General features: G+C 63.2%; 57 protein-coding genes and 2 pseudogenes (2 of these 59 running past the window's edge). 27 read left to right on the forward strand and 32 right to left on the reverse strand.

Annotation, left to right across the window (positions count from 1 at the left end; translation table 11 throughout):
- The 3 genes and pseudogenes from ABD115_RS13660 to ABD115_RS13670 form a co-directional block, all read left to right on the forward strand.
- Positions 1-520, forward strand: the 3' portion of a protein-coding gene (locus ABD115_RS13660; protein WP_343961771.1) for a matrixin family metalloprotease. 53 nt of this gene lie to the left of the window's left edge; 520 of the gene's 573 nt are visible here — the last part of the coding sequence; the start codon falls outside the window, past its left edge; it ends in the stop codon at positions 518-520.
- 18 nt (positions 521-538) lie between these two features.
- Entirely contained in the window at positions 539-1,114 is a 576-nt protein-coding gene (locus tag ABD115_RS13665; protein ID WP_343961773.1) for a hypothetical protein, read from the forward strand.
- 277 nt (positions 1,115-1,391) lie between these two features.
- Positions 1,392-1,622 (forward strand): annotated as a pseudogene (locus ABD115_RS13670) (hypothetical protein); the annotation flags it as partial.
- Between the two features lie 254 nt (positions 1,623-1,876).
- Here ABD115_RS13670 and hemL read toward each other — a convergent pair.
- Genes hemL through hemE form a run of 6 tightly spaced genes read right to left on the reverse strand, consistent with a single transcriptional unit; the run spans position 1,877 to position 9,016 of the window.
- A complete protein-coding gene (gene hemL, locus ABD115_RS13675) occupies positions 1,877-3,280 on the reverse strand; it encodes a glutamate-1-semialdehyde 2,1-aminomutase (RefSeq protein WP_343961777.1) in 1,404 nt (467 codons plus the stop codon).
- Positions 3,277-4,251 (reverse strand): porphobilinogen synthase, encoded by a 975-nt coding sequence (hemB, locus tag ABD115_RS13680; protein WP_343961779.1) that lies wholly within the window; start codon positions 4,249-4,251, stop codon positions 3,277-3,279. The genes hemL and hemB overlap by 4 nt, the downstream gene beginning before the upstream one ends.
- A complete protein-coding gene (locus ABD115_RS13685) occupies positions 4,248-5,390 on the reverse strand; it encodes a uroporphyrinogen-III synthase (RefSeq protein ID WP_343961781.1) in 1,143 nt (380 codons plus the stop codon). Before ABD115_RS13685 ends, hemB begins: the two co-directional genes overlap by 4 nt.
- Positions 5,387-6,424, reverse strand: coding sequence for a hydroxymethylbilane synthase (gene hemC / locus ABD115_RS13690; RefSeq protein ID WP_343961783.1), 1,038 nt, complete (start codon positions 6,422-6,424; stop codon positions 5,387-5,389). The genes ABD115_RS13685 and hemC overlap by 4 nt, the downstream gene beginning before the upstream one ends.
- Positions 6,421-7,917, reverse strand: a complete 1,497-nt coding sequence (locus ABD115_RS13695; RefSeq protein WP_343961785.1) for a protoporphyrinogen/coproporphyrinogen oxidase — start codon at positions 7,915-7,917, stop codon at positions 6,421-6,423. The genes hemC and ABD115_RS13695 overlap by 4 nt, the downstream gene beginning before the upstream one ends.
- Complete coding sequence (gene hemE / locus ABD115_RS13700) at positions 7,907-9,016, reverse strand: uroporphyrinogen decarboxylase (RefSeq protein ID WP_343961786.1); 1,110 nt, start codon at positions 9,014-9,016, stop codon at positions 7,907-7,909. The genes ABD115_RS13695 and hemE overlap by 11 nt, the downstream gene beginning before the upstream one ends.
- Positions 9,017-9,126: 110 nt before the next feature.
- Here hemE and ABD115_RS13705 point away from each other — a divergent pair, with 110 nt between their 5' ends.
- The gene (locus tag ABD115_RS13705; RefSeq protein ID WP_343961787.1) at positions 9,127-10,506 is read left to right on the forward strand and encodes a glutamyl-tRNA reductase; all 1,380 of its coding nucleotides are present in this window, start codon (positions 9,127-9,129) and stop codon (positions 10,504-10,506) included.
- Positions 10,507-10,572: 66 nt separating this feature from the next.
- On the opposite strand, the gene tmk is transcribed toward ABD115_RS13705, so the two are convergent.
- A complete protein-coding gene (gene tmk, locus ABD115_RS13710; RefSeq protein ID WP_343961789.1) occupies positions 10,573-11,190 on the reverse strand; it encodes a dTMP kinase in 618 nt (205 codons plus the stop codon).
- 6 nt (positions 11,191-11,196) lie between these two features.
- On the reverse strand, positions 11,197-14,034 hold the full coding sequence (gene topA, locus ABD115_RS13715) for a type I DNA topoisomerase (RefSeq protein WP_343961790.1): 2,838 nt from the start codon (positions 14,032-14,034) through the stop codon (positions 11,197-11,199).
- Between the two features lie 187 nt (positions 14,035-14,221).
- Between topA and ABD115_RS13720 the strand changes: the two genes are divergently transcribed.
- The 3 genes from ABD115_RS13720 to ABD115_RS13730 all read left to right on the forward strand — a co-directional run bounded on the left by ABD115_RS13720 (position 14,222) and on the right by ABD115_RS13730 (position 18,101).
- The gene (locus ABD115_RS13720; RefSeq protein WP_343961792.1) at positions 14,222-15,160 is read left to right on the forward strand and encodes a DUF808 domain-containing protein; all 939 of its coding nucleotides are present in this window, start codon (positions 14,222-14,224) and stop codon (positions 15,158-15,160) included.
- 188 nt (positions 15,161-15,348) lie between these two features.
- Positions 15,349-16,416 (forward strand): nitrilase-related carbon-nitrogen hydrolase, encoded by a 1,068-nt coding sequence (locus ABD115_RS13725; RefSeq protein ID WP_343961794.1) that lies wholly within the window; start codon positions 15,349-15,351, stop codon positions 16,414-16,416.
- A gap of 77 nt (positions 16,417-16,493) precedes the next feature.
- Complete coding sequence (locus tag ABD115_RS13730; RefSeq protein WP_343961797.1) at positions 16,494-18,101, forward strand: carboxylesterase/lipase family protein; 1,608 nt, start codon at positions 16,494-16,496, stop codon at positions 18,099-18,101.
- Between the two features lie 111 nt (positions 18,102-18,212).
- Here the strand turns inward: ABD115_RS13730 and ABD115_RS13735 are convergent, their stop codons facing one another.
- From ABD115_RS13735 to ABD115_RS13780, 10 genes are all read right to left on the reverse strand, one after another.
- Positions 18,213-19,532, reverse strand: a complete 1,320-nt coding sequence (locus ABD115_RS13735; protein WP_343961799.1) for a TRAP transporter large permease — start codon at positions 19,530-19,532, stop codon at positions 18,213-18,215.
- 24 nt (positions 19,533-19,556) lie between these two features.
- On the reverse strand, positions 19,557-20,078 hold the full coding sequence (locus ABD115_RS13740; RefSeq protein ID WP_343961801.1) for a TRAP transporter small permease: 522 nt from the start codon (positions 20,076-20,078) through the stop codon (positions 19,557-19,559).
- A 67-nt stretch (positions 20,079-20,145) separates the two neighbouring features.
- Positions 20,146-21,171 (reverse strand): TRAP transporter substrate-binding protein, encoded by a 1,026-nt coding sequence (locus ABD115_RS13745; protein WP_343961803.1) that lies wholly within the window; start codon positions 21,169-21,171, stop codon positions 20,146-20,148.
- Positions 21,172-21,221: 50 nt separating this feature from the next.
- Positions 21,222-22,289 (reverse strand): pyridoxal phosphate-dependent aminotransferase, encoded by a 1,068-nt coding sequence (locus ABD115_RS13750; RefSeq protein ID WP_343961805.1) that lies wholly within the window; start codon positions 22,287-22,289, stop codon positions 21,222-21,224.
- Positions 22,286-23,026 (reverse strand): IclR family transcriptional regulator, encoded by a 741-nt coding sequence (locus ABD115_RS13755; protein WP_343961807.1) that lies wholly within the window; start codon positions 23,024-23,026, stop codon positions 22,286-22,288. The genes ABD115_RS13750 and ABD115_RS13755 overlap by 4 nt, the downstream gene beginning before the upstream one ends.
- Positions 23,023-24,294, reverse strand: coding sequence for an aspartate aminotransferase family protein (locus tag ABD115_RS13760; protein ID WP_343961810.1), 1,272 nt, complete (start codon positions 24,292-24,294; stop codon positions 23,023-23,025). Before ABD115_RS13760 ends, ABD115_RS13755 begins: the two co-directional genes overlap by 4 nt.
- A gap of 19 nt (positions 24,295-24,313) precedes the next feature.
- Complete coding sequence (locus tag ABD115_RS13765) at positions 24,314-25,477, reverse strand: dipeptidase (protein WP_343961812.1); 1,164 nt, start codon at positions 25,475-25,477, stop codon at positions 24,314-24,316.
- 221 nt (positions 25,478-25,698) lie between these two features.
- Complete coding sequence (locus ABD115_RS13770) at positions 25,699-26,043, reverse strand: Rv3654c family TadE-like protein (protein WP_343961814.1); 345 nt, start codon at positions 26,041-26,043, stop codon at positions 25,699-25,701.
- Entirely contained in the window at positions 26,040-26,468 is a 429-nt protein-coding gene (locus ABD115_RS13775) for a TadE/TadG family type IV pilus assembly protein (protein WP_343961817.1), read from the reverse strand. Before ABD115_RS13775 ends, ABD115_RS13770 begins: the two co-directional genes overlap by 4 nt.
- Positions 26,469-26,596: 128 nt before the next feature.
- A complete protein-coding gene (locus ABD115_RS13780; protein ID WP_343961819.1) occupies positions 26,597-26,695 on the reverse strand; it encodes a DUF4244 domain-containing protein in 99 nt (32 codons plus the stop codon).
- 346 nt (positions 26,696-27,041) lie between these two features.
- Between ABD115_RS13780 and ABD115_RS13785 the strand changes: the two genes are divergently transcribed.
- From ABD115_RS13785 to ABD115_RS13810, 6 genes and pseudogenes are all read left to right on the forward strand, one after another.
- On the forward strand, positions 27,042-27,389 hold the full coding sequence (locus ABD115_RS13785) for a helix-turn-helix domain-containing protein (RefSeq protein WP_343961821.1): 348 nt from the start codon (positions 27,042-27,044) through the stop codon (positions 27,387-27,389).
- Positions 27,386-30,415 carry a hypothetical protein gene (locus ABD115_RS13790; protein ID WP_343961823.1) on the forward strand — a complete coding sequence of 1,010 codons (3,030 nt, stop codon included), beginning with the start codon at positions 27,386-27,388 and terminating at the stop codon, positions 30,413-30,415. Before ABD115_RS13785 ends, ABD115_RS13790 begins: the two co-directional genes overlap by 4 nt.
- 22 nt (positions 30,416-30,437) lie before the next feature.
- Entirely contained in the window at positions 30,438-30,758 is a 321-nt protein-coding gene (locus ABD115_RS13795; protein ID WP_343961826.1) for a hypothetical protein, read from the forward strand.
- A 152-nt stretch (positions 30,759-30,910) separates the two neighbouring features.
- Positions 30,911-31,402: a plasmid mobilization protein gene (locus tag ABD115_RS13800; protein WP_343961828.1), complete on the forward strand. Its 492-nt coding sequence runs from the start codon at positions 30,911-30,913 to the stop codon at positions 31,400-31,402.
- A 116-nt stretch (positions 31,403-31,518) separates the two neighbouring features.
- Positions 31,519-31,818, forward strand: a pseudogene (locus ABD115_RS16655) (relaxase/mobilization nuclease domain-containing protein); the annotation flags it as partial.
- A gap of 388 nt (positions 31,819-32,206) precedes the next feature.
- Positions 32,207-33,145 carry a hypothetical protein gene (locus tag ABD115_RS13810; RefSeq protein WP_343961834.1) on the forward strand — a complete coding sequence of 313 codons (939 nt, stop codon included), beginning with the start codon at positions 32,207-32,209 and terminating at the stop codon, positions 33,143-33,145.
- Between the two features lie 314 nt (positions 33,146-33,459).
- On the opposite strand, the gene ABD115_RS13815 is transcribed toward ABD115_RS13810, so the two are convergent.
- Positions 33,460-34,818: an MFS transporter gene (locus ABD115_RS13815; protein WP_042542560.1), complete on the reverse strand. Its 1,359-nt coding sequence runs from the start codon at positions 34,816-34,818 to the stop codon at positions 33,460-33,462.
- Between the two features lie 35 nt (positions 34,819-34,853).
- Complete coding sequence (locus tag ABD115_RS13820; protein ID WP_042542561.1) at positions 34,854-35,264, reverse strand: cupin domain-containing protein; 411 nt, start codon at positions 35,262-35,264, stop codon at positions 34,854-34,856.
- Between the two features lie 89 nt (positions 35,265-35,353).
- Here ABD115_RS13820 and ABD115_RS13825 point away from each other — a divergent pair, with 89 nt between their 5' ends.
- The gene (locus tag ABD115_RS13825) at positions 35,354-35,935 is read left to right on the forward strand and encodes a nitroreductase family protein (protein ID WP_232299595.1); all 582 of its coding nucleotides are present in this window, start codon (positions 35,354-35,356) and stop codon (positions 35,933-35,935) included.
- A gap of 424 nt (positions 35,936-36,359) precedes the next feature.
- Here the strand turns inward: ABD115_RS13825 and ABD115_RS13830 are convergent, their stop codons facing one another.
- On the reverse strand, positions 36,360-37,070 hold the full coding sequence (locus ABD115_RS13830; protein ID WP_343961836.1) for a hypothetical protein: 711 nt from the start codon (positions 37,068-37,070) through the stop codon (positions 36,360-36,362).
- A gap of 222 nt (positions 37,071-37,292) precedes the next feature.
- On the opposite strand from ABD115_RS13830, the gene ABD115_RS13835 reads away from it, so the two are divergent.
- Entirely contained in the window at positions 37,293-37,613 is a 321-nt protein-coding gene (locus tag ABD115_RS13835) for a helix-turn-helix domain-containing protein (RefSeq protein ID WP_343961838.1), read from the forward strand.
- A gap of 14 nt (positions 37,614-37,627) precedes the next feature.
- Here ABD115_RS13835 and ABD115_RS13840 read toward each other — a convergent pair whose 3' ends face one another.
- The gene (locus ABD115_RS13840; RefSeq protein WP_343961840.1) at positions 37,628-37,798 is read right to left on the reverse strand and encodes a hypothetical protein; all 171 of its coding nucleotides are present in this window, start codon (positions 37,796-37,798) and stop codon (positions 37,628-37,630) included.
- Positions 37,795-38,343 (reverse strand): antirestriction protein ArdA, encoded by a 549-nt coding sequence (locus ABD115_RS13845; protein ID WP_343961842.1) that lies wholly within the window; start codon positions 38,341-38,343, stop codon positions 37,795-37,797. Before ABD115_RS13845 ends, ABD115_RS13840 begins: the two co-directional genes overlap by 4 nt.
- Positions 38,344-38,513: 170 nt before the next feature.
- Between ABD115_RS13845 and ABD115_RS13850 the strand changes: the two genes are divergently transcribed.
- Entirely contained in the window at positions 38,514-39,650 is a 1,137-nt protein-coding gene (locus ABD115_RS13850) for a HindVP family restriction endonuclease (RefSeq protein ID WP_343961844.1), read from the forward strand.
- On the opposite strand, the gene ABD115_RS13855 is transcribed toward ABD115_RS13850, so the two are convergent.
- The 5 genes from ABD115_RS13855 to ABD115_RS13875 form a co-directional block, all read right to left on the reverse strand.
- Positions 39,651-40,826, reverse strand: a complete 1,176-nt coding sequence (locus ABD115_RS13855) for a DNA cytosine methyltransferase (protein WP_343961846.1) — start codon at positions 40,824-40,826, stop codon at positions 39,651-39,653.
- A gap of 650 nt (positions 40,827-41,476) precedes the next feature.
- A complete protein-coding gene (locus tag ABD115_RS13860) occupies positions 41,477-42,967 on the reverse strand; it encodes a recombinase family protein (protein WP_343961848.1) in 1,491 nt (496 codons plus the stop codon).
- Between the two features lie 27 nt (positions 42,968-42,994).
- Positions 42,995-43,294, reverse strand: coding sequence for a hypothetical protein (locus ABD115_RS13865; protein ID WP_343961850.1), 300 nt, complete (start codon positions 43,292-43,294; stop codon positions 42,995-42,997).
- A 193-nt stretch (positions 43,295-43,487) separates the two neighbouring features.
- A complete protein-coding gene (locus ABD115_RS13870) occupies positions 43,488-44,357 on the reverse strand; it encodes a type II secretion system F family protein (RefSeq protein WP_343961853.1) in 870 nt (289 codons plus the stop codon).
- Positions 44,358-44,515: 158 nt separating this feature from the next.
- Positions 44,516-45,511 carry a TadA family conjugal transfer-associated ATPase gene (locus ABD115_RS13875; RefSeq protein WP_343961855.1) on the reverse strand — a complete coding sequence of 332 codons (996 nt, stop codon included), beginning with the start codon at positions 45,509-45,511 and terminating at the stop codon, positions 44,516-44,518.
- Between the two features lie 154 nt (positions 45,512-45,665).
- Between ABD115_RS13875 and acs the strand changes: the two genes are divergently transcribed.
- The gene (acs, locus tag ABD115_RS13880) at positions 45,666-47,657 is read left to right on the forward strand and encodes an acetate--CoA ligase (protein ID WP_343961858.1); all 1,992 of its coding nucleotides are present in this window, start codon (positions 45,666-45,668) and stop codon (positions 47,655-47,657) included.
- Positions 47,658-48,656: 999 nt separating this feature from the next.
- Here the strand turns inward: acs and ABD115_RS13885 are convergent.
- Positions 48,657-49,136, reverse strand: a complete 480-nt coding sequence (locus tag ABD115_RS13885; RefSeq protein WP_343961860.1) for a hypothetical protein — start codon at positions 49,134-49,136, stop codon at positions 48,657-48,659.
- Between the two features lie 106 nt (positions 49,137-49,242).
- Between ABD115_RS13885 and ABD115_RS13890 the strand changes: the two genes are divergently transcribed.
- On the forward strand, positions 49,243-49,593 hold the full coding sequence (locus ABD115_RS13890) for a hypothetical protein (RefSeq protein ID WP_343961862.1): 351 nt from the start codon (positions 49,243-49,245) through the stop codon (positions 49,591-49,593).
- Positions 49,594-49,646: 53 nt separating this feature from the next.
- Here the strand turns inward: ABD115_RS13890 and ABD115_RS13895 are convergent, their stop codons facing one another.
- The gene (locus tag ABD115_RS13895; protein ID WP_343961864.1) at positions 49,647-50,786 is read right to left on the reverse strand and encodes a replication-relaxation family protein; all 1,140 of its coding nucleotides are present in this window, start codon (positions 50,784-50,786) and stop codon (positions 49,647-49,649) included.
- Positions 50,787-51,506: 720 nt separating this feature from the next.
- On the opposite strand from ABD115_RS13895, the gene ABD115_RS13900 reads away from it, so the two are divergent.
- A complete protein-coding gene (locus ABD115_RS13900) occupies positions 51,507-52,067 on the forward strand; it encodes a hypothetical protein (protein WP_343961866.1) in 561 nt (186 codons plus the stop codon).
- Positions 52,068-52,086: 19 nt separating this feature from the next.
- On the opposite strand, the gene ABD115_RS13905 is transcribed toward ABD115_RS13900, so the two are convergent.
- A complete protein-coding gene (locus ABD115_RS13905; RefSeq protein ID WP_343961868.1) occupies positions 52,087-52,449 on the reverse strand; it encodes a hypothetical protein in 363 nt (120 codons plus the stop codon).
- Positions 52,450-52,728: 279 nt separating this feature from the next.
- On the opposite strand from ABD115_RS13905, the gene ABD115_RS13910 reads away from it, so the two are divergent.
- Positions 52,729-52,875, forward strand: coding sequence for a hypothetical protein (locus ABD115_RS13910; protein WP_343961870.1), 147 nt, complete (start codon positions 52,729-52,731; stop codon positions 52,873-52,875).
- Positions 52,876-52,951: 76 nt separating this feature from the next.
- On the opposite strand, the gene ABD115_RS13915 is transcribed toward ABD115_RS13910, so the two are convergent.
- Positions 52,952-53,434: a hypothetical protein gene (locus ABD115_RS13915; protein WP_343961872.1), complete on the reverse strand. Its 483-nt coding sequence runs from the start codon at positions 53,432-53,434 to the stop codon at positions 52,952-52,954.
- 93 nt (positions 53,435-53,527) lie between these two features.
- On the opposite strand from ABD115_RS13915, the gene ABD115_RS13920 reads away from it, so the two are divergent.
- The 7 genes from ABD115_RS13920 to ABD115_RS13950 form a co-directional block, all read left to right on the forward strand.
- A complete protein-coding gene (locus tag ABD115_RS13920; RefSeq protein ID WP_343961874.1) occupies positions 53,528-53,746 on the forward strand; it encodes a hypothetical protein in 219 nt (72 codons plus the stop codon).
- Positions 53,746-54,159, forward strand: coding sequence for a hypothetical protein (locus ABD115_RS13925; protein ID WP_343961877.1), 414 nt, complete (start codon positions 53,746-53,748; stop codon positions 54,157-54,159). Before ABD115_RS13920 ends, ABD115_RS13925 begins: the two co-directional genes overlap by 1 nt.
- 113 nt (positions 54,160-54,272) lie before the next feature.
- Positions 54,273-54,563: a hypothetical protein gene (locus ABD115_RS13930; protein ID WP_343961878.1), complete on the forward strand. Its 291-nt coding sequence runs from the start codon at positions 54,273-54,275 to the stop codon at positions 54,561-54,563.
- A 340-nt stretch (positions 54,564-54,903) separates the two neighbouring features.
- Positions 54,904-55,152, forward strand: coding sequence for a hypothetical protein (locus tag ABD115_RS13935; protein WP_343961880.1), 249 nt, complete (start codon positions 54,904-54,906; stop codon positions 55,150-55,152).
- A gap of 16 nt (positions 55,153-55,168) precedes the next feature.
- Positions 55,169-55,843 carry a recombinase family protein gene (locus ABD115_RS13940; RefSeq protein ID WP_343961881.1) on the forward strand — a complete coding sequence of 225 codons (675 nt, stop codon included), beginning with the start codon at positions 55,169-55,171 and terminating at the stop codon, positions 55,841-55,843.
- A 46-nt stretch (positions 55,844-55,889) separates the two neighbouring features.
- Positions 55,890-56,534 (forward strand): hypothetical protein, encoded by a 645-nt coding sequence (locus ABD115_RS13945; protein WP_343961884.1) that lies wholly within the window; start codon positions 55,890-55,892, stop codon positions 56,532-56,534.
- A 51-nt stretch (positions 56,535-56,585) separates the two neighbouring features.
- Positions 56,586-56,694: the 5' portion of a hypothetical protein gene (locus tag ABD115_RS13950; protein WP_343961886.1), read on the forward strand. The gene runs 953 nt beyond the window's last position; 109 of the gene's 1,062 nt are visible here — the first part of the coding sequence; the start codon lies at positions 56,586-56,588; its stop codon lies beyond the right edge, outside the window.

Consider the following 56,694-nt stretch of genomic DNA (forward strand, 5'->3'; position numbering starts at 1 on the left):
TGTCGCCTCGGCAGCTGTAATCGCGGTTGCGATGGTGTTCCTGAATGTCTCACCCGCCAACGCCTATCAGCTGACGGGATGCAAGTTTCCTCAGCGAATCATGTATGTGGAATCAAGCGGCGTCCCGAGCGGAAAATGGAGCGAATCGTTAGGGTCTGCAATAACGCAGGTCAGAGATCGCACAAATGCTACGTTGATCTCGCGTTCTACCGGTCAGATAAGCACAGAAGCCAGGCTCTACGGCAACACAGGCTGGAATGCCCAAGCGACTTGGTGGTGCTTTTTGGGTGCTACTTCTTCAGCGAAGATCGAGATGAATCGGTCAGCCTCAGAGATGGCTAATGGCACGGCCGCCCGGGTATCCCTAACCTGGCAACACGAGTTTGGTCACGCACTCGGATTAGCCCACATTGATAACACCAGTCGCGTCATGTATGGAAAGGGCACCCAGACGCCTTGGAACCTCGGGATCCGGAATCTTACCGCCGGTGATATCCGCGGAATCAACGCACTTTACTGAGAGATTCGAGGAGAGGATATGTCCAGTTTAAGAAGAGGGTTCACAGTATTCGCTCTGGTCGCGCTGTCAACTGCGTTGGTGTCGGGTTGCACCCAACAGCGAGCGAACTCTTCGTTCGATCGCGAGCAAATCTATGCGTCTGCAATCGAAATGCGTGAGGACAGTGACCTTGTTGCGATCGGCACAGTTAATCAAATTCGTGAGGCCCAGGACATCGAGGGCTCCGACACAATCATCACTATCTCTGAGGTCGATATGAAGGAAGTCGTGAAGTGGGACGACAAGGTCGATTCAAGAATTGGTGATGTCATCGAAGTACGACAGTTCGGGAGCAAAGATTCTGGGAGTGCTGCGCCCCCCGTCACACTTCTCGAAGCAGGAAAGACGTACCTTCTCTTTCTCACTAGTTCAGGATTGGGCGGGGAGCTTGCTGCTCAGTACTACGTCACTGGCGCTAGCGCTGGCCTGTACGAACCTCGCCAAGATGTGCGCAGATCCGGCCAGCCCGACTTGCTGAGTCTGGAGTTCAAACAGGTTGATCCTACCGAGGAAGAACCTGCTTTGGTCTCAGTAGTACCGAAAGACATTGGTTAGGCCCGCATCTTCTTCCACCAAGTTGTTGAGCAGACGCTTTCGGTAGGGCGCGCGTGGGTCAAACCGGAGCAGGCGCAGGGCTATCTAGGAGCGCGACTGCAGGGGCGGAGCAGGATAGCTTTCACTCATAACCAATTGCGGTCATGGGTGATGAAAGAGCTCTACGTGGCTGAGCATCGACAAATCGTACTGTCGCTACTTGAGCAGCGCTCCTAGCAGCACGTCGATATATTGGGAGGAAGCAGGTCACTAGCGCGAAATTCATGCCGACCATATCTCAGAGACCCAGGGACGCGTGCTCGTCGCGGTTCCCCACGAGGAAGACGTGAAGTTCCGTGGACTCTGCGAGGGTCGCAACTACCCGGTGCTGAAGGTCGGCGTCACCGACCTCGCGGGCGACGACGCTGCGATCGAGCTGCAGGGCCGCTTCACGCTGCCGCTCTCGGAGCTGCGCGCTTCGGTGCAGGCCACGCTGCCGGCCGCGTTTGGCCCGGTCATCGCGGAGTAATACGCCGCGGCCCGGGGCCCGTGCGGCCCGGGGCCCTCGGTAGCCCGGCGCAAACGGGGAGGGTGTCACCAAGTTGGTGACACCCTCCCCGTTTGTGTTGGGACGCCAGCACTGCGCGGCCGCAGTGGCGGCCCTGCGCTGCATTCCCTCGGCGATCCACCACCAATAGCACCGAACCGGCGGCCTGTGACCGACCCTGTGCAGATTACCTATCGGGGCGCAGCTGCGGCAGCCGCAGCGGTGGCGGGAGCCTCCTACGCCGCTTGCGCGGCCGCAGCAGCCCGCGCGGCGGCCGGCAGCGCCTCCGCGACGCGCCCGATCACCCGGTCGTCGTGGGCCGCGCTCACAAACCAGGCCTCGAACGCGCTCGGCGGCAGGTTGACGCCGCCTGCGAGCATCGCGTGGAAGAACGCCCGGTGCGCCGCGGTGTCTTGCCGCAGCACATCGTCGTAGTTCGCGGGCGCGACCGGGTAGTCGCCGAACAGCACGCTGAGGAGGGTGCCCGCCCGCTGCACCCGGTGCGCGACCCCGGCAGCGGTGAGCGCGTCTTCTACCTCAACGGCGAGCGCGTCGGCGGCAGCGGCGAGGTGGTCGTAGACGGTGGCGTCGGCGTTTCGCAGGGTCGCGAGCCCGGCGGCAACGGCGAGCGGGTTTCCCGACAGGGTGCCGCCCTGGTAGACGGGGCCGAGCGGGGCGAGCTGCTCCATGAGGTCGCGCCTGCCGCCGAGGGCCGCGAGCGGCAGCCCGCCGCCGACGACCTTGCCGAAGGTGAAGAGATCGGGGCGCAGCCCGTCGGGCATCGTCTCGCGTTCAATGCCCCAATACCCAGCGCTGCCCGCCCGGAACCCGGTGAGAACCTCGTCGGTGATGACGAGGGCCCCGTGCGCGTGTGCTGAGCGGATGAGGCCCTCGGTGAAGCCCGGGTCTGGCGGGAGGATGCCCATGTTCGCCGCGGCCGACTCGGTGATGACGGCGGCGATCTGACCCGGGTGCGACTGGAACGCGTGCTCGAGCGCTGCGAGGTCGTTGTAGGGCAGCACGAGGGTCTGCGCCGCGGTCTCGGCGGTCACGCCCGCCGACCCGGGAAGCCCAAACGTCGCGAGCCCGGAGCCTGCGGCCGCGAGCAGGCCGTCGGAGTGGCCGTGGTAGTGGCCTGCGAACTTGATGACGAGGGGCCTGCCGGTCGCGCCGCGTGCGATGCGGATCGCCGTCATGGTTGCCTCGGTGCCCGTCGATACGAGTCGCACAAGCTCAACCTCGGGCATGCGCCGAATGATCTCATCGGCAAGCTCGTACTCGCCCGGCACCGACGCGCCAAACCCGAGCCCATTCGCGGCGGCCTGCTGCACCGCCTCGACGACCGCGGGGTGCGCGTGGCCGAGGAGCGCCGGCCCCCAGGCGCCGACGAGGTCGACGTACTCGGTGCCATCGGCGTCGGTGACGCTCGCGCCGCTGCCGCGCACGAAGAACCGTGGCGTCCCACCCACCGAGCCAAAGGCCCGCACGGGCGAGTTCACGCCGCCGGGGATCACGGCGGCGGCGCGCGCAGCGTACTCGGCGCTCAGCGCGGTCGGTGCGGTCGGTGCGCCTGGCGCCGTGGGTGCGCCAGGCGCGGTCGTGGCGGATCCTGAACCGCTGATGCCCTGCGTGACGCTCATCGGATCCACCCCGCAAGCTCGGTCGCGAAGTAGCTGAGGATGGCATCGGCCCCCGCGCGCTTGATGCTCAGCACCGACTCCTCGATCACCCGTTGGCGGTCGATCCACCCGTTCTGGGCCGCCGCCTCGATCATCGCCGCCTCGCCCGAGACCTGGTAGGCCCACACGGGCACGCTGCTCGCGTGAGCCACGTCAGCGAGCACATCGAGGTAGCTCATCGCGGGCTTCACCATCACGATGTCTGCGCCCTCGGCGATGTCGAGTTCGACCTCGCGGAGGCCCTCGCGCCGGTTGGCTGGGTCCATCTGGTAGCCCTTGCGGTCGCCGGTGAGCTGCGAGTCGACGGCCTCGCGGAACGGCCCGTAGAACGCCGAAGCGTATTTAGCCGAGTACGCGAGCAGCGCCGTGTCGGCGAACCCTGCGTCGTCGAGCGCTCCGCGAACGGCGGCGACCTGGCCGTCCATCATGCCCGAAAGCCCGAGGAGCTCGGAGCCAGCCTCGGCCTGAGCGAGCGCCATCGCCCGGTACCTGTCAAGGGTGGCGTCGTTGTCGACTCCAGCCCCGTCTGCGGTGAGCACGCCGCAGTGGCCGTGGTCGGTGAACTCGTCGAGGCAGAGATCGGTCTGCACGACGAGCGCGTCGCCGACCTCCTCGCGCAGGGCGGCCGTTGCAACGTTGAGAATGCCCTGCGGGTCATCGGCGGCGCTCCCCCGGCCGTCGCGTTCGGCAGGGATGCCGAACAGCATGACGCCACCGACGCCGGCCGTCGCGGCCTCGGTTGCGGCCGCGCGCAGCGAGTCGAGCGTGTGCTGCGCAACGCCGGGCATGGAGCCAATGGGGGCGGGCGCGCTCAGGCCTTCGCGCACAAACATCGGGAGGATCAGGTCGCGCGGGTGGAGCCGTGTCTCGGCGGTCAAGCCGCGCAGGGCCGGTGTGGCGCGGAGGCGGCGCGGTCGGATCATGGGGGTCATTCGGTTGGTCCTTCGGTATCGAGGTCTCGGCTGCGCTCTGTGGCGCGGTCGGGGCTGGGTTCTGGGGGAAAGCTCGGGGCGGAACGTGGGGTATCGCCTGGGGTGCAGCCTGTCGCGGCGCGGGTGTCGTCGCCGGCGCCGGTGCCCGTGCCGGTGCCGGTTCTGGTGCCCGTGCCGGTGCCGTCGCCCGGAGATCGCCTCGCCGCAACATAGTCAGCAAGTGCTGCAACAGCGCCCTCTCCGGTGTGCACCGTGGCGACGACCGCTGCTGGCATTTGCAGCCGCGCAAGCTCGGCCGCGGTGGGCTGCCCGATCGCGACGACGATGGTCTCTTCGGGGAGCGGGCCGAAGCGCGCGGCGAGCGCCCGAGCCCCGGAGGAGCTCAGCACAAGGACTGCGCCGAGCAGCGGCCGGAGCGCTGCGTCGGCCTCGGGGTCGGCGGGTGCGGGCAGCGTGCGGTAGGCGGTTACGCGTTCTGGCGCGAGCCCGGCGGAGCTGAGCCCGAGCTCGAGCGTCGGCTCGGCGAGGTCCGAGAGCGGCAACAGCACTCGCCCGTTCCCGCCCGGCTCCGCGAGGATCGTCGCCGCCAGGTGCTCGGCGAGCCGGGAGCCCGTGAACTCCGCAGGGATCAGATCGACAGGGAAGCCCGCGGCGGTGAGCGCCGCTGCGGTTGCCGGGCCGACGGCTGCGATGCGGGGCGGTGCGCCGGTCTCTTCGGGGGCCGTTGCACGGGCACCAGCACCAGCAGCAGCAGCAGCGCGATCCGCACCGCCCGCCGGCCCCCGAATCACACCGCCAGCCGTTGGGTTCGCTCCCGCCGCGACGAATGCGCGCGCGCCGTGCGCGCTCGTGATCGCGACCCAGTCGTAGGTGCCCCGGTTGAAGCCCTCCGCGGCAGCCGCGAGCGCCGCGGGGTCTCCGGGCGGGTGCTGCTCAATGAGCGGCACGAGCGCTGGTTCGCCGCCCAGGCCGCGCACCGCCTCGGCGATCCGCTCCCCCGCCCCGCCGCCGCGCGGCACGAGCACACGCAGCCCCGCGAGCGGCCCCGCGGCGGCCCCACCCGGGGCGGGCACCGCGCGGGTGCCGCCGGGGACCGGCACCGGGCGGGCACCGGCTGGCGGCGGGGTTTCCGCGCTCATCGGGATCCCCTGAGCGGCGCGAGCTCTTCGGCGCCGCGGGCGAGCAATTCTGCCGCGACCTTGCGCCCGAGTTCGGTGGGTGCGCCGCCGTCTGGCATGCTCGCGTCCCACTCCGTCGTCGCCTGCGCGGTGAGCTGTTCGCTGCCGTCGAGGCGATACACCGTGGCAGACAGTGTCAGGGTGCCGCCGTCGACGGCGGCGGTCGCCCCGATCGGTGCCGCGCAACCCGCTTCGAGGGTGCCGAGCAGGGCCCGCTCGGCGATCGCTTCGGCCCGCGCGATCGGGTCGTTCAGGGCGTGAAGCGCCCGCCGCATGAGCGGCTCTCCCAGATCGGCCTCGCGCGCCTCGATCGCGAGCGCCCCCTGCCCTGGCGCTGGCGGGGCGACGTCGAGCGGAAAACGCTCCGAGATGGCGACGCCGCGGCCGATGCGGTCAAGGCCCGCTGCGGCGAGTACGACGGCGTCGAGATCGGCCTGGATTCGCCCGAGCCTCGTGTCGACGTTGCCACGGATGTCCGAGACGTCGAGGTCAGGGCGGCGCGCGAGCAGCTGCGCGGCGCGGCGCGGTGACCCGGTGCCCACCTTCGCGCCGGCCGGCAGCGTCGCGAGCGTGAATCCGTCGCGCGCGCACAGGGCGTCTCGCGGATCGGCCCGCACCGGCACCGCGCCGAGCGAGATGCCCTCGCACGGGCCTGTCGGGAGATCTTTCAGCGAGTGCACGGCGAGATCGCATTCGCCAGCGACAAGGGCTTCGCGCAGCGCGCTCACGAACACCCCGGTGCCGCCGAGCTGTGCGAGCGGGGCGCGGGACACGTCGCCGTGCGTCGTGATGATGACGAGCGCGACGTCGGCTCCGGTTGCCTTCGCGATTGCTTCGGCCACCGTCGTCGTCTGGGTGACCGCGAGCGCGCTCCCGCGGGTGCCGATGCGCAACAGCCCGGGGCGCGGGGCGAGCGATCCTTCGGCACGGGTGACGCTGCCGGGGGCGACGTTGCCGGAGCTGGTCGCGGGGGAATCGGCGGATACTGCGGTCATGCTGGTGGTACCGGGCTTTCAGTTGCGGAAGATGAGCTGGATGGAGGTTCTGAGGTCGCGGGCGGTGTCTTGGCTGGCCCTAGGCGGGGTTCCCCCGCCAGGCTGGCCAGCAGCGTGCGGGCGGCGGATCGGGCGCCGGGGATCACGGAGGCAAGCCCCGTTCCCGTCACCCAGTCGCCGGCGAGGGCGATGCCCGCGGGCGGAGTGAACCGCGGGTCGGGGCCCGGTGGGGTGCCTACGGCCCAACGCTGCCGTGCCCAATCTCGCACGCGCTCAGGGGCAACTTCGACGCCGAGGATGTCGGTGGCGTCGCTGCAGGCAAGCCGCAGCGCGTCGGCGTCGGCAAGCGCTGCGGTCTCCGGGGGTCTGCCCACTCGCCCGTAGGAGAGCCGCACGATGTGCGTGCCCGGCCCGGCGAGTTCTGCCCGGTCTGGCCATTTCGCGGTCACGTGTGTGAGTGCCTTGGCCGCGATCCCCAAGCCGTCGGTGACGAGCGCGCCGGTGCCGCGCGGGGCGGCGTCGAGCCGCGGGTCGGCGATCGCGAGCGCGACGACCTCGATGTCGTGTTGGGCGGGCGGTTGCTGCTGCGCCCCGCAGAGCGCCGCGGCGACGGGCTCAGGCACAGCGAGCAGCACGGCATCGGCGCGCTCGAGCGTCTTGCCGACCTCGTCGCGGAGGGTCCACTGCGGTGCCACCGGCCTGCCAGGCTGACTGGGAGTATCTGAGATGCCCCTCGTCAGTTCGGCGACGCGGGTTCCCGTGCGGATCACGCCGCCGCACTTCAGCACGTCGGCGACGAGCGCGTCAACGAGCGGCGTCATTCCACCCGCAAGCGCCGCGACCTGGCCGCCCGCGGCGCTGCTTGCTGCCCGGAGCTGAGCCGCGGCGCGCACGAGAGACCCTGTGCGGTCGTAGGCGGCGGCGAGCCCGGGAACCGCCGAGACGAGCAGCCGATCTGGATCGGCTGAGTACACCCCGAGCGCGATCGGGCGCACGAGGGTGTCGAGCACCCGGGCACCCAGCCGGCGCCGAACGAGCTCCCCCACCGTTGTCGTGGCGGTGTGTTCCGTGTCACGTCTCCGCAGCGGCTCGGCTGCTGCCCGCAGGGCGCCGCGAACGCCGATGTGCGCGACGACTCGGCCGCTGAGCGGGCGCGCCGGAATGCCGAGGGCGCCGCCGGGCGGAAGGGGCATCGCGCCGGATGCGCCGACGATCCACGACCCGAGCGGCGCGGGCCGCACGATCTGCCCCGCGAGCCCGAGCTCCGAGAGGAACCCCTCGACTTCGCCGCCGCGCGTCGCGAAGGCTTCTGCCCCGACATCGAATGCGCCGCCAGCGAGTGGTGCCGCGTAGACGCGGCCGCCGAGCCGGTCGTCGCGTTCGAGCACGGTGACCCGTGCCCCAGCGACGGCGAGTTCGCGCGCGGCGGTGAGCCCCGCGACACCGCCACCAACGACGACGACGCGGGGCGCTGCGATCTCGCTAGCCGGCATGCGCGAGCTGCACGATGCGCGTCAACACGTCTGGGTCGGTCTCGGGCGGGACGCCGTGCCCGAGATTGAGGATGTGCGCCGGGGCGTGCATGCCCCGCGCGAGCACGTCGGCCACGTGCGCCTCAAGCACCTCCGCTGGCGCGCCGAGGAAGGCCGGGTCGATGTTCCCCTGGAGGGGCATGCGCCCGCCGAGCCGTGCGCTTGCCTCGTCGAGCGGGAGCCGCCAGTCGACGCCGACCGCGTCGGGATCGAGCGCCGTCAGCTCCTCGAGCAGGTGCCCGGAGCCGACAGCGAAGTGGATCACGGGAACCCGAAGCGTTGCGTCGGCTTCCCAGGGGTGCGGGTACGTCAGTTCACGGGCGAGGCTCAGCGCCCGCCTCGAGGCGGGTGCCACGTGCTCGCGGTAGGCGGCGACGCTCAGAGAGCCAGCCCACGAGTCGAAGAGCTGCACGGCGCTCGCGCCCGCCTCGATCTGTGCCTCGAGGAAGACCGCGCTGAGGTCTGCCGTCCAGGCGAGCAATTCGCGCCACGTGTCGGGGTCGGATTGCATGAGGGTTCGGGCCCGCAGGTGCTCCCTGGAGGGGCCGCCCTCCACGAGATACGCCGCGAGTGTGAAGGGGGCACCGGCGAACCCGATGAGCGGCGTCTCCCCCAGCTCGGCCGCGGTCAGTGCGACGGCCTCGCGGATCGGGCCGAGTGCCTCACGCAGCCGCTCCGGGGTGAACTCTGCCCGGCACCTCGCCACATCGGCTGCCGTGCGCACCGGTTCGGCGAATACTGGGCCGGTGCCCGCGACGAGGTCGACGTCGACCCCCGCAAGCAGCAGGGGCACGACGATATCGCTGAAGAACACCGCGGCGTCGACCCCGTGCCGGCGCACTGGCTGCAGCGTGATCTCGCTCGCGAGTTCGGGGTTCAAACAGGCGTCGAGCATACGATGTTCTGAGCGGAGTGCTCGATACTCGGGAAGCGACCTGCCCGCCTGGCGCATGAACCAGACGGGGGTGCGTTCGGGGCGCTCGGCGCGGAGCGCGCGAACGAGCGGGGAGCCGGTGGTGCGCCCCGAGACAAGTGGGTGGGTTTCGCTGAGAAGAGTCATCGGACGAGATAGTAACCCATAGATCTGATGTGATAGATCAGATGTGCTCAGGTTCGCGTGATTTGCTTAGCTTTCGTACCCGATCCACCGGCACGAACACAGAAACGCGCATGCTCCTTTCTCTTTCTTTCAGCCTCGACCGCGCCCCGTTCGAGCTACTTGAGCAACTCTCAAAACGTTCGACGGACGTGGCCGCCGGTCTCGATGACCCGACGCTCACCGCGGGGTCGGTCGTTGTGGCGACCTGCAACCGGTTCGAGGTGTACGTCGAGACGGGACCAGATCGTCACGCCGCCGTACTCACACGCGTTGCGGCCGCCGCTGGCCTTGACTCCTCCCAGCTGAGCGACATCGTCGCGGTGTCGACTGAGCACGAGACTGCCGAGCACCTGTTCGCCGTCGCCGCTGGCCTCGAATCTGCCGTCGTCGGCGAGAGTGAAATCGCCGGTCAGGTGCGTCGCGCGCACGACGACGCCCGCGACCGAGGCACCCTCACCCACGACCTCGAGCACCTGTTTCGCACAGCAACGAGAACGTCACGCGAGGTCGGGCACCGAACAGACATTCGTTCTGCGGGCAGATCTCTCGTGCGTCTCGCGCTGCGCATGGCCGAGTCACGCGTCACCGACTGGGCGGGCGCGAACGTGCTCCTCATCGGCACCGGCGCGTACGCCGGCGCCACGGTCGCGGCGCTGCGGGCGCGCGGCGTTCAGACGATCCATGTGTATTCCCCATCCGGTCGCGCCGAATCCTACGCAGCCGAGCACGAACTCTCCGTCACCCCGCAGGGTGGGCTGTCGGCCGCACTGACGGCGGCCGACCTTGTCGTTGCCTGCACCCGCGCCGAGGAGCCCGTACTCACCGCGGAACTACTGCGGACAGCACCCGCCGCCGCTGCCAGCCCGGCTGACTTTGACCCCACTCTCGCTGTCACCGCTCGCCCGCGACTACTCATCGACCTCGGCATGCCCCGAAACATCGACCCCACCGTGGCCGAGCTCCCGGGTGTCGAGCTCCTCGACCTCGAAACGATCTCCAAGCACGCCCCCGTCGCCGAGCTCACGGCAGCGGCCGAGGCGAAGGAGATCGTGTACGAAGCGGCGGCCGAGTTCAGCGCCTCCCGCGCAGAACGCGAAGCACTCCCGGCGCTCCTCGCGCTGCGCACGCACGTGATGGGAATCCTCGAAGACGAGCTCTGCCGCGCGCGCACCGCAAGTTCCACGGCAACGGGCACGGGTGCAACGGGCACGGGTGCAACGGCTCGCACTGACGCCTACAGTGCCGGCACCGGCACCGGCGCTGTCAGCGCGCCAGGCCCGGCCCCGGAACCGTCGGCCGCCGAGGTCGAGGCGGCGCTCAGGCGGTTCACGAGCAAGCTGCTGCACACGCCGATGACCCGGATCCGCTCACTCGGGCGCGAGGGGCGCGTTCCCGACGCAGCCGCTGCGCTCGAGACGCTGTTCGGCATTCACCCGGGCGGCGATCACTAGACCAAGCTTTCCGACAAACAGCGCGCCTAGCGCGAGAGTGGGGCGCTCAACGCAGCTCCCGCGTAGCTAGGCGCTCAGCGCTTCTGCGACGCGGGCGCGCACGATCGCGTGGATTTCGTCGGGCGTGCCCGAGGCGTCGACGACGAGGAACCGCTCAGGGGATGCCGCGGCGAGCTCATGGTACGCGCGACGCACCGACTCGTGGAACTCCTGGCGCTCGGCCTCGAGCCTGTCGTCGTCGCGAGACGCGCGACGCGTTGCGGCGACCTCGGGCGCGAGGTCGAAGAGCACGGTCACGTCTGGCCAGAGCCCGCCGGCAGCCCACTCGCTGATGCGGCGCACCTCGTCGACATCAAGTACGCGACCCGCGCCCTGATAGGCGAGGGAGGAGTCGATGTAGCGATCCTGCACGACAACCGCGCCGCGTGCCAACGCCGGGCGCACGACCTTCGCAATGTGCTGCGCGCGATCGGCGGCGTAGAGCAGTGCTTCGGCGCGCGGATCCACATCGCCGATTTCGTCGCCGCCGTGCAGCAGCAACCGGCGCACCTCGACGCCGAGCGGCGTGCCGCCGGGCTCACGCGTCCGCACAACCTCGCGACCCTCGCCCGTCAGCCACTCCTCGAGGAGCGCCGCCTGCGTCGTCTTGCCGACACTGTCGCCGCCCTCGAGCGTGATGAACATGCTCACCTACTCGGCGGCCTCGGCAGCCGCAGCCGCCTCGGCGGCCTTCTTCGCCGCGTTCGCCTTGCGGGTCTCGGCGGCCTTCTTCGCGGCGGCGGATCGCGCAGGGTCGACGGCCTTCGCCTCACCGGCCTTTGCGGTGCTCTTCTTCGCAGGGGCCTTCTTCGCTGCTGGCTTCTTCGCAGGAGCCTTCTTCGCGGGGGCCTTCTTCTTTTTCGCGGGGCCCTTCGCGCGCTTGATCGCAAGCAGGTCGATGGCGCGCTCGAACGTGATGTCTTCGACCGAGTCACCGCGCGGGATCGTCGCGTTCGTCTCGCCGTCGGTGACGTACGGGCCGAAGCGGCCGTCCTTCACCTTCACGGGCTTGCCGCTCACGGGATCCGCATCGAATTCCTTGAGCGCCGCGCTCGCCTTGCGCGCACCGTACTTCGGCTGCGCGAGCACCTCGAGGGCGCCGGGCAGGTCGATCGAGAAGATCGCATCCTCGCTCGGAAGCGTGCGGGTCTCGGTGCCCTTTTTCAGGTACGGGCCATAGCGGCCGTTCTGCGCGGTGATCGGGTCGCCGGACTCGGGGTCGTTGCCGACCGTGCGCGGCAGCCCGATGAGCGCGACGGCGGTGTCGAGGTCGACGGTCGCCGGGTCCATCGACTTAAACAGCGATGCGGTGCGGGGCTTTTCGCCCTTCGGCAGCTCCTCATCCTCGTTCGGGAGCTCCTGCACGTACGGGCCGAAGCGGCCGTTCTTTGCGATGATGCGCTTGCCGGTTTCGGGGTGGAGACCGACGACGCGATCTTCGAGCGGCTCCGCGTCGGCGAGTTCGTGCGCGCGGGCAGGCGTCAACTCGTCTGGTGCCATTCCGTCGGGAATGTTCACGCTGCGTGGCTTGAGCTCGCCGTTCTCGTCGACCTCGCTCTTCTCGTCGTACACCTCGAGGTAGGGGCCGTACTTGCCGTTGCGCAGCGAGATCTGGTCGTCGATCTTGATCGTGTTGATCGCGCGCGCGTCGATCTCGCCGAGGTTGTCGACGACGCCTCGCAGGCCCGGGTGGTTGTCGCTGCCGAAGTAGAACTCCTTCAGCCACGCGGAGCGGTCGGTCTGGCCCGCGGCGATCTCGTCGAGGTCGCTCTCCATCTCAGCCGTGAAGTCGTAGTCGACGAGCGCCGCGAAGTGCTCCTCGAGCAGCCGCACCACTGAGAACGCGATCCAGCTCGGCACGAGGGCCTGGCCCTGCTTTGCGACGTAGCCGCGATCCATGATCGTCGACACGATCGCCGAGTAGGTCGAGGGGCGGCCGATGCCGAGCTCCTCGAGGCGCTTCGTGAGGCTCGCCTCGGTGTAGCGCGGCGGCGGGCTGGTCTCGTGCTTCTTCGCCTGCGGCTCGTTGATGCCGAGCTGCTGGCCCTCGGCGAGCTGCGGCAGCGACACATTGTTCTTCTCGGCGTCGCCGCGCTTCTCATCTTTGCCCTCTTCATACGCGAGCATGAAGCCGGGGAAGGTGATGACGGTGCCGCTCGCGGTGAACTCGGCGTCGGTGCTGGCAGCGCCCTCTGCGATCGCAACTCCGAGCGTGACCGTCGCGGTCGAGCCCTTCGCGTCGGCCATCTGGCTCGCGACCGTGCGCTTCCAGATGAGGTCGTAGAGTGCGAATTCGCCCTGGGTGAGCTTGCCCTTGAGTTCGCTCGGGCGCTGGAACACGTCGCCGGCGGGGCGGATCGCCTCGTGCGCCTCCTGCGCGCCCTTCGACTTGCCGGTGTAGACGCGGGGCGCATCGGGCACGGTCTCGGCGCCGTAGAGCTCTGCCGCCTGCGAGCGCGCGGCCTGAATCGCCTGCTTCGAGAGCGTCGGCGAGTCGGTACGCATATAGGTGATGTGACCGTTCTCGTACAGCGACTGCGCGAACGACATCGTCTGGCGCGAGCTGTAGCGGAGCTTTCGCGACGCCTCCTGCTGCAGCGTCGAGGTCGTGAACGGCGCCGCCGGGCGACGCGTGTGCGGCTTCGTCTCGAGCGAGCGAACCGCGGCCTTCGGGCCTGCGTCGAGCGCCGCTGCGAGCACCTCGGCGCGGGCTCCGTCGAGCGCGATCGCTCCGGCCTTCACCGCCTTCGGGCTCAGCGCCCCCGAGTCATCGAAGTCGCCGCCCGAGGCGACGCGCTTGCCATCAAGCCGCACGAGCTTCGCCTCGAACGGCACGCGATCGATCGCGTCCTCAGCGGGCGCGAAGCGAGCATCGATGCTCCAGTACTCGGCCGAGGTGAAGGCGAGTCGCTCGCGCTCGCGGTCAACGACGAGGCGGGTGGCTGCGGACTGCACGCGGCCCGCGGAGAGCTTCGGGGCGACCTTGCGCCACAGCACCGGCGAGATGTCGTAGCCGTAGAGCCGGTCGAGGATGCGGCGCGTCTCCTGCGCGTCGACGAGCGCGATGTCGAGGTCGCGCGTGTTCGCCTTCGCCTCTTCGATTGCTTCTTTGGTGATCTCGTGGAACACCATGCGGTGCACGGGAACCTTGGGCTTCAGCACCTCAAGCAGGTGCCACGCGATGGCCTCACCCTCGCGGTCCTCATCGGTTGCGAGCCACAGTTCCTCTGCGCCCTTCAGAGCTCGCTTGAGCTCGGTGACCGTTTTCTTCTTGTTGTCGTTGACGACGTAGTAGGGAGTGAAGCCATCTTCGACGTCGACACCGAACTTGCCGAACGGGCCCTTCTTGAGCTCGGGCGGCAGCTCCGAGGGTTCCGCGAGATCTCGGATGTGGCCGACTGATGCGACGACTTCGTAGTCGTCTCCGAGGTACCCACCAATCGTGCGCGCCTTGGTCGGCGACTCCACGATCACAAGCTTCTTGCCCACGGCACTCCAATTTCTCGCTTTTATCCCGTACACGCGATTCGTCGCGCAGGGCTCCCTGCACCGCAACGATACACACTGTCGGGTGAGAATCTCTCATTCTCCTCGCGCCGGGCGCCACCAGACCAGATTATTCTGGCGCAAAGGGTATTCTTTAGTTCTCTCAGCCACCCACATAGAGGTCAGATACGTGAGCGCTAGTTTCTTTGCCCTGCTTGACGACATTGCTGTACTCGCCCGTGCCGCCGCTGCTTCGATCGACGACGTTGTCGCTGGGGCCGCGAAGGCCTCGGCAAAGGCTGCCGGCGTAGTGATCGACGACGCCGCAGTATCGCCGCAGTACGTGCAGGGCCTCACGCCCAAGCGAGAGCTTCCCGTTGTGTGGAAGATCACGCGCGGCTCGCTCATGAACAAGGCGATCATCATTGCCGCGATCATGCTGCTCAGCGCCTGGGCCCCGTGGGTCTTCCCCTGGCTCCTCATCCTCGGCGGCACGTACCTCGCGTACGAGGGCGCCGAGAAGGTGTGGCACTGGATCAGGCCGGCACACGCCGAGAAGGGCGGCGTCGAGCAGGTCGTAGGGCGCACCGAGACCGACGAGAAGCAGATGGTCTCGAGCGCGGTGCGCACCGACCTCGTGTTGAGCATCGAGATCATGCTGATCTCGCTCGCCAATATCGAGGCCTCGACCTGGGGGATTCGCCTCGCAACCCTCATCGTGGTCGGCCTGCTCATGACCGTGGCCGTCTACGGCACGGTGGCCCTGCTCATTCGCATGGACGACGTCGGGTTCTGGCTCATGCGCAAGCCAGCACGGGCGCTGCAGGCGATCGGCAGCGGGCTGGTCAAGGCGATGCCGTGGGTGTTTCGGGCCCTCACGGTTGTCGGAGCGCTCGCAATGCTCTGGGTCGGCGGCCACATCTTGCTGGTAAACCTCGGCGAGGTCGGCTTCAGCGCGCCGTATGACGTGGTGAGCTCGATCGTGCACGCCGTGCACGCGCCGGGCATCGTCACCTGGTTCATCGACTCCGGGCTCTCGGCGGTGTTTGGCTTCGCGTGGGGAACTGTCGTCATCGGCTTGCTCGCTGTCTTTGCCCGGCTCCGCTTCAAGCGGCCAGCCGCCCGGTAGCCGGCCACTCGATGCAGCGTGGACGGGGCTGCCCCCACGGTGCCGTCGCACGCGAGGTTGCTCTCACCAAACTCACAGCCACTCTGCCCCTGACATTTTTCGAAGATTCTGAATAGGGTTGGTGACGGGGGGGGGCAAAGCACGCCGAGAGGCGTGTAGGAAGCAACCCAACGCAAAGAGGAATACGCATGCGTATTGACCCATACACAGTGGTCGGCCTAACCCCGACATTTCAGGCAATCACAGATCGGGCTCAGATTTCGGCCAATCTCGATCACATCGAGGAGTTGGCGGCTGCCGCCGTCAGCACCTCTACCCTCGATATTCCCGTCAGGCTCCTCGCCCTCCCCGAGGGCGCGCTGCAGGGCTTTGGCGATGAGTCGGGCGATGTCGATCACACGGAGTACGCGACGACGTGCGCCATCGACATACCCGGGCCAGAGACAGACCGGCTGGGCAAACTCGCGAGGAAGTTCAACGTCTTCATCATGGGCCAGGCCAAGGCCCGCCACCCGGAGTGGCCGAAGCTGTTCTTCAATATGGGGTTCGTCATTTCGCCGGAGGGCGAGATCGTTCTCAAGCACTACAAACTCGATTCGCTGCTCCCGGTGGAGCGCTCGGTATCGCCGCACGATCTCTTCGACTGGTGGATTGAGCGGTACGGCCGATCGCTCGACGCGTTCTGGCCGGTCGCCCGTACCGAGATCGGCAACCTCGGAATCATGATGGCGATGGAGGGGATGCGCCCCGAAAACGGCCGCGGGCTCGCCCTCAACGGCGCCGAGGTCGTGTATCGGGCCTCGTTGCCAACGCCGTTCGCGGCGAACGATATCTACGAAATCACCAACCGCGCGCGGGCTGTTGAGAACAACTTCTATGTCGTCGCGCCGAACATCGGCGGGGAGCTATCGCGGGTGAGCCCGGGAGTGAGCATCGACGCCGGCGGTGGCCGGTCGATGATCGTGAATCACCAGGGGAGCCTGGTCGGCAAGCAGTTCGACAGCAACGGGTCGACGTTTGTCTCTGGCGTAGTCGATGTCGGTGCGCTGCGGTATCACCGCGATCACGCGCAGATTTCGAACTGGCTGAAAGATGTTCGCACCGAGATGGCGCAGCTCATCTACGAAAAGCCGATCTACCCGAAGAACCGCTACCTCACTGCGATTCCGCCGCATCACGCCGAGTTCAGGGAGACCGTCATCGAGGCCCAGATCGCCAAGATGCACGAACTCGGCGCCTGGGTTCCCTACGAGTAACAACCACGGGCGATGCTGGGCCACGCGCCCACACGGTTATTTGGCGATGAATTTTTAAGAAAACAGGGTAGAGACACATGAAACAACGAACACATTCGGTCGCCGCGCTGCTCGTCGCGGGCGCATCGGTGCTCGCGCTCGCCGCGTGCACGGGGCCGACACCAACAGCGCCACCGACGGTCACCTCGGCGATCTCGGCCGGTGACACGGTAAGCCTCGACGCGGGCAAGATTCGGGGGTCGGTTGACGACGGTTACCGCTACTTCCAGGGCGTTCCGTACGCAGCCCCACCCACGGGTGAGCAGCGCTGGTCGACGCCGGAGCCCCCGGAGAAATGGGCGGGCACGAAAGACGGGACCGCGGTAGCCTCGCGCTGCATTCAGGCCCCGATGACCCTGCCCGGGCTCGATTCGGGCGCACCAGAGAGCGAGGACTGCCTGACACTCAACGTCTCAACCCCGCTCGACGCTCATGCGTCGAGCGACTACGGCGTGCTGTTCTGGATTCCGGGTGGCGGGTACCTCGTCGGCAGCGGTGACAGCTACGGCGGCAAGACGCTCGCGACCGAGGGCAATCTTGTCGTTGTGACAATTAACTATCGTTTGGGCCCGCTCGGTTGGTCGTCAGACCCACACCTCGATGCCGACGGTGACGGCGCGAACGCTGGCAACTACGGCCTGCAGGATCAGCTCGCCGCGCTCGCCTGGGTGAAAGAGAACATCAGTGAGTTCGGCGGGAACCCCGAGAAGATCACCGTGGCGGGAGAGTCAATGGGTTCGCAGTCGGTCTGCAACGTGCTCGCCGCCCCAGAGGCAGCCGGGCAGTTCCAATCGGCCATTGTGCTCTCGGGTCCGTGTATCTCGTACGGCGCGACAACGGCGGCGACGAGTAGCGCTTTCAGCGAATCAGTCGGCTGCACCACGACGGGCGCAGACGAGAAGGCCTGCATGGACGCCCTGCCGGCAGAAGACCTTCGTGAGGGCCTCTCGGGGCCCGACCTCACGGTGGAGCCCGCACCAATGACCGCTGACAAGCTGGTCGACGCGATCCACGACATTCCGGTGCTCATCGGGTTCAACACCGACGAGGGCCGCTACTTTGCGAACCTCCACGCCGAAGAGCTCGGAGACGAGCAGGCCTACCGCGACTCGGTCGCGCAGGGCGTGACCTCAGGCGGTTTCACGGGAGACGTGCAAGAGTTGCTCGATCTGTATCCGAGTTCGAACTACGGCGGCGATATCTTGCTCGCCTACGCCGCGATGCAGACTGACCAGCAGTTCGTCTGCAATACGAATTATGCGAGCAGTCAGTTCAGCGTGAACAACCCGGTCTATCAGTACGAGTTCAGCGACGAGCATGCGCCGGTGCCGACCGGAATGGCCGAGGCCGTGCCGTCGAAGGCCTCGCACACGCTCGAGCTCCAGTATCTCTTCGATATGGAGGGGTACGAGCCGATGAGCGCTAGCCAGCAGGAGCTATCGGAGTTTATGGTCGATGCCTGGAGCCAGTTCGTGAACACCGGTAACCCGAACACACCGCAGAGCGACGGGTGGCAAACTTTCGCGGAGTCTGACGGCGGCCGGCTGCGGCTCAGCCCTGAGGGGCGGGAGATGGTAACGGATGACCCCGTCGCAGAGCGCCCCGGGTGCGTGTATTGGAGCGCGCAGAACGTCGTCTCAAACTAACCGCTCGCGCTGGCCCGCCGGTCAGTGCGCCGAGTGTAACGCCCGGGCGGCCGCTGGTTCGCGGCCGCCCGGGCGCATTGCCGGGCTCGGCATCGACTACGTCGACATCGCTTACGTCGACATCGCTTCGGGGAGCCACAGCGCTATGTCGGGGAAAAGGAAGATCAGCACAGCGAGCACCAAGATGAGAATCACGACGGGGAACGCACCCCGGAAGATCTCGGCGATCTTGCTGCCGGGAGACGACGCGCTAATGATGTAGAGCACGATGCCGACCGGCGGGGTGATCTGACCAAGCTCGATGAACAGCACGAGCAATACCCCGAACAGGTACGGGTTGAAGTCGACAGCGTGCATCAGCGGAATCACCACGGGCAGCGTCACAAACATCAGCGAGAGACCGTCGATGAACATGCCGAGCAGCACATAGACGATCGCCATTCCAATGAACAGCATCCACGGCGAAGTCATCACGCCGCTCGACGCAGCGATGACCCCGCGCACAACCCCCGACTGCACGAGTGCCGCGGAGAATACCTGTGCCCCGACCACGATGAACAGGAGCGCGGAGGCCACCTTTGCGGTCGCGATGGCCGAATCGACAAGCGCCTTCCAGCTGAGCCCCTTCATCAGAAACCCGAGCAGCACGGCCCCTCCCGCTCCGATCGCCGCTGCCTCCGTTGGGGTCGCGATGCCGGTGTAGATGGTGCCGAGCACGAGCCCCACGAGCACGAGCCCCGGGAGCATTCGCAACAGGGTAGCCGCCCGCTCTGAAGTGGTCGTGCCAATGCGCGCGCTGCTCGATGGCGCGAGCGACGGGTTCATGCGGGTGCGCACAAACAGGTACCCGCTGATCATCAGCGCCAACACGATTCCCGGCACAAGCCCCGCCATGAAGAGCCGGCTCACCGAGAGCTCGGCATACGCTCCGTACAGCAGAGCGGCGAGGCTCGGTGGAATGAGCATGCCGAGGCTGCCGCCGCCCGCGATCGAGGCAAACGACAGCTTCTTGTCGTAGCCGTCGCGCTCCATCTGGGGAAGCGCGATTCTCGCCATCGCAGCGGCAGTCGCGCTGCTCGAGCCCGACATGGCGGCGAGCACCCCCGAGGCCCCGATGTTCGCGTGCAGCAGGCTGCCCGGCACCTTGCGCAGCACGACGAGAATACCGTCGTAGAGCCGCTGTGTCAGGCCGCTACGCGCGATCACCTCCCCCATAAAGATGAACAGCGGCACCGCGGTGAGCACGAATGAGTTCAGCGTTTCCCACGCGATACTGCCGAGTGGCAGCGGCCGCTCCCAGCCACCGACGAGCAGCAAGAACACGACAGAACTGCTGACGAGCGCGATAGATACCCACTGCCCCGCAAGCAGCAGCACAGCGAGGAGTGCGATGATGATCAGCAGCGCTGCCGACCAATCCAGTCCAAACATTGTTGTTCCTCTTTTCCGGTGGTGCTAGCTCGAAGAGACCGCCGGCACCGGTGCCGGAGCCGCGCGCGGGCCGCAGATCTCGATGACGAGGTCGAGGACCATCTGGACAATAAATAGGAGCAGCCCGGCGCAGAGCACGGCCTGCGGAATGAAGAGCTCCACTCGCAGCACACCAATCGACACGATGCTGTGTTCGTAGGAGTTCAGCGTGGTCTTCAGCGAGAACCAGAGCATCAGGCAAACGGTCGCAATCGAGAGGGCCTTGATGACGATGCTCCGCACGCGCTCGGCACGGCCTCGAAACCTATCGAGGAGCAGGTCCATGCGAATAAACGATCCGTCTTGGTAGGCGAACGCGAGCCCAAGATAGACAAGACCTATTTGCAAGTAGTTCGCAGCCTCACTCACGCCCGAGAGCGACAGGATGCCCAGGTTACGCAGCAGCACGTCGACAATCACGATCACGACGAGCACGAGTAGGCAGCCCGCGCTCAACCATTTTGAGAGCGCCGCGGTTTTCTCGCTCAACCGAAGTATTCGATTCATAGTGTTCCTTCGTCAGGGGGGGCGCGGCTGCCGCGGGAGTCGCCGAGGCAGCCGCACGTCACCCGGGCTATTTTCCGAGCGCTCCCCGGAGTGAGTGAAGCGTCGCGACTCCGTCATCACCCGCGAGGGCCGCCGACCATGCCTCCCAGCCGGCCTCTGCGATGCTCAGAGCCTGCTTGCGGTCTGCATCTGAGGGCGTCACGACCGTGACGCTGTGTTCTTCGGTGAGCGACTGCTTTGCGGCATCGTCGGCGGCCTGAAAGTGCTCTGAAGTCTCTGCGAGGTACCGCGCCGAGACCTCCTCGAGCCCCGCACGAGATTCGGCGGGCAAGCCGTCGAGCACCGACGTATTGATAATCGTGTACTCCGAGAGCATGCCGAGGTCGAGCATGAACACCCAGTCGATCTCCTCGGCCCACCGCGAATTGACGGTGTCGGCCGTGCTGATGATCGCGTCGATCACGCCCTGCTGGAGCGCGCCGCCGACCTCCGCGGTCTCGATCGTGACCGGGGTCGCGCCGATGCCGCGAATCCACTCGGTCCACTCGGGGCCGGTCTGGCGAATCTGCAGGCCGGCAAGATCGGCGATCGACTCGGGCACTTTGCCCGAGCCGAAGATGTGCATTGTTGGGTAGCCGTACGACCACAGCTCGGTAGCGCCGTACTTCGACAGGCACGGCTCAAGCGCACTCGACGCGCTCTCGCTCATGGCCCGCCATTCTTCCCCGTCGGTAACCAGCATGGGGAGCCCGAACACACCCGCGAGGGGGCATTCGCCGCTCGCAAACGAGCTCAGCGACCCCGCAAGATCGACGCTGTGATCGCCAACGCGCTGCACGTACTCCGAGGGCTTATAGGGCAGCTCGCCCTCGGGGCGAACAAGGAGGTCGAGCTCCCCATCAGTCGCCGCACGGACATCGTCAGCAAACTCGACATAACGCTGAGTGTAGGCGCTTACTGGCGACCCGAAATACGCGAGATCGAGCTGGCCGCTCGCGCCGGCCGAGCCCCCCGCCGGGCCCGATGCGCACCCGGCGAGGAGCGCGATGGCCAGGGCAGCAAGCCCGCCGCGGGTCACGAGATTCTTCTTCATAGTTACTCCTTTGTAGTAGTCAGAAAACTGGGTGTACGTCTGTGGGTGGGCTATGGCGTCTGCAGCCAGGGCAGACGGCCAAACATCGCCATACCGGCGTCGTTCGGCACACTGATGCGCACCGACCCGGGAACCCCGAGCGACGATCCGGGCCGCACCTGAATACCTGCTTCGCTGAGCCGGCCGACCAGTCGCGCCTCGTCGGGGGCGAACACGAGAATGAAGTTCGTCTGCGATTCGAGCACCTCGTAGCCGCTCGCCCGAAAGGCGGCGATGAGGCGCCCGCGGTTCTCGCGGGTGCTCTCGCGCACCCGGTCGCCGTGATCGCGGTCGGCCAGGGCGATTTCCGCGGCAACCTGCGCTGCGCTGTTCACGCTAAACGGCAGCCGAATCGCCTGGAGCGTTCGAATAATTGCAGGGTCGGCGACGAGGAAGCCGACGCGCATGCCGGCCAGGCCGTAGAACTTCGAGAAGGTGCGCAGCACGGCAAGTTCGCCCCGGGCGGCCGACGAGATGAGCGAGGCACCCTCGCCCGCCTCCGCGTACTCGATATAGGCCTCGTCGACGACGGTGAGCGCTGCACGGTTGCCGCGCGCAAATCCGAGCACCTCATGCGGCGGGAGAATCGCCCCGGTCGGGTTGTGGGGGTTGCACACGAACGCGAGGTCTGCGGCGAGCGCCCGCATTGCCTCGAGGTCGTGTGCCCACTCGCGCAGGGGCACTTTTGTGACCTCGGCGCCGAGCATGACTGGCAGCTTCTCGTGGAGTTGATAGGGCGGATCAGCGCACACCACGTGCCCGCCATAGGCGGCGTAGGCGGTAACGAGCAGCTGGATCAGCTCGTCTGAGCCGTTGCCAACCAAGATCGTATCTACAGGGATGCCGTGGGTTTCAGCGATGCGCCTCACGAGGCCGCTCGACAGCGCGTCTGGGTAGCGCTCGGCACCGGGGAGGGAGCCGGGCAACGCCGCAGCGACGCGCGGTGACGGGCCGAGCGCGTTTTCGTTCGAGGCGAGCGAACCGTCGGGATCGGCCGCTGGCGCGCCCGGAACGTAGGGTTGGAGGTGCGAAAGCCATGGCCGGGGCTGCAGCACGGCAGCCGAGTGGGTGTCGTTCACCGGATACTCCTCATAGATACGTGTTCGATAGTTGTGCGGGCGACATTCATCAGCACGCGCACGGCCTCGGCAACCTCGATCGCACCAGTGAGATAACTCACACCGAGGGAGCCAGCGAAGTGGTCTGGGCTGCAGATCGGCACCGTCACCGTGGTGACGCCCGTGATGAGCGACCCGTGGTCTACCTCATAGCCGCGCTGTCGCGCCGTCTCGAGCTCCCGCTCCAGCTGATCAAGGTCGACGGCGGCGACTCCCTCTGCCAGCGCGTAGCGCATGAACCGCTGCAGCCTCGGCGCAGGGAGCTGCATCAGGCAGGCCCTGCCGGCGGCGGTGACGTGAGCAGCGTGCCGCGTGCCAATCGCGCTTGCCAGCTTGATCTGATTGCCGGCCGGGTCGAGCTTGTCGACGTACATGACGCTTGGCCCGTCGAGCGTCGCTAGGTGCGCGGTCACGTTCAGCTCGTCGAGCAACAGCACGAGCGCACCGCGCAGATCTTGGCTCAGGTCGGTCGTGTCGAGGTAGGCGTTTCCGAGCGCGAGCGCGGCGACATCGAGCGTGTAGACACCGTGGTTGTCTGCCTTGATGAAGCGCTTGTCTTCGAGTGCGGCGAGAAATGAGTGCAGCGTGCTCTTCGGTATCTCGAGCTGCTCGGCAATGCGCGCCTGCGTGAGCCCTCCCTTCGCCTCAGCGATCAAACCCAAAACGCTCAGCGCGCGTTCAACCGTGCGATTCTTCATCGTTTCTCCTGTGTCTGGGCGTGCGCCGCCCTGATCGATTGCGAGAGGATGCTCATGCCCTCTTCGAGCAACGCTTCGGGGGCGTTGAGTGCTGGGATCAGCCTGAGAATGTTCTTGTCTCGCCCGCAGTAGTCAATGAGCAGCCCCCGGGCGCGACTCTGGCGAATGGTTTCGGCGACGACCCGCGCGTTGGGTGCCCGGTCGCCGGGCGCTCGGGTGAACTCGAGGCCGTAGAACGGCCCCAACTGACGCACCTCGCCGATGGTGTCGTGCTCGGCCCCAAGTGCCGCAACGAGACCGTCCATGCTGCGTTCAACCTGGTGCGCCCGCTCAACCACCTCGGGCAGCTGGAGCGCCGCCAGCATCGCCTGCGCACCGGCTGTTGCGAGCGGGGTGCCGCTGAAGGTGCCGCCGAGGCCACCCGGCCGAACCGCGTCGAGCAGTTCGGCCGCCCCGGTGACCGCAGACAGCGGCAGACCGCCGCCGAGCGAGCCCCCGCTCACCAGCAGATCAGGTTGAACCGCGAGCGTGTCGGCAGCCCAAAAACCGCCCGTGCGCCGCATGCCGGTCTGGTTCTCGTCGAAGACCAGCAGCATGCCGTAGCTATCGCAGATTGCTCTGAGCCCGCGGAGGAAGGTGGCGCTCATGGGAATCAGCCCGCCCTCGCCCTGCACCGGCTCGATAATCACGCACGCAACGTTGCCCGGGTCGACCCGGGTGCCGAGCATGTCTGCAAAAGATTGCAGCGCGCGCTCGTCGCTGATGCCGCGGAAGGCGTACGGTGCCTCTGCCTGGTACACGTCGGGGGCAAACGGCCCGAAGCCGCTCTTGTATCTCGTGAACCCGGAAAGAGACATCCCCAGCAGCGTTCTACCGTGGAACGAGCGGTCAAACGAGATGACGGCCGTGCGCCCAGTCACCGAGCGCGCAATCTTCACCGCGTTTTCAATCGCCTCTGCCCCGGTCGTTGAGAGAATCGATTTGTGCTCCCCCTCCCCCCGACAGGGCGACAGCTCCGCCAGCAACCGGCAGACGTTCTCGTAGCCGGCGTGCCGCCCGATGATCATGAACTGATGCATGAACGCCCCGGCCTGGCGCTGAATCGCCTCGACGACCGGCGGGTATGAGTGCCCGAGGTTCAGACAGGATATTCCGCTCACAAAATCGATGAGTTGATCACCTGAGACCGTCTCAACGATCGACCCAGAGGCACGGGCGACCTCGATGTCGGCGTAGGTGAGGCTTCTCGAGACCCAGCGCTGCTCCATTGCGTGCTCCCCCGACGAACTATCCGACGACCTGCTCGAAGACTCGCAGGAAGTTCTCCCCGAGAATCTTCTTCACTGCGTCGTCGCTGTAGCCCCGAGCGACGAGACCGCGAGTGATGTTCGACAGGTCGCGGTAGTCGTCGAACCCGATGAGGTTCTTCTTGTCATCAAGGCCGTGCTCTTTGCGCCAGCCGAGCCCGCTGGTCGTCGTCGCCGGCTGCGTGACGTTCTCGAGCGCCCACTTGGGGAGCTGCAGCGGCCAGTCGAGGCCAATGCCCACGTGGTCTTCGCCAACGACCTTCACCATGTGATCGATGTGATCAAGCAGCGCGTTGATCGTCGGGTCTTGCTCGCCAGAGAGGAACACGGGAATCGCGAAGACCCCGACGACCCCTCCGGTGGCCGCAACTGCCTCCATTTCTTCGTCGCTCTTGTTGCGCTGGTGCGAGAACACGCCGGCGGCACCGCAGTGAGAGGCGAGCACGGGAGCCTCCGAATACTTGCATGTGTCGAGCGTCGTCTGCTTACCGGAGTGCGCCGTGTCGACGATGATGCCGCGCTCGTTCATGAATGAGATCACCTCGCGCCCAAACTCGGTGACCCCGAGATTCTTCCCTGACGTGCAGCCACCGCCCAACGAGTTATCTTCGTTGTAGGTCATGAGCATCATGCGCATGCCCATCTCGTATGCGAGGCCCATGCGGTGGATGTCGTCTTCGAAGTAGCTCGCCTTCTGGGTGGCAAGAAACTGCGCGTGCGTGCCGCGCTGCTTCGCGTCCCGGAAATCTTGCACCTTCAGGGCCTTGTTCAGCCAGTCGAAGCTGTCGAGCAGCGACTGCGTGTGGGTCAGCGCCTCGACCATGCCCCCGGTGTTGTGCCAGAACAGATCGCGCGTCCCGGCGGTAAGACCACTCGCGTCCCACTGCTCCTTGAACTCGGGGAGCAGACCGGCGATAGCGAGCCGCTCCGGCACCTCCATACCGAACTCCCACGCCGTCAGCCTGTCGCCCGTGGAGCGCAGCGTTTCGGCGATCGTCTCGGTCATCTCATCTGTCCAGACGCGGTAGCCGGTTGGCCCGTGAAACAGCATGTCCACGATCACAGAGTCGGCGTGCAGCCGCTGTGCTCGCGCCTCCTCTTCGTCGGTCATTCCCTCAAATTCGAAGTTTCCAAACTCAGTCATTCTTCCCCCTTGTTCGCATATACGAACACTGTTCGCCAACCTGTCGGCATTACATTACTGAGCGGTTTCACACGAAAACAAGAGATCGCGAACAAGATTCGCATATACGAATTCGGCCCCTGATTTGGCGGCCTCGCCTGGCCTACCGCAACCAATTCAGAGGGATGCTCGGGCCCGCGCGAGGCAGAGTCACCACCGCCGCGCGGCGCGCGCCCACCACGTCATCGGCTGCCCCAGCCCTGAGCGGCAGGCCCCGCGCGCGCCTGACGCGTTGCCTGCACCAGACCCGACCGCACCGTCACCCCTACCCGGGCCTCGGCCGCTCCCTCGTTGAGCTCGCAGCTATCGAGCTCGGCAGCGTTGGCCTCGGCGACCCGAGTCGCCGCCGCGCAGGGGTCGGGGTCGTCAGGGAGCAACCCCTGCAGGGCGTCTGCCGCGGCCAGGGCCGCCGCGTCGGCCGCAACCGCCGCCCGCGCACCGGCGACAACGCCGCCCGAGGCGACAAGCACCGGAATTCCAATCAGCACCGCGCAGGCGGCCACCGCGGCCGTCACCGGGGCGCTCACGCGCCGCCACCCGGCTGGCTCGCTGCGCCGCCGGATGCTGAGGGCCGGCGGCCCGCCGGCCCCGTGTCGGCCGCGCCGGCCTCAGACATCGCGGCGCACCCGCTGCCGGCGACGGCGATTGCCGCGAGCAGCCCTGCACGCGGCACCGTGCGCGCCGTCACGCACAGAATTCCGCCGCCGGCGGAGCGCTCAAGCACCGGGTCGCCGGCGAAGCTCCGCACCCGCGCTGCGGCGAGCGCACCGTCGCCGCGAGCTTCGAGCCTCGCGACATCGCCCGCGAGCGCCGTCAGCGCCACTCGCTCGGCAGAGATCTGCACGCTGCCAATGACGAGCCCGAGCACCAGCAACACAGCGGGCACCGTGAGCGCGAACTCGGCTGTAGCCGAGCCGCGTTCGTCGCGTATGAGCGCCCGAAGGTGTGACACACGCGCCGACGCGCCGCCGCGAGTGACAGCACGGGCACCCCCGTGAGCGCCGGCACACCCGACAACACCCGCGCACCCGTTGGCACCGCCGCTACGCGACCCGCGACCGGCAGCCGCTGCGCGCACGGCTACCCCGCGCTTCCGAGCGCGTTCTGCACGAGCGACAGCAGCATCGACCGCACCTCCTCGGAGCGCATGATCACGATGAGCAGCCCCGCAAAGGCCACAGCCGCCAGCGTGTCATGAAAAAAGCGTACTTGAATGGCACACCTGCTTCGCCGTCTGCGCAAGAGAACAGCAGCCAGTTGGACGCTTGCGAAGCTGGCGTGGCTCTGAAGACAAGTTTGCCAAAACTTGACAAGGGGGTGTAGGCTTAGTCGCGGTAACTAAACACATCGCGCCTGAGTGATTGCGCCCTTGGATTGCAAATCTCGTGCTGCCGTTTGAGGGCAGACTTTCCAAGGTCACCGACTTTCACCGAAGCACATGACGAGTTTGATAATCGGCAGCCTTATAACGAAGCGTAAGACCTAACTCAAGGCGAGAACTCATCCCTGAAGGGGTGAGTTTGTCGTGTTCCACGACACCACTGAGATTATTGAGCACGCTCGGCGCGATCAGTACGAGCTGACTCTTGCCGATGTTGCGTCGCTCGCTGCGAAGAGCGAGCGCACCGTTCGTCGTTGGGCGGCAACCGGACTGCATGGTCGCGGTGTGCTGCCCGCCGTTGAGACTGTCAGCGGCTTGCGGTTCCGAGCCAGCGATGTGAGGGAGTACCTTCGCGCGCGCCCGGTGGAACCGCAGGAAGCTGCCGCCACCAGCAAGACGAGCACCGCCGTCGCCCGCGTGGTTGCCGCCGCGCCGCGCCTGACCGACGAGCAGCGGGAGCAGCTCGCCGCGATCCTCGGCGGTGCGCGATGAGCGCGGCAGCGCCCGGTTGGGCGTCGCACACCATTGCCGATGGCGTGCGCGCTGACGGCTCAGCACCCGCGTTCGAGGTGCTCGTCCGGCGCGTGCCGCGCGTCACTGCGACGGGGGTGCAGCCCTCTGCTGCGGTGGCGCGGGGCGCGGTCGTGCCTGTGGCCGCCGCGAGCGTCGCGGTGCCGTCTGGGGCGGTCGATGACTCCGACAGTCAGCGACTGTCGGAGTCTGACGCCCCTCAGAATCCGCGGAATCATGAGGCAAAACGGGCACGGTCATTAGCCCCTATGGGGAGCCCCGAGTTACGACCGTGTGACCGTGCCGCCGATGAGCCCGTCGCGGGCGCTGTGTCGGTGGCCGCGGCCGGCTCGGCGCAGGCTCCTGCGGTTGCCCCGCAGCTCGCGTTCGGCGGCCTCCCCTCGGTGCGGGCGATGGGCACTGGCCGCGCCGGTCTCGTCGTCGGGTTCGACACCGAGTTCACGACGACGGGCGGTGTGCGCGTCATCGACTCGTATCAGTTCAGCGTTCCCGACCCGCTCGACTCATCGTTGATGGTTCAAGTCGCGGTCCTGCCGGAACTCGGTTCGGGCAACCGCGTCTCTCTGCTGACGGCGTTGTGGGAGGTCGTACGTGCCGCGCAGCTGTGGGAGTCGCCGCTGGTGCCCGATGAAGTCGGGCCGCGCGGCGTCGCGCGCTCGGCGTTCTGGTCTGACGACTACGACGAGCGGGCGGAGAAACTCGCGAAACTGCGGGTTCCCATCGTGCTCGCCTGCCACTACGGGGCTGCCGACCTGACCGCGTTCCGCATCGATGGGCGCGCCCGCGACCTCGACCACCTCACCCGTCTGACTTCCGCTGCCGGAGGCCTCGTGACGCTGCTGCCGTTCAGGATGCAGCGCGGTGACCGGAATCACTGGTGGTGGCAGTCGCTCAGCGTCTCGGTGCGCGACACGATGGCGCACGCGCCTGCGGGAAAGCAGAAGCTCGCCGACCTCGGGGATGCCTGCGGCGTGCCGAAGATCGACGTGCCTGGAACCTGGATCTCGCGCATGACCGAGTACCGCGAGCACCATCTCGACGAGTTCCTCGAGTACGGCATGAACGACGCGGACATCGTCGTCGAGTTCCTCGCCCGCGTCTGGGGTGAGGGCGTGGTGCCGCCGATCACGTTGAGCGGTGGTGCCGCCGCTGCTCTGGTCGCCTCGGGCAGTGAGTACCTCGGCGTGGGCAGTGCCGCTGAGTTCCGTCGCTTGTTCGCTGGTCTCAAGCCTGAGGAAGTGGAGGGCTTCGAGGTGGTCGTCGAGGACGACAAGCTCAGCTTCTACGCCCAGCGTGGGCGGGAACCCATTGACGGCGCGGCGGATCAGTTTATGACCTCCTGTGCCCGCGGCTATCACGGTGGTCTCAACTCGTGCCCTGCGCCGGGTCACTACCCGGTGCCGACGGTGGACATCGATGCCCAGAACGCGTACCCGACCGCGATGGCGAGCGTGATCGACATCGACTGGGAGGCCGGGGCTATCGACGAGGTGTTCCACGAGCGCTGGCTCACCCAGGATGACGTGCCGACGCCGGACAGTCCTGTGGTCGCGTTCGTGAGCTTCACGTTCCCTCGCACCGTGGCATTTCCTACGCTCCCCATCGTCGCCGACGGCACGCTCATCTACCCGAGCACGAGCGAGGGTGTAGCAGGCTCGTGGGTGTGTGGTCCCGAGCTGTGGCTCGCGCTTCGGCTCGGTGCTGAGGTCTTCTGCCAGATCGGTTATGCGGGGCAGGTTCTGAAGACCGCTGACGGCGAGCCGAGCCGGGTGCTGCGACACGGTGTCAGGCAGCTCATCGACGACCGAAACACTGCCAAGCGCGTGTTCGGCAAGGGCAGCATTGAGGAGGGCACGCTCAAGACCGGCGTGAACTCTGTGTACGGCAAGACTGCGCAGGATGTCGCCGAGCAGCACTCGTGGGATGCCAGGTTGCAGGAGTACGGCGATGTGGGCGGCTCGGCGATCACGAGTCCGTACCATGCCGCTTTCACCACGTCGTTCGTGCGTGCCCAGTTGCACGCCGCGCTGAACCAGATCACCGAGCAGGGCGGCAACGTCTACAGCGTCACAACTGATGGCTTCATCACCGACGTGCTCGCTCATGAGGTGGAAGTTCTCGACCTGTACGGGCTGGCCGACGTGCTACGGGATGCGCGTCTCGAACTCACTGGTGACCCGTCGATCTGGGAACCGAAGCACGCGCAGGACGACCTCGTGAACTTCACCACTCGCGGCAACGTCTCACAAGACCTCGGTGGCGTTTGCGCTCATAACGGCCTCAAGGCTCCCGAGGGGATCGTGCCCGACAGCGCCGAAGACCGTGAGTACCTGCTGCGCGCCGTCGTCACCCGGGATGGTCGCGTGCCCAACGGGTACACGAGGTTCCCGAGCTTCCAGGAGCTGAGCCGTCGAGACGACCGCCGTGACTTCATCCCGAGCCGCATCGAGCGCTCGGTGAGCCTTGACTACGACCTCAAGCGCTCCCCGGTGATGGCGTCGATGACCGCCGAGCTGGTGCCGCTGCCTGACGGCACTGAGCACGAGATGGCGACGTTCTCCACCGAGCCGTGGCCGACGGTGGATGACGCCCTGCGCGCACGCGGCATCGCACGCGAGATGGCGAAGACGGGATGCCTCCGCACTGTCGCCGAGTGGCAGGAATGGCACCTGCGGTTCGCCTACGGCAAGGGGCGTCGCATCGTCACGCCGCAGCGTGCCGTGCTCATGTCGCTCGTGATCGCTCACCGTCAGGGAGTCATCGAGATTCCTTGGCTCGCCGACCGCGACCACACCGTCGAGGAGAAGCTCGGCTGGCTCGGCAAGTGGGGCCTCGGCACCGTCTCCCGCGGTGATTGGGACAATGCCCGCCGCCCTGAGCGGGCATCGCAGATGCTCCCGCTCGACATGCTCGCCCCTTACCTCGACCGGATGATCCGCATGGTACCCGGCGACCACCCCACGGATGTCCACCGACTGCCGTACTGACCCAGAACAAAAGGAGAAGAAGATGACGAATCCGACTATGAGTACCCTCGACGAGCTGATCGAGACCGAGCGCAAGCGCGCCGCCGAGAGGATCGCGAAGCTCAAGCGTGCTGCCGCCGCCGAGCAGCGCCGCATCGACGAGAAGGTCGTCGCTATCCTGCGCGAGCAGGATGCCGACCTCTACGCCCAGCTCGCGGGCGAGGCCAGCGCAGCGCTCGCCGATGAGAAGGCGAGGCGTTCGAGCCGGGCGAGGAAGTCGGTCTCTCCGACTTCGACCGTGCCGGTTAAGCACGCATCGCGTGATGACGAGCACGGTGAGGAGGTGAGCGGCTCATGGCAGTGAGCACGCCGACTTCCCTGGGGCACGCAAGTGCCCCAGGGGCTCCCTCGCCCGCAGCACCCGCAGGGTGCGAGGACGAGGGCCAGCGGTACTTGGGAGACGGATCGCGCAGCGATTCGTCGGACAAGTACCCTGCTGGCCTGTCTAGTATCCGGGTGAGTGAGACGCTGCGCAGCAGTGGCTCCGAGGCTCGCACGGATGCTGGACGCGGCGAAGCGGTGGGCGGTGTTCCCGACCGTCCGCGCAGCCGCAGCGACAGCGCATCGACCGTCGTTCCGGGCGATGCGGTGGAGCTTCTCGAGCAGCGTACACGTCGTGACGTATCGCTGGACGTGCGATTCACGGTTCTCGAGCGCGCAGCGATCCGCGACCGTGCCCGTGCTCTCGGCGTGAAGCCGAGCGCGTGGGGCAGGGCAGTGATGCTCGATGCCCTCGATTCTCGGCGCGGAGAGGTCGAGAAGCTCGCCAGCGTCGCCGTGCCGCCCCAGCCCGAGCTTGCCCGCGCCGTCGAGCAGCTCAGGCGGGTGGGCGTGAACCTCAACCAGACCAGGCGCGACGGCTCGGCGGTAGACGACGCCCTCCTCATGAGCGTGCTCGGTGCGGTCGACGAGGTGCGGGCATCCCTCGGGGATAGGACGGTGACATGAGCACCATCACCGTCCAGCCCTCAACGACGCCCGAGGCGAGCGTCGTGTACGTCTGCTACGGCACGAAGCAGGGGCAGCGCGACGGCACGAACCGTGCAGCGTCGTTCGCGCTCAGCATGGCCGACGGGGGCACCACTCCCGTGCAGTTCGCTCGGCGCGCTGAACGGCTCGCCCGCGCCCACGGGCGCAAGAACGCCCTGTACAACTACGTGCTGGCGTTCCACCCGGACGAGTTCGACGTGACCGATCAGGCCGACCTCGACCGTGTACGCGATGTCGCGGTGAAGCTCACCGAACGAATGCACAGCGCTGACTACCTCGTGGTAGTCCACGCCGACTCCGCCGGTGGTCACGCGCACGCGCACATCCTCGTCATCAACCACGACAACCTCACCGGCAAGAGCTTGCAGAGGTACACGAGCTGGAAGCACGGGCTCCGTCAGCTGAACGACGAGCTGATGGCCGAGGAAGGCCTGCGCGTGCTGCCCGATCCCGCGCAGCCCAAGCCCGACTGGGAACAGCGCCGCGAGCAGTTCACCGACGGCGGGTTCGAGCAGGTGCTCGGTGACAAGGTGCTCGAAGCGCTCACCGACTCGCGCTCGGTAGACCGTGCCGGGTTCGAGCAGGTTCTCGCCGAGCACGGGGTCGTGCTCGCGGTGACGCACCGCGACGGTTGGACGTACAAGATGCGTCGCGCCGACAACGGCAGGTTCGGGCGCAAGAAGGCATCGGGGCTCACTCCCGAGTTCACCGCCGAGGGCGCTCAGCAGATTTTCGACTACCGCGCACAGAAGGAGGCGGCTCATGGGAGCACTCGACCGGCTCAAGCAGGCCGACGAACAGCAGCAGACTACGGAGACGCTGGAAGCGTTGACCTCGACGGTGCACGCCGTCGAGCAGCAGCTCACGACGCTGACGAAGACCGTCGCCGACCTGACCGGGTTCGTGAAGGTGATGGACGAGCAGCAGGACACGAGGCTGACCCGGTTGACCTCGCAGCAGCCCGAGCCCGTCTCGACGCAGCCCGACGACGAGACGAAGAAGCGGCTGAGCGAGATCGAGAAGACACTCGCCAGCATGGCCGAGACGCTCAGCGCGTCGAAGACCGTGAAGCTGCCGAGCGGCGAAAGCGTGAAGCAGTCCGATCTCGCCTCGTACTCGATGATGCAGAGGATCGAGAGGCAGATCACGACGATGAGCAGTTCGGCGGATGAACTCGCCGAGGCGGTGTCCAAGAGGGGCCGCATCGTCATCGACCCCGACAAGCTCGCAGCGCACGCGGTGAAGGTGCTCGATGCCAGGCTCACCAAGACCGTGGATGCTCGGCTTGACGGGCTCGAGGATCGCGTCGTCTCTCTCGGCACCGCACAGGCCGCAGAGGCCGCCGTGCGGGCCGAGCAGGTCATCGACGAGGCTCAGGGCGTCGTGAGGGCTGTCGGCGCGGCAGAGCGTCGCGTGGAGGCGCTGTCAGCACGGGTCTCGTGGACTGCTGCGGGGAGGCTGGGCCTCGCCCTGCTCCCGCTCGCGGCGGTGCTGCTAGTGCTCGGCGGTCTCACGATGGGCGTGTTCCATGCGCTCGGGGTCGGGCCGCTGCTCGGCTGGGCGTGGGAGTCGTTCGCGCTCGCCGAGCTGTGGTGGCAGAAGGCGCTCATCGCGCTCGGTGCTTTCGGCGGCATCGCCGGGTTCGGCTGGCTGGTCTGGCTAGGTGCACGCAAGCTCGCCGACGTGCTGAGGGGCTGGTGACCGCCCGACAGGCCATCAGAGAAAAAGCAGAGCCCCGTGTGAATTGACAGCGAAGTTGGCAATAGTGACAGTGAAGTTGGCAATAACTCAATCAAGTTGGCAATAACCGTTATTTTGACACAGTACTTGGCAACAGCCGCGAGGTAGCTTTGGGTTAGCGGCTAGAAGCTACACAGCTCACCAATATCAATAACGTCAGCGGAACAGTAAACGTATCCGCTTAGTTGTCATCAGCTGGCAAGGATCAACCATCCTGGCGCCTTCACCTAATTCATGGTAAAGCCCGTATTATTGAGAACAATACGGGCTTCACTTCAACTGCGTGAGACATCGGGCAGTTTTGCGCCTGCAAAGACGCCGACGAGGCCCATCGCCGCGAGCAACAGCAGCGCCCACGAGACGTGCACGGTCGCGAGCAGCGCGCTCACCCCACCCACGACGAGAAGAATGATGCCCATTGCGGTGTTTGAGACTGCAACATAGGTGGTGCGAGTATCGCCCTCTGCCATGTCGACCACATACGTTTTGCGGCCGATGCGCACGCCCGTGTGCATGAGCGTGAGTGCAAAATACACCGTGATGTAGAACAGGTTTACCCACCAGCTCGCGTCTGATTGGAATGCCGACGCACTGCCAGCCTCGGCAAGCGTAGCGACGATCACGGCCGAGAGAATGATCGCCGAAGCAACCCCTGCCCCGATACTCATGACCTTGCGACTCGAGCGATCTGCGAGCCTGCCAAACAGCCTTCCGCCGATGAGCGCAGCAAGCCCAGAAGCGATAATGAACCCGCCAAGCCCCGCGAGACTCGACGCGCCAGACTGGATCGACAGCGTCACGATAAACGGAGGGCTCAGCGACGAAACGAGAAGCAACCCGCGGACCCCGACAAACTGCCTGAAACGCGCGTCTTCACGCAACAATTGCACCGCCTGAGAGAGCCCATGAAACGGTTTGGCTGGAGCGACCTCGGTGCTCTGCGCCTCTGGGGCTTCCTCACTCGCAGGTTCACGCACTCCGGCATAGATCACCGCGACCCCCACCCAGAGCGCTGCACCCGCGGCGAGCAACCAGGCGAGGTGAGCAGCTGCGAGTTCCGCTCCCACAAACGCTCTGATCGCAAGGCCCAGGGTGATCGCAACAATGCCTGCAACGGTGGTTGAAATACCATTGAGCTGCCCCCGTTCGCCCTTCGGAATCGTGCGTCCCTGCACATCTTTTGACGCGATCGAGCAGAGGCATCGACCGAGCGCAAAGATCGCGAGCGCGACGAGAATGCCGACGCCCGCTGCAAGCCCTGAGCCGAGCGCTGCGATGAACGCCATCACCGCGACCGCCCCCGCCTGCACGAGCGCGCCAACTACGAAGATCCATTTGCGATGCTTCACCCGCACAACGAGTGGGGTAAGTAGCGCTTGCGGCAACATCGAGAGAGACTCGCGGATCGGCACGAGAAGTCCCGTCAACGCAGCCGGGGCCCCGAGTGACGCGAGCACCCAGGGCAGCACCGTCGATGCGTTGACCGCCTGATCGCCAGACGATTGCAGGGCACCCGCCGTGATTTGGCGCAGACCATTTGACGCCACCTTGTCGCGCAGCCCTTTGGGCATGCGCTGCTCGGCGTCTCGGGAACGACGGATGAGTTTCGAATACCACCACTCGCTGGCGGTCACGGGGGCAGACTCGCCCCCGTGTTCACTTGCCGCGATCAGTGGTCGTGATCCTGATCCGCCTGTGTTTCATGCACGGTGCCCGGCGCGTGATGCGGTGGAGCATAGATGCTGTAGACCTTCATCGGAACGTCGCCGATGTTGGTGATGTTGTGCCACATGCCCTTGGGCACAAGCACGGCCCAGTCGTCGGCGACCTCTTCATCAAACGAGAGCTCTTCGGGCGAAGGTCCCATTTGTACCCGACCGCGACCCTGTTCAAGTCGCAAGAACTGATCGGTATCGTCGTGCACTTCGAGACCGATATCGCCTCCGACAGGAATCGACATGAGGGTGAGCTGCATGAGCTCCCCCGTCCATACTGTCGTGCGGAAATTGGTGTTTGCACGGGTCGATGCTTCGATGTTAACGGTATATGGGTTTGGGCCATGATCTGGTGTTTGTGTCATTGCTTAAGCCTAATGACCTGGCCGAGCAGTAATCAAGCGAGGATAGGCTGGTCTTGCTCGGCAAACATTCAGATTGGAGAGGTTCAGGGATGACACAGGGCAAATTCTTTGACGACGAGGTACTCGAGGCCATGGCGACCAGGCGTTCAGTGTCGAAAGTGGGGCCGCACACCCCCACCGACGACGAACTCCGCGAGCTCCTCGCCGCGGTCACCCCGGTTGCCGACCATAAGGCGTTGCGCCCGTGGCGACTCATCGTGTTGCGGGGCGAGGATCGGGGCCGTCTAGCCGATGCGCTCGACGCGGCCGCAGGGACCACCCGTGAACCGGGAGAACGCAATTCCAAGCCATACCGGGCAGAACTCCTCATCGCGGTCATCGCCAGCTCCACCGAGCACCCGCTCGTGCCAGAGTGGGAGCAACACGCGACTGCGGCTGGCGCCGGGCACCTGCTCGAACTCGCACTGTGGCGAGCCGGGTGGGGCGTGATGTGGCGCACCGGAGTGCTCGCGAACAGCGACCCAGTGCGAGCCATGCACGGGCTCGAAGAACACGAGCACCTCATGGGGTGGTTGTATGTGGGTGACATTGACCCGTCATTCCGAGAGCGCCTGGAGGCATCGAATCGGCCGGCACTCGACCCGCATCAGTTTCTCGGAATGCTCCCCTAACCTCAGAGGTCACCCTCCTCGAGTTAGGTGAACATGAGCATAAAGATGTACATATTTTTTGTTCACAAATGCTACTTCAGAGCATGACTGCTCTCGCACCTCACGTTGAAACCTGGGCCGTTTCCCGAGAAAAACTCGCCTGTACTTTGAAGCGGTTTCGCGAACAAGGCGCAGCCGCAGGGCCATTGACCTTCGGAGCGCATCGCAAGCCCGAGGGAGGAGGGGCTGGGTGTGGCCCTAGCGAGCGAAGCAGCACATCCAGAAACAATGCCAACTTCGTTGGCAAAACACCGACTAAACCAAACGTGATTACGGAGAAATTCCGCATAATCACTGGGATGCCAACTAGCGAAAAAGTGCCATCTTCGCTGTCATCTCACACCCCGGGCGTGTGAACGCTCGGGGCTCTGCTGGTGGAGGCTGGTTATTGGCCGTACTCTTCGAGCGTCGCACGCGCCGCATCAGGGCTGTCCTGCAACATGCTGAACAGTTCGTCCGCAGACAGTCCGTTGTAGTTCCGTTCGAGATACGCGGCGAACTCATCCACGGTGATGCCATTCTGAGCGAAGATGCTCTCGGCGTCTTGGAGCTTGCCTGACTCGGCAGCGTCGAGCAGAGCACTGAGCGTCTTGTCGAACGCGGGCTTGGTCTTGGAGTCGGCCTCGGCCTGTTCAGCCTGCGCAGCTTCGCGCTTCTTCTGGCTCTCGGCTCGCTCGTTGCAGTCCTGCTCGCGTTCGGCGAGGAGGGCATCGCCCACGTCGGTGCCGACCCTCGAGTAGGTGCCCCCGCTCATGGTGACGACCGATCCGTCTTCCGACTCGGTGAAGGGGTCGGTGTTGCTGTACCGGCCTTCCTGCGTCCATGCGACCGTGGTGCGGGTCTTGTCGAGCGAGCCGATACTGGTGTCGGAATCGTCCATGTCGATCTCGCCCACGTTGTCGCAGGTGAACTCGCCCCACGTCACTGCGTCACCGTCGATGACGATGATCGCTGGATCGCTGCCCTTCCCGGTCTCTCCGTAGTAGGTGCCGGAGGCGGTGCTGGCTCCGTTGCCGGAGCAGCCCGTGAGTAGGAGCAGTGCAGCCGCCCCGACGGCTGCGGCGGTCATCATTGGTCTCGTGTTGGTGGTGCGCATGGCGGTGCCTCATTTCCGGTGTTGGTTGACGTGATCGCCGACAGGTCGGGCCGTTCGGGGGTGTAGGTATCCGGCGCGGGCGAAGCGCCTGGGCGGGTGTTCCCGTCTCTGTCTTGACGGCATCGTTGCTGCTCGTCTATCAGCCGATTCTAGTAGTACGTATACGTTCCAGCACGTATCACAGCATGGAACGTGAGAGTACTAGCAGTCACGCTTGTACGGATGGAGCAGGATTCACTCAAGACGAAGATCGGCGCGGCGCTCAGAGCGCAGCGCAATCATTGGGGCTTGTCGCAGGAGAGGCTGGCCCAGCGCGTTGGCCTGACCACCCGCTACATCGCTGGCCTCGAGCGATCCGAGTTCAACGTCACGGTGGACACTCTCGACGAACTGGCCCGCATCCTGGGCCTCGATCCGGTCGCGCTGCTCAACGGGGAGCTGCGCGACGAGCTGCCTGAACAGCGCGACGCACCGGCTGATGCGAACCCCGTCAAGCGCCGCCGCAAGAACGCTTCACGAGCGTCAGCGCTCGACGATTTCTGAGCAGTGCGTCCACGTCATCGCATCGAGACGATCACGCGCATCGACACCGGCCCGTGCTCGGGGCAGACGTAGCTCTTGAACGCGCCGAGGTCTGGCTCGAAGAACCACTCCGACTCGCACGGCCACGGCCCGATATGTGCTTCATCGAGGCAGTAGCTCAGCCAGGGATCGAAGGCAACGTTCACAGTGAGCGGAACACGAACACGCCGCCCTCGGGGGCATCGCTCGTCGTGTAGTCGAACGCGAGGTCTCGAGCCCACGCCCGCCAGTCGAAGTAGCGGGCGATCTCGTCGGGGATACCGTCGAGCAGCGCGATGTCTTCGCCGAGATTCTCGGTGTATGCCTCGAAGCTCTCCCACGTTCCGCAGTAGCGCTCCTCGAAGTCGCTCGCGCTCGGCAGACCGTCGCCGTCCTCGATCTGGTCTCCGCTGAGCGCCCAGACGAGGAACGCCTCACGGTCGTTCTCGTGGACTTCTTCAACGACGTGGGCGAGCTGTGCGGCGTCGTGGGGCGAGCACTCGCCCCTGATCGGCAGGTTCTCGTGATCCATCACCCAGATTTCCTCGCAGCCAGGGCGAACGTGCTGTGCGCCTCCGTGCACATCGGCGAGAGTGATGTCGTCGCCCTCGATGGCGTCGAACCACTCGCCGACGAGGCGGGCGTTGTTGTAGCAGGCGAGACAGCCGACCCAGATGCGCGGGGTGGTGTCGGCCAGCGTTGCGGTCGTCATGGAAGCCTCCTCGTGTCGTCGAGGGCGGCGGCGCGGCTGGCAGTCGTGCTCTGTGAATCGACGCAGTTACGCCGGGCTCACCGCTCTCAGCAGTTCTCCCGGCCCGGCCATGCCGGGCTACTTGTCAGCATCCCCGGTGACCCAAAGTCCGTTACCGGTAAACTGGCGGGGTGAAACCATTCCTCTACGGACTCGACCACGCGAGCCATGACTTCAGTGAAGCAAGTTCGTTGGGGAAGAACATCTTCACCAACGCCTTCCCGCTCTCGCTGGCGCAATACCTTGCCGCAGAGCGGAAACTGCCCATCCCCATGATCAAGGCGACGCTCGACAGCGCCGGTCGGCTCACTACCGAACACGTCATGACCGCCTGGAGCGAGATCATCGGTACGGAGCCTGATCGCGCTCATTTCGAGTTTGAGGGTGTCTATAAGGGCTACGGCAACTACACGCACACCAGCGCGAACAAGAGCGATGCCGTGGTGATCGAGCGCGGAACTGGTGAGCACCTGCGCCCGCTCGAAATCAAACTCGTGGTCGTGCCGACATCGTCGACAGCGAAACGAGATCGAAAAGATCAGTCATGCGAGATCGTGGTGCGGCCTCCTACGGTCGAGCAGCTCGCCTTCTCAATTGCACACTCATACGGTCAGGCGCGTCGCATTGAGCTGATGGATCTCATCGTGCGCGAGCTAGGGCAGCCAAACGACTACAAATGGACCGATGAAAAGTTCATGATCGCCGCTCTGCCTCGCATACTTCGAGCCGCCGAGAGCATTGCTAAGGGCGGCCTCGATGTGCAGACTCCGCTCGTGCTTACGGCGATCTGGCGCTCAGAAGGGCAGAAGCCTGTTCTTGATGAGCACGCATTCGACGTATTCACGTGGACCGACATGGCATTCCTGCAGCTGTTCATCGACCAGCTGCGCCGCGAATACTTCAAGGCGGACGGCTCGCCCAAGCCGAAGGCTCCGAAGCAGATCTCACGACCGAGCCGGGCCCTGATCTGGCTCGTTCGTTCATTACTCGACTACACAGTGCAGAACACGCTGAACTTCGGCATCGTCCATTCGCAGATCACCTACGGCGTACAGTCCGACAAAGCGGGTTCGTTTTCGGGAGCGGCATCGCTCAAGCACCTGTCCTCGCCAGAGTTCCTCGAACCCCGCGTGACCCGCACCGAGCTCGGCGAGGTGCTCAGCCCCTCGAGCACGCAGTACCTGTTGCCCGAGCGCAGACTCGATGCGGCCATCGCGATCCAGCACCTCGCCGAGGAGTTGAGCCGTCAGGCCGACCTGCGAGACTAGCTACTCGTCGCGTGCGTCGTTGCCGCTGATGGCATCGGCAATCCCCTCAGCCACGAACTTCGCGAGGCGCACAGGCACCGCGTTGCCGATCATTTGCTCGGTGTCGGTGCGTGAAGCGACCCACTTGTAGCCACGCGGGAAGGTCTGGATCTCTGCACGCTCGGCAGTAGTCAACGGTCGGGTCTGAGAGACCGGTGCCACGTCACCGGGGTGGCCGGGGTAGCCAGCAGGAATCGGCCTGTTCACGCCCCGCACCGTCGGTGAGGGCTCGTCGATCGAGAACACGCCGCGACGAGCATAGCTGCGTGGGTGGCGGTAGTAGGTACTCGTACCCAGGCGCTTGCCGAACCAGTCGCGCACCGTCATGGGCTTTTCGCTCTTGTTCTCGGTGAACCACTCGAAGATTGCGGCAGTGGTGGCTGGTTCTTTGGTGCCGATGGTGATCAGGCGCTTACGCTTCTGAGGCACGCCACAGAGCGACGCATCGAGCACGACCTTGTTGACGGTGTAGCCAGCGGCCTCCATCACGGCAACGGCGCGTTTGAACGCTGCTGCGTGCTCGGCGCGCGCTACGTTCTCCATCACGAAGAACGGGGGCTGAAACCGCTCGATCACGGCCGCGAACTTCTCGGTGAGGTCGGCTCGCGCGCCCTCGACGCGGGTGCCAGCAGACGAGAAGTCCTGGCAGGGCGGCCCCCCGATGATCGCGGGGAACTCGCCGTCGCCCTCATACCTTTCGAGGGCGCGAATGGTCGCGTCGACATCACCTAGGTCGAGCAGTGTTGCATCATGGCCGAGGTTCTTGCTGTAAGTGTCGACCGCGCACTTCCAGTTGTCGAACCCTTCGAGCACGTCGAAGCCTGCGAGTTGGAAGCCGAGCGACATGCCGCCGCACCCTGAGAATAAGTCGATGACCTTGGGCAACTCGGGATTGACGATGGCTGAGACAACCGAGCCGTTGCCGGTGTCCTGAGCGAAGAACGAATCTACGATTTCACGCGCCCACACGGCACCGCCGTTGATGTCAGTAGAGGTGGGCTCGGGCAGCTGAGCGCGAGCGCGCATACTGCGCACTGTTGCCTGCTTCACGTTGAGGAGTGCCGCGAGCCGCTTCACGTCGTAAAGATCGGTAGCTTCGTCAGGCTTCACCGTGGGGTCGAGGGTGCGCGATGTCATAGATCTATCATCCCACAAGGGGTCGAGTCGTGCAACTAGGTCGTTGCAAGAAACGACCCCTAAGAGTTGTGATCGGCTCGCTTCTTGGCCCGGTAGCGGCGACCCTTTTCAATGGAACGAGCATTGTGTGCGAGTCGGCACGTGCTGCACCGGCAGCCGGTTTCGTAGGCCAGGCTTGACCCGTGGTTTCCGAGAACCTCACCAGCCTCGCGCTTACGTTTGATATACGCCGCGTGGGCGGCCGCGTGAGCAGCCCGACACTCAGCGCATCGACACTTGTGATTGCCATACCCGTTAGGTGTGCCGTGCCTCGGGTCGTCCTCCGGAAGCCCCTGCGTGTCTGCGCTCACGATGTGAGCATATCCTACGGCGTCACGACTTGGCGGAGCCACTCCTCAAACCTGCTGACGGCTCGTACCGACTGGGCCGTAGGCTCAAGGCGTGGACAAGAATGGCGGCGGATCGACTTTCGGTTTTGTCTTCGATTCCAACGAGCAGTATCGAACTTGTGCGAGCTGTAGTGAGGACTGTGAGCCCGACCCCTTCGACGTGGGTGAGGGTGGTGGAGTCCGCATAGCCTTCGTGTGTCCGAACTGTGGGCTGCACTCAGTAGTCGATCCCTTCGAGCACGTCAGGTAGCCGGTGAGTGCTTATCGCCACTCGATGCCGACTGTCTCGGACGCTGCCTCGAAAGTGGTGACGCGACGCCCCTTTCCCGCGCGCCGTATCGCCACGGTCATGAGCGCCCCGATTACGCCGCGGCGGCGGGCCAGCGAGGCGTCATCCCACCACGCGCGGGAGTCGCCGGAGGCCACTACCTCGGCGAGCGGGTCTGAGGCGACAGCACGCGCTAACTCTTCGGTGATCGCGCGTCGCTCTTCGGTCAGCACGTCGAGAGCGGCCTCGGCGGTCTTCGCGTTCATCTTCCCCTTCGCGATCAGGTCGATGATCGTGGCTTCTCGAGAGTCGAGCGCCGCTCGCTGGGTGTTCAGCAGACCGATGTCCGGCCCTTCCTCTTTCGGCACCAGCAGGTCGATGGCGTCGGGCCTGTTGAGCCGGGCGATGCAGACCTCTTTCACGAAGTCGTCGATGATGTCGCCGTTTCGCATGAAGTGGCCGTTCACGCAGCGGTAGGCGTGGTAACGCTTGCTGTCGGCCTTGCCGGAGCCGTCCACTCTGGCCGTGGGGTGTGTCTCGCCGCTGGCGGCGCGCACGGGCGCTCGGCAGATTTCGCAGACCGCGAGACCGGAGAGCAGCCACTTCCGGGCGGTGCCATTGTGGGTGGGCTTGACGCCGACGAGCCGGGCTCGCGTGGCTGCGATGGTCGCCTCGTCGATGATCGGCTCCCACGCACCGGGGGCGCACTCAGCGAGGTCGATGCTCGCGATGTCGAACTTGCCGGTCTCCTGTGACGGTGCGAGCAGCGCGGCGTACTGAGGGTTCATCAGCACGCGCCGAACGGTCGAGGCGATCCAGGGCTTGCCCGCTCGCGTGAGCCTTCCGTCGTTGTTCAGGTCTCGGGCGATCTGTCCCAGCGCAGCACCGCCGAGGAACTCGGCGAATATGGTCTTCACGTCAGCCGCTTCGTCGGGGTCGATCCGGTAGCGGGTTTCATTCTCGTCTCTGGCGATGTCGGGCACCCATCGGTAGCCGTGGGGCGTGCGGCCCGGGGTGGGGTGCCCCGACTTCCGGCGCTCGACGGCATAGCGCTGGGTTCGCTGCGCCTTCTGCTTGACCTCCCGCTCGGCGAGGAGCACGAGCTGCTTGAGGAGGAAGTCGCCGGTCGAGTCATCGGTGTCGATGCCGCCACGGACGGTCAGCACGCGCATGTCGCGCTTCGGAGGGCGCACTTCGAGCACATCCGTGAGGTTGCGGGTGAGGCGGTCAACGTCGTTGACGAGCACGGCGGTGAACAGGCCTTCGTCGAAGTCCTTGAGCATCCGAGCCCAGTTCGTGCCGGGGCCACGCTCCTTCGAGCCGCTGGTAGCGTCATCCGGGTAGGTGCCCACGACCTGCCAGCCGCGATAGCCAGCTTCGCGGCTGCAGTCGTCGAGCTGCTGCCTGATTCCCTGCTCCTCATGGACTGACTGGCGCGCATAGATCGCGACTTTCAGCTGGTCAGAGACGGTTTTCTTGGGCACGGGGCCAGTCTATCTCAGAGTATGTTTTTATCGCCACACCTTGGCCATGATCACGAGTGCATACTCGGCCGTCACCGCCCCGCGCTCCTCGGTGAGCAGCCGGCTCCCCCGAACTCCACGGAGCAGCCGTGCCCGCCGCACCTTCCAGGTCAACCGCACCAAACGAACGAGCCGTGCAGCGCGCGCCCTGCGGCGGCTGACTCTGGCAACCGCCAGCCCCTCGTTCTGCCTCACAGACGCTGGGAAGCCGAGCGCCCGCAGCACCTCTGCGGCCTCGCCCGTCTCTCCGGTCTCTGCACCTCGCTGCCTCACGGTTCGAATCTCCATTGTTGCCTCCTCTGGGTGAGCGCGCCCCGGCAACCGACTGTCGCCGAGCACGGCGCGCTGAGTCGATCGTCGCCCGCGCCGACCGGCCCCGAACACGCTGCCGAGCAAGCGTGCAGCCTCCACCGGGTTCCGCGGCATCACGCGGCATGTGGAGAACGACTCGGCGGCGCTGACCAGCGGCACCCACGATCGCCTACCCGAGCAGCACGTCACCGAGCAGCGTCACGAGCACGGGCACGACGCCCATCGCAACAAACGCGGGCAGCACGCAGCACGCGAGCGGCACCAGGATGCGCACGCCGAGCCGCTCCGCCTCCTGCTCTATCTGCGCGCGGGCATGCCCCCGCAGCTCGGTCGCGGTGTCGAGCAGGAGCGCGGCAGCGGGCGCCCCCGCCGCGACCGCGGTCGCGAGCGCATTGGCCAGTGGCTCGCCGCGCCGCAGTGCCTCCATCGGCACCCACTCGACGGCGCCCTGCGACACCGCATCTGCGACGCTGCGGAGCGCTGGCCCCGGGGGCGAGCCACCGGCGAGCGCGATCCACATGAGTTCGCACTCCAATCCGGCGACGTGGTCGCGTCGCTCGACCCGCGCAGCGAGCGCGTGCGTCCAGCGCACCCCAACGAGTTGGAGCCCGATACCCCCGGCAAGCAGCGCGGCCCCGATGGGCGTGAGAAACACCGGCAGCGGGTCGAATCCGAGCAAGAAGCCCACCGCGACCGCCGCGAGCGGTAGCCAGGCAACAAGCCGCGCTGTCGAGCGCGGCCCGGCGAGGAGCACCTCGCGGCGCCGAGCGACATCGGAGATGCCGCGCAGCGCGAGCGCAATTCGATCCAGTGCCGGGGCAAAGGGCGCACCGCTGTGGGTCGCGAGGCGCCAGGCAGCGCTCAGCAGCCGCCACTCTGGGCCATCGAGCGCCCCAAACGCTGCGGCGACGCTCTGCCCCGAGCGCACCCGCTCGGCGAGCGCCGCAGTCTCCGGCAGCTCGATGTCTGCGGCGAGCGCCGCCACCATGCGCTCGGGCGACATCCCGCTGCGCAACAGGGCGGCGCAGCGTGATGCCACGAGCGCTGCGAGCGCCTCGGCCTCGGGGCGCGGCGATCGCGCAGCACGCCTCGACCACACCGAGCGCGCAGAATGCGCAGAGCGCGCAGAACGCGCTAAACGGAGTACCCCCGCCGCGCGGAGCGCCCGAAGCGCCCCGTGTGCGCGGCCCGGCGCGGTCACCGGTGGCCTCCGGCCTCGGCGAGCTCGAGGGTGCCACGCTCGCCGACGCGTAGCTCACCGAGATCGGCGATGCGATGCCGCCCACCGCTGCGTTCAACGTGCACCACCAGGTCGAGCGCCGTCGCCTGGCGTGCGAGCGCTGCCGCAGTGAGCCCGGCAAGCATGCCGAGCGCCTCGAGGCGCGCAGGCACCTCGGCGAGGCGGTTCGCGTGCAGTGTGCCTGCACCGCCCCGGTGCCCCGTGTTCAGCGCCGCGAGCAGCGTGGCGACCTCGGCCCCGCGGCACTCCCCCAGCACGATGCGGTCGGGCCGCATGCGCAGCGCCTCGCGCAGCAACTGCTCGAGGCCAACCTCGCCTGCTCCCTCGATGTTTGCCTGCCGCGCCTCGAGCGCGACATGGTGGGGGTGAGTCGGGCGCAGCTCTGCAACGTCTTCGATCGACACGATTCGTTCGTTCGCAGGGGCGAGCCCAAGCAGCGCATTGAGCAGCGTGGTTTTGCCGGTGCCAGCGCCGCCGGTAATGAGCAGGTTCTTGCGTTCGGCAACTTCGCGGCGCAGCGTGGCAGCTGTGCGCTCGTCGCACAGCCCGCCGCGCGCGAGTTCTGCGAGCGTCGGCACGCTCACGGCGGGGAGCCGAATCGAGATGGCGGTGCCTGCGACCGCAACGGGGTCGAGCACCGCGTGCACGCGAATGCCGTCGCCCAACCGCACGTCGGCGCAGGGGTGCAGCTCGTCGAGGTGCCTGCCGCCCGCGGCGATCAGCGCGATCGCGAGGTGCCGCAGCTCTATCGAGGCGACCTGCCACCCTGGCACGGGTTCGGCGCCGCCCCCGCGATCCACCCACAACCGCCCGATGTCGCCCCGCGCGTGCAGCATCACGTCGCGCACTCGGGGGTCGTCGATGAGGGGGAGCAGGCCGCCGAGGGCGCGCCTGGCGTCGCTGCCGATTGCGGTGGATCGGGGGTCAACCAGCGCGGAGATGTTCTGAGTCATGGCAGCAACCCAACCCGACAACCGCGGCGGCGCCACGGCCACCGCCGCGAATGTGGGCGCCCGCGCCGCGCCCCTCCTTTCGGGGGGACTGTGGACGAAGCTTGGGGGTCTAACATTGACCCAGACAATGACGTTTCAGATTGAAAGGGTAGCCATGAGCGACGATCACGGCACTATCGAAAGTCTTTCCTCCCTCGCCCACGATGCGCAGGAGAGCTACCCGCCGGCGGCCGACTTCCGCGCCGCGGCGAACCAGAACTCCTCAGACATCTACCTGCGCGCAGCGGCCGACCCCGAGGGGTACTGGGCCGAGCAGGCTCAGCAGCGTCTCAGTTGGAAGAAGCCGTTCACCGAGGTGCTCGACTGGACGAACCCGCCCTTCGCGAAATGGTTTGCAAACGGCGAGCTCAATGTCGCCGAGAACTGCCTCGACCGCCACGTCGCGAACGGGCTCGGCGATCGCGTCGCCTACTACTTCGAGGGTGAGCCAGGCGACAGTCGCTCCATCACGTACGCCGAGCTGACGCACGAGGTGAAGCGCGCGGCAAACATGCTCGCGAGCCTCGGCGTGACCGCCGGCGACCGGGTGGCGATCTACATGCCCCTCATCCCCGAAACCGTCATCGCGATGCTCGCGGTCGTGCGCCTCGGGGCCGCCCACTCGGTCGTGTTCGGCGGGTTCAGCGCCGAGAGCCTCAGGGCGCGCATCGACGACGTCGAGGCAGAGCTCGTCATCACCGCAGACGGCGGCTACCGCAAGGGCCGCGTCTCGCCGCTCAAGCCGGTCGTCGACCAGGCGCTCGTGTTCGACAACGCCGACGGCAAGCCGAGCACCGTCAAGAACGTGCTCGTCGTGAAGCGCGGCGGCAACGACATCGACATGGTCGCCGGGCGCGACCTCTGGTGGCACGAAGAGATCACGGCGTACGACGGTGAGCACACCGCGCAGGGCTTCCCAGCAGAGAACCCGCTGTTCATTCTCTACACCTCGGGCACCACCGGCAAGCCAAAGGGCATTCTGCACACAACCGGCGGGTACCTCACCCAGGTGGCAACCACCCACAGCGACATCTTCGATCTCAAGCCCGAGAGCGACGTGTACTGGTGCACCGCCGACGTCGGTTGGGTCACGGGGCACAGCTACGGCGTCTACGGGCCGCTCGCGAACGGCGCGACACAGGTCATGTACGAGGGCACCCCAGACACCCCCAATTGGGGTCGCTGGTGGGAGATCATTCAGAAGTACAAGGTCTCGATCTTCTACACGGCGCCAACGGCGATCCGGTCGTGCATGAAGGTCGGCCGGCAGGTTCCGGAGCAGTACGACCTGTCGAGCCTGCGCCTGCTCGGCAGCGTCGGCGAGCCGATCAACCCCGAGGCTTGGCGCTGGTACCACGACGTCATCGGCGCGGGCAAGACCCCCATCGTCGACACCTGGTGGCAGACCGAGACGGGGGCGATCATGATCTCGCCGCTGCCGGGGCTCACGACGCTCAAGCCCGGCAGCGCCCAGATCGCGCAGCCGGGCATCTCGGTCGCCGTCGTCGACGATGAGGGCAATCCAGTCTCGAACGGCAACGGCGGCCTGCTCGTCGTCGAGCGGCCGTGGCCGTCGATGGTGCGAAATGTGTGGGGAGACCCGCAGCGCTTCATCGACACCTACTGGGATAAGTTCGGCGACAAGTACTTCGCGGGCGACGGTGCGCGCCTCGACGAAGACGGCGATATCTGGTTCCTCGGCCGCGTCGACGACGTGATGAACGTCTCGGGCCACCGGCTGTCTACAACAGAGATCGAGTCGTCGCTCGTCGGCCACCACGCTGTCGCCGAGGCCGCGGTCGTCGGCGCAGACGACGAGACGACCGGCCAGCGGGTAGTTGCTTTTGTATGTATCAAAACTCAACAGGAAATTTTGGCACCTGAAGATGCTGAAGTTGTGTTGAAGAAACATGTTGCTGATCTCATTGGGGCAATTGCTCGCCCTGCAAATGTCTATGTAGTGAATGAGCTTCCGAAGACTCGTTCAGGAAAGATCATGCGACGCCTACTGAAAGATGTAGCTGAAGGCAAGACTGTTGGAGACGTTACAACACTGGCTGACACTGTAGCGATCACGGCAATCGCTAAACAGGTATCAGGCAACTAGCGAGCGTTTTGCTAGAACTTGCGATTAGCGAAACCTACTAGATCTAGTCAGATAATTTCACTAGATCTAGTCAGTTAGTTTCACTAGATCTAGTGCACCAACTCGCACTAGATCTAGTGAAATTGCTAGCAAGTTGCGCTACATCTAGTGTTACTCGCTAGTGCTTGGTTAGTAACTTTGGCTAGCATCTAGGCTAGATTAGTGTGGGTAATTGCCGAAGTTCGTGACTAGCGTACAGACTAACGACCGAAGTGCTTATTGGAACTCTCGTCTAGTGATTTCACTAGTGACTCACGTTTCACTAGTCTAGTAAACCGCACTAGATCTAGCGTTCTAGTGCGGACTAGATCTAGCACGCTAGCTAGCGTTTTAGCCAGCTAATCTGACTAGATCTAGCAAATCTGACTAGAACTTAGCGTTCTAGCACGCACTAGGACTAGCACGCTAGCTAGCGCTTGAGGCAAGTGCTACGTCTAGCAAATCTGACTAGAACTTAGCGCGCCGGACTAGATTTAGTGTTTTCTTGAACAACGTCATCTTGACTTAAGTTCGCCCGACTCTGACGCATAGGTTTAGATGCCTTGTCGCTAACTCGAGGATGCTGTCTAAGCGAAACAAAGCGCTATTGTGCGTATTTGTATGACCTCACGAGCTAACAGCTTAGATCGTCTTCTACAGCGTTGTCACTAGTGCCCGTTAGCATCTGCTCATGAGGAAAACACTAGCAACCACAATCATTATCCTCACTGCGCTTTCGCTTACGGGCTGCGGTGGAGGATCAGCAGGTGTCTCAGACTCTTTACCTACTGAAAGCGAGCAAGATCGGGACTCTAGCGCAAACGAAATAGGTGTGATGGTTGGTGAAGGTCTTAGCGATTCATGGAACCAACTACGCGATTTCGGCAAAGGTGTATGGGAGGGGATGAAAAGTTCTACAGAACACTAGACCTCAAGCGCTCACAAAAAATCCCCAACGTAAAATGCGTTGGGGATTCTTGTTTAGACGGAAATGGTGATTGTGCCTAATGCACGAAGATCATCCACAGTGGGACGACGAGTAGCATCAGGCAACTTGTTAAAGCGTTTAGCCATTTTCTCGATCTTCATGCCGAGCGCTTCAGCAAGATCGTCAGCGGTACCACTGAAATCATCAGGCAATGTTTTACCTGAAATGTCTTCGAGTTTATGCACCATGCCATAGATGAACTTCTTGTCGCCAACTAAACCAGTTGCAGTGAAAGCTCTTTTGCGTTGGTAGCTTCGTCTCAACGCTTCATGCTTTCTGCGCCTGTCCTCTTGAGCCACCTGATAAGCATCGTCTTCCTCATACGTAACAGATTCGGCTAAATAGTATTCGATTGGCTCGCGATCAATTACTTCGGGTTCATCAGTTTCATGATTCCAGACAAGCGTGGTTACGAACTTGAATCCGTTTTTCTTTGCCCACTTGTATGCGCCAGCGCTGATTTTGTCATTCATGTTTTCTCCTTAATTGAAATGAATGAAGCTTCTATCGCTTTGACTTTTAGAGCGCTAACGCTTTGTGTACGGAACAGCGATATTCATTCAAACAATGGAGGTCGCTATGACTAATGGAACACACCTGAATACGAGCACTGGAAATACATATGCGTGCAGCAAGGCCGAATGCGCCTCACTGCACTACGCTTCACCAGCAGAAGGCAGAGCAGCCTACGAGAAGATGATGGAGGCTTACACGCTCCCGAAACCTCTTCGCAAGAAACCTAAATCGCTTGAGGACGATTTCGCTAGCTTCATGAATTCGAGCAAAGCAAAGGCAGCTCCGCTTGATCGTGGTGACTGGCGAGGTGATCAAGCTCGCGCCGCTTTGCTTAACGGAGACCTTGCGGCTGATCAAATGATCTCTGATGAAGTCTCTGGTTATTACGAGCCTGACGAGTACGAGCCTGAATAAACAGCTATCCCCCGCAAAGTGAAGAACTCTGCGGGGGATAACTAGTTCAGCGGCTAACGCTTCGCGGCGAGGTTTACGCCAGTGCCCGAATCGTCATAAGGCGTCTTATCAAAATTGGTTAATGGAAGGATGAGGAGCTTTTCCTTCTCGATCAAGCCGTACTTCTTGTCAGCAACCTTAAGACGGCTAATCGCCTTTTGATTGTTGGTGAAGTAAACCACTTTGGAATAGACAGGCATCTTCGCTGCAAACTCTTGTGACCACAGTTCAAGCATGGCTTCATACCCAATGGTTGTCTTTGGCTTACGCTCTATCTCGATTGCGTAAGAGCGCGGAGCTACGCCAGTACGTTTGTGCTCGAAGTTCACGACTAAATCAGGATGGTGATGGGCTTTAGCAAAGCGATGCTCCGCTCCAACTTGGCTAAGCGCTACAGTCCAAAAGGCAGGTTGCTCTTCAAGCACTTCATCCCAACTAGTGCGCCCCTCTTGCAAACGCTCTAGAACATCTCGCTTCATACCCTCACGCCATGCAACAAAGCTTGATTTCGCTCTATCCTCCCGCTTTGCTTCAGCATCAAGCTCATTCATCACTGATGACCACGCAGAGCGCACTTCGTACTCTGAGATAATCTCATCAAATGAGCCACAATCAAGCGGCTTAATGAAAGGCATTGGACTAAGCAGGATGGCAGCTATTTGGGAAATGGCTAGCGTATGAGGAAGCTCAGAGAGATTATGGTCACGCTTATAGCTCGGATCAACTTCGTTATCTCTGATCAAGAATCCCATGAGCTGAGCTTGAGCTACACCAGCTTTTGTCACAGCCCAAAGTGATTCATAGCCTCTATAGACAATGCGCGTAATCATGCCGGCTTCGGCTAAACCAAGCAAGCGTCGATTCATGGTGGCGATTGAGACAAATCTCTTCGTTCCGTCGATGTATGAAAGCCGTGAAAGCTGCTCTGTATTAGCTACTCGCATCTTTGCTAAGAACGCTAGTACTACGCCATCCTTGTCTGTGAATGTCTTTCGCTTGTATGTAGGGTTCTTGTGTTTCTTACGCCCATCGGATACTAGCCCTACATCTTTCTTTGCTTGAAGTTCTGCTTCCTCCGCGGCACTCCGCACTGGTTTATCCCACGGCATAGGCTCGTCTGAATAATCGAGCATAGGGTTGATGATTTCGTTCATGATTCCACTCCTTCAGTTGGTTGAAGTGGAATATCAACAAGAATTGATCAGGTATGGATCACCACTTGCACACCAGTTACACACCACTGCGAAAAGGGGTGTTTACGCCCATAGTCATATCCCATGATGATGCGGCCTGAACTATAGAAATTTTGAATCAAGGGAAATCGGCGCGCTAATCTTGGCACCTCCCGGTGGAGGGCATTTAGATACCGTCAAGCAGACTCCTCTGATGACCAAGGAAGCTTCCTGAAGACTGCACGAAGCCACAGTCGATGTGCGACACCAACTCGCCCCTAGACCACCACATTACTTCCACGTGTGACACCACTGGACAATGTGCGACACCACCGCAATGTATGCACACGTAGTACTGCGTGTGACACGTAGTGCTGTTTGAACTTGCATAAGTTCAAGAATGCTAGGCTCACCGTCTAGCACTCCCTGCGGTTAAGCCCCCGCTGTTTAACAGGACTCTTGTGAGGCCGTGGCATTACGGCCTACCAACTACCGAATGTTTAGCGGCGGAAGCAGCGAGCGACAGCGCTTGACCCACGGATATTCCGGTGGTCTTTCTTTTCTTTTTCAGTTAATGTCAACACAAGTTGATATTGATTCTGATGATGTGATTCATACATGATCTCCTTATGCCAAACCCCCGTAGTTTTTGTGATTCTCTACGGGGGTTTGTTGTTTCACTCAAATGACTATGATGTACGTATGGTAGATGTGGACTTCGAGAGTCTTAATGAATATGACCTTCCGACTGCCCTTAGAGGCTACGCACTTAGCACGGCGGATCAAGAAGGTCTCCTTGAAACAGGTAATCGCTTTGCGTGGCGTGCGCTGGCCTGTTATTCAGATCTTGACCCTAATGCGGCAATGAAGCTCGCAAAGCTCGATGATGAGCAGGTTCATCTGTTCTTAGCAGACAACCCAGCGGTAGGTGAAGAAGTTCTGCTTACTCTTGCTGAATATGACGGCTTTGATCTGGGTGAGTTCCTGTGGGATCGTCGAGCTGATAGCGCTGCCCTCGTTGCTAAGCTTGCTGTCTCAAGCAATGACCGTGCATTGCGAATGTTGGCTAGTGATCTTGAAACCACTGGCGAGACGATTGCTCTAGCCCTTTCGATCCGCCGTGATTCTCATCGGACAATGCATTTCATGAAGCACCCGAATACGCCTCTATCAACGCTAGAAGAGTTGACCTCGAACTCGGATATAGAGATAGCTGAATACGCTAAAGAGTTGATTTCGGAGAGAGTTTCTGAGGCTAAATAGCAAAGCTAAGCAATGCTGCTTACTCAATGCATTGATGCATTTTGCCTCTTCTCTTAGCAAGTAAACGCAAGTTGATATTCATACTGTTCGGTTCAAAGCACCTATCACTCATGCTTTCCGAACACTTCCTTTCACAATAGAGATAAACCTGAAGTGCTCTTTTGGCTTTGTGTTCTTCTGGTTGAAAAGCCCCGCTGGCACCTACTCCGCTAGCGGGGCTTTCTCGTTTCATTTTCCTCAAAGCGATAGATATTGTGCCGAAGCCAAAATCGGCCTGATTTTGAGGAGTAGCCATGAGCAAATTTTTCTGGCGTAGCCGCGCGCCACCGGAATTTTTCGTCGTGTCTGTAATCGCATCCAGAACTTGTGTGACACGATCCATGCTGGCAGCATTCTGGTGCTGTGGGGAAAAACGCCGTTGAGAAGATAACGAGCGCGTGCTTTCCCCAATCTGTGAGTTCCTTCGTTGGGTGGGAGTATGCCAATCACTTTTTCAGCAAGGCCGTTCTCGGAATGCGCGAGGTAGAATCTCCCGCCGCGCTACAGAAGTGGGGTTCCGTCTGTAGCAAGTCCCAACACTTACCGCTCGTTTAACATGAGGGTCTTATTGATAACTAGATCTATCTGGTTGCTTAAACCCTGAAACTATGGAGGAACACTCATGTCAAACTTATCTGCACTCGACTTGTCGGGATACAAATGGATTGATGAAAAGTCTTTAGCTTCTTTCGAGCGCTATGTACTTGAATCCAAACTTGGTATCCCTGATTCTGAAACCAATCCTGCTCTAAATGACTCTGATGATTAGCTAAGCCCAACTTCAGCCCTTGCACTTCATTGTGTGAGGGCTTTAGTTATGTGTGAAATTGAATAACAAGCTTCGATTACTGTCTTTCAACTTGATTAGCTCTTTGTATCGCTAGCATCCAGCTCCACATTGCCTTACAGTCTTGGTTCAACGAGTCAAGTTCGATTGATGTGACCGTTGTCTCTATTCCTTCTTTGTATAGAGGCCTATACAGGAAGTCATTCTCTTCATCCGACCATAGAGGTGCTACCTGCATTCCATGGGCGAGCATGTCTCTGACTTTCTTGACTCGATCCCATCGCCGATTGAATTCATTGGCTTCTGGTGAAGCTGCCGGAAATTCGCTCAGAGCTACAGCAGCGAAGCGTAGGTCTTTATCAGATCTAACCTTGTCTGCGAGCATCTTGACCAACGACGGCGGAAGTGTATCTGCGAGCCGCTGTTGTAGAGCTGCTTTGATCATTTCCTGAATGTGTGCGAAGCCTGTCATTAGCGCCACAGTTCGCTCAAGGATCACTGGATACAAGCGGTTCTTACGCTCATCTAGTGTTTCACTCACGGGCAACCCTTTCTGCAAAGTTCACTCACTCCACGCTAACGCTTTGTGTACGGAAACCGATATTGCTTCAAACCGCAAATCAAGGAGCCGTAAATGAACCATCGCTATCACTTCAACCAGAACACTAGTGAAGCTGAATGCTGTGAGCTTATTGCTTGTGCTTTCGCAGAGCACTTCATCACTTCAAATCAAGCTGAATTTGCTGGCCATGCTCTTAAGCTTCGTAATGAAGCTTATCTGCGAGAGGTCAACGCTTTCATCTCTGAACTAGAGGCTTTCGAGGCTCGTGGAATTGCTGGTGGTGAGAAGTAATGAAATACCATCTCTCTGGCAAGCACTGGCGTAGATGCCGTGCAAAATTTCGTGTTGGCGCTGGCGTGGAAAAGTGCATGATTGGTGATTCAGAGCATGTCACTGGCCGTGAAGGAATTGCTCTCGCTGGTGGTGGCGTTGAAGCGCGGTGGGCTGGCGAAGAGGATTCGCTGACGAAAATTTCTGCTCTGCGGCGTGATGGCACTTTTGAAGTGGAAACTCCAACTGGCACGAAAAAGCTCTACCGCGCTGACGGAGTCGCGTTCTCCAGAAAAGAGCGCTTGCGTTATGAGCAAGGTGACGCTGCGAAGCCGCTTACTTCGAGTGAGGGGGAGCTAGCCGCTGCTCGTGCTAATTCCAATGCGAAGCCGCTTTTTGATCTTCCTGAATCGCTTGATGATGGGAAGCCGTAATCGTTTCTATAGATAGCCCTTGCACTTGATTGTGTGAGGGCTTTCTTTTTGTTGCCGCTCACGCTTTGTGTACGGAAGCCGATATTCATCTCAAACGCTACAAAGGAGGCACCATGAGCTGCATTCACCAAAGAACTCGTCTCAAAGCTGATGCTGATGATGAGTACTTGTTCTTCATCGAAGCCGTTAGCGAGTGCGTTCGAGTCGAAATCGAAGAATCACCAGTCGAGCTAGCTTTGCAGATCGCTCATTGGGTGAAGTTTGGAGGCATGAGACGTGCGCTCGATGCTCGTGGCTGGTTTGTGAATGATATGAACATGCGGAATCTCTTGCTGATCTTCTCGCGTTCGCTCTTTCAGAAGTATCCAGCGCTCATGCTTCCTTGCTCTTGCGAGCAATTGTAGCCACCACGTGAGACACGCTAGAACGCTGTCTCTGAATGCTTTAGCCCCTCGATGCATATTTCCCTGCGCAGTGTGTCGAGGGGCTAAGAACGTCTTCTAGAGCTTTTCGGTCTTCGGGTTCTCTGCTTCTTCGCTGGCAATGGATTCTATAGAAATTCGCCAAAATTCGCTCACCTGCTTAGACGTCAAATCTCAATGAGCTAAAGGGGAAGCGGGTGGGTTACATAAACGTACGGATAACAAACCGATATTAGTAACCACGATTAAGGGCGCGGAAAGGGTTACTTATTTCACCCTGCTCGAAATCGCCAACTAGAAACCCGAATAACAAGGAATCACAATGAATATCTCACCACTTACTTCAAGTCACTTCATCCCTACCACTCGCCCTCGCAGTCTTCGCTTCGAGGCTAATGGGATCACTTACGAAATTGAGCGAATTGAAGCGTCTTTCCGCCCTTACGTATGGCATACCTCGAAATTCGGTGAAAACGTCGCTCACGATGATCTAGTGAACGCTGCGGAAACAATGGCTGCTGCACTCAATGTCTCAACTTCATTTGCTCTTGAAGCTCTCAAGAGTCTTTAAACCAAAGGAAAACGAAATGACTATTTATGGCTACGCCCGTACTTCAACTAGCAAGCAAGAACTTGGTCTTGATGCTCAAACAAAGGCGCTGAAGGATTCAGGCTGCGACGAGATCATTCAAGATGCTAATCAGAAAGGCATGACTGCGCTTCGTGAAAGTCCAGTGTGGCTTGAACTTAATGAGCGTTTAGTTGATGGTGACGTTCTCAAGATCTACTCTTCGTCTCGTCTTGGCCGGAAGAGCTATGAAGTTCAATATGTCGTAGGAATGCTTATTGAGCGAGGCATCACAGTTTACATCCTCGATAGGAATCTCACACTAGACAATCTCGACAATCTCGATCAAAGCATTTCGCTGGCGTTCTCTAGCGTCGTTGACCATAACGAGAATGTTGCTCGTAATGAGCGTACTCGTGCTGCTCTACAAGTGAAGAAGGATGCGAAGTACAAGTTAGGACGACCACCTTCACTACGAGACAAAGAAATTGAACTGATTTTGACTCTCCACAACAAAGGATTGGGCGCAAAGACAATTTGCAAGCTTGTAGAAGTGAAGCGCGCTAGTGGGAAAACCTCAAAGGTGGCTGCGGCCACTGTTCGCAAAGTTATTGCTGGCGATTATCAATCTCGTGAGGAATGGGAGCGCTACAACAAATCCCGTGATCTAGCACTTCTGCGCGGAACCAACTAACTGCACCGACTAATCACTACCACCTGAAAACAAGGACAGAAAGGTCATGAATGAACCAACTCAACTAGAACTCAATTCCAACTATGGCTACATCTATGAAATCGAATGCTTACTAACAGGGCATCTTTACATCGGAAAACATACGCCGAAGCCGAATGAGGATTGGCGAACCTATTTAGGGTCATCGAAAGCGCTACGAAGCGACCAGCGATACTTCGGTAAAGAGTACTTCACAAAGCGTCTCATCGAGTGGGCTGACTCCGCACACGATCTTGCTCTCAAGGAAGAAAGAGCAATTCATGCGCTCGTGAATTCCGGTAAGCAGCACTACAACTTTTCAAGTGAAGACGGCTATCTCTATGCGCTCACTCCCGAAGCTGCTAGGACAATGACGATCCACCGCTTGTCCTACCGAAATCTCAAAGGCCTTAAGGATCAACGCTCGCTTTTGATTGATCAGATTGTTGCTGACCCTACTAATGCTGACATCTACAGAGAACGAGTCAAGCTCTTCTCTGATGCTGTAGAAATTCTCTACTTTCGAGCTGAACTGCATCGGGCTATTAAAGAGGCTGACCTTCGCACAAGTGCTAAGCCGGAGCAACTAAAAACTACGACTTCGTGCGCTCGAATGCCGAAGAACCGCCATTCGGAAAGCACTCCATCTTGGAGAAGTGACCTTGGCTACTAACACTTTGTGTACGGAAGCCGATATTGAAAACAACTATCAAGGAGATACAAAATGAAAACCAAACACCAGATTGCACTAGCATCCGCTGGAGCCGCAGTATTAGCGCTCTCTATGATCGCTCCAAGCGCTCAAGCAGGATCACTAGAAACTGGCAAGTTTT

Origin of the sequence: Leucobacter albus, from assembly GCF_039528015.1 — a bacterium.
GTDB lineage: Bacteria > Actinomycetota > Actinomycetes > Actinomycetales > Microbacteriaceae > Leucobacter > Leucobacter albus.

Coding starts and splice junctions, on each gene's coding strand:
- ABD115_RS13665 (WP_343961773.1), top strand. CDS start 539: ATGTCCAGTTTAAGAAGAGGGTTCACAGTATTCGCTCTGGTCGCGCTG.
- hemL (WP_343961777.1), bottom strand. CDS start 3,280: ATGAGCGTCACGCAGGGCATCAGCGGTTCAGGATCCGCCACGACCGCG.
- hemB (WP_343961779.1), bottom strand. CDS start 4,251: ATGACCCCCATGATCCGACCGCGCCGCCTCCGCGCCACACCGGCCCTG.
- ABD115_RS13685 (WP_343961781.1), bottom strand. CDS start 5,390: ATGAGCGCGGAAACCCCGCCGCCAGCCGGTGCCCGCCCGGTGCCGGTC.
- hemC (WP_343961783.1), bottom strand. CDS start 6,424: ATGACCGCAGTATCCGCCGATTCCCCCGCGACCAGCTCCGGCAACGTC.
- ABD115_RS13695 (WP_343961785.1), bottom strand. CDS start 7,917: ATGCCGGCTAGCGAGATCGCAGCGCCCCGCGTCGTCGTCGTTGGTGGC.
- hemE (WP_343961786.1), bottom strand. CDS start 9,016: ATGACTCTTCTCAGCGAAACCCACCCACTTGTCTCGGGGCGCACCACC.
- ABD115_RS13705 (WP_343961787.1), top strand. CDS start 9,127: ATGCTCCTTTCTCTTTCTTTCAGCCTCGACCGCGCCCCGTTCGAGCTA.
- tmk (WP_343961789.1), bottom strand. CDS start 11,190: ATGTTCATCACGCTCGAGGGCGGCGACAGTGTCGGCAAGACGACGCAG.
- ABD115_RS13725 (WP_343961794.1), top strand. CDS start 15,349: ATGCGTATTGACCCATACACAGTGGTCGGCCTAACCCCGACATTTCAG.
- ABD115_RS13730 (WP_343961797.1), top strand. CDS start 16,494: ATGAAACAACGAACACATTCGGTCGCCGCGCTGCTCGTCGCGGGCGCA.
- ABD115_RS13735 (WP_343961799.1), bottom strand. CDS start 19,532: ATGTTTGGACTGGATTGGTCGGCAGCGCTGCTGATCATCATCGCACTC.
- ABD115_RS13740 (WP_343961801.1), bottom strand. CDS start 20,078: ATGAATCGAATACTTCGGTTGAGCGAGAAAACCGCGGCGCTCTCAAAA.
- ABD115_RS13745 (WP_343961803.1), bottom strand. CDS start 21,171: ATGAAGAAGAATCTCGTGACCCGCGGCGGGCTTGCTGCCCTGGCCATC.
- ABD115_RS13755 (WP_343961807.1), bottom strand. CDS start 23,026: ATGAAGAATCGCACGGTTGAACGCGCGCTGAGCGTTTTGGGTTTGATC.
- ABD115_RS13760 (WP_343961810.1), bottom strand. CDS start 24,294: ATGGAGCAGCGCTGGGTCTCGAGAAGCCTCACCTACGCCGACATCGAG.
- ABD115_RS13765 (WP_343961812.1), bottom strand. CDS start 25,477: ATGACTGAGTTTGGAAACTTCGAATTTGAGGGAATGACCGACGAAGAG.
- ABD115_RS13790 (WP_343961823.1), top strand. CDS start 27,386: ATGAGCGCGGCAGCGCCCGGTTGGGCGTCGCACACCATTGCCGATGGC.
- ABD115_RS13795 (WP_343961826.1), top strand. CDS start 30,438: ATGACGAATCCGACTATGAGTACCCTCGACGAGCTGATCGAGACCGAG.
- ABD115_RS13810 (WP_343961834.1), top strand. CDS start 32,207: ATGGGAGCACTCGACCGGCTCAAGCAGGCCGACGAACAGCAGCAGACT.
- ABD115_RS13820 (WP_042542561.1), bottom strand. CDS start 35,264: ATGACACAAACACCAGATCATGGCCCAAACCCATATACCGTTAACATC.
- ABD115_RS13825 (WP_232299595.1), top strand. CDS start 35,354: ATGACACAGGGCAAATTCTTTGACGACGAGGTACTCGAGGCCATGGCG.
- ABD115_RS13830 (WP_343961836.1), bottom strand. CDS start 37,070: ATGCGCACCACCAACACGAGACCAATGATGACCGCCGCAGCCGTCGGG.
- ABD115_RS13835 (WP_343961838.1), top strand. CDS start 37,293: ATGGAGCAGGATTCACTCAAGACGAAGATCGGCGCGGCGCTCAGAGCG.
- ABD115_RS13845 (WP_343961842.1), bottom strand. CDS start 38,343: ATGACGACCGCAACGCTGGCCGACACCACCCCGCGCATCTGGGTCGGC.
- ABD115_RS13855 (WP_343961846.1), bottom strand. CDS start 40,826: ATGACATCGCGCACCCTCGACCCCACGGTGAAGCCTGACGAAGCTACC.
- ABD115_RS13865 (WP_343961850.1), bottom strand. CDS start 43,294: ATGGAGATTCGAACCGTGAGGCAGCGAGGTGCAGAGACCGGAGAGACG.
- ABD115_RS13875 (WP_343961855.1), bottom strand. CDS start 45,511: ATGACTCAGAACATCTCCGCGCTGGTTGACCCCCGATCCACCGCAATC.
- acs (WP_343961858.1), top strand. CDS start 45,666: ATGAGCGACGATCACGGCACTATCGAAAGTCTTTCCTCCCTCGCCCAC.
- ABD115_RS13885 (WP_343961860.1), bottom strand. CDS start 49,136: ATGAATGACAAAATCAGCGCTGGCGCATACAAGTGGGCAAAGAAAAAC.
- ABD115_RS13890 (WP_343961862.1), top strand. CDS start 49,243: ATGACTAATGGAACACACCTGAATACGAGCACTGGAAATACATATGCG.
- ABD115_RS13895 (WP_343961864.1), bottom strand. CDS start 50,786: ATGAACGAAATCATCAACCCTATGCTCGATTATTCAGACGAGCCTATG.
- ABD115_RS13900 (WP_343961866.1), top strand. CDS start 51,507: ATGGTAGATGTGGACTTCGAGAGTCTTAATGAATATGACCTTCCGACT.
- ABD115_RS13905 (WP_343961868.1), bottom strand. CDS start 52,449: ATGGATCGTGTCACACAAGTTCTGGATGCGATTACAGACACGACGAAA.
- ABD115_RS13910 (WP_343961870.1), top strand. CDS start 52,729: ATGTCAAACTTATCTGCACTCGACTTGTCGGGATACAAATGGATTGAT.
- ABD115_RS13920 (WP_343961874.1), top strand. CDS start 53,528: ATGAACCATCGCTATCACTTCAACCAGAACACTAGTGAAGCTGAATGC.
- ABD115_RS13925 (WP_343961877.1), top strand. CDS start 53,746: ATGAAATACCATCTCTCTGGCAAGCACTGGCGTAGATGCCGTGCAAAA.
- ABD115_RS13930 (WP_343961878.1), top strand. CDS start 54,273: ATGAGCTGCATTCACCAAAGAACTCGTCTCAAAGCTGATGCTGATGAT.
- ABD115_RS13935 (WP_343961880.1), top strand. CDS start 54,904: ATGAATATCTCACCACTTACTTCAAGTCACTTCATCCCTACCACTCGC.
- ABD115_RS13940 (WP_343961881.1), top strand. CDS start 55,169: ATGACTATTTATGGCTACGCCCGTACTTCAACTAGCAAGCAAGAACTT.
- ABD115_RS13945 (WP_343961884.1), top strand. CDS start 55,890: ATGAATGAACCAACTCAACTAGAACTCAATTCCAACTATGGCTACATC.